Annotated in this window: 65 protein-coding genes, 1 riboswitch and 1 other annotated feature (2 of these 67 cut by a window edge); of the genes, 4 read left to right on the top strand and 61 right to left on the bottom strand. The window is 51.0% G+C overall.

Annotation, left to right across the window (positions count from 1 at the left end):
- From K7397_RS03860 to K7397_RS03745, 24 genes are all read right to left on the bottom strand, one after another.
- Positions 1 to 209 carry the 5' portion of a UbiA-like polyprenyltransferase gene (locus K7397_RS03860; protein ID WP_223066626.1) on the bottom strand. It extends 667 nt beyond the left edge of the window, so only the first 209 of its 876 coding nucleotides appear in the window; its start codon is at positions 207 to 209; its stop codon lies off the left edge, out of view.
- A complete protein-coding gene (locus tag K7397_RS03855) occupies positions 202 to 924 on the bottom strand; it encodes a demethylmenaquinone methyltransferase (protein ID WP_223066625.1) in 723 nt (240 codons plus the stop codon). Before K7397_RS03855 ends, K7397_RS03860 begins: the two co-directional genes overlap by 8 nt.
- 14 nt (positions 925 to 938) lie before the next feature.
- Complete coding sequence (locus tag K7397_RS03850) at positions 939 to 1808, bottom strand: heptaprenyl diphosphate synthase component 1 (protein ID WP_223066624.1); 870 nt, start codon at positions 1806 to 1808, stop codon at positions 939 to 941.
- A 113-nt stretch (positions 1809 to 1921) separates the two neighbouring features.
- On the bottom strand, positions 1922 to 2494 hold the full coding sequence (locus K7397_RS03845; RefSeq protein WP_223066623.1) for a hypothetical protein: 573 nt from the start codon (positions 2492 to 2494) through the stop codon (positions 1922 to 1924).
- A 94-nt stretch (positions 2495 to 2588) separates the two neighbouring features.
- A complete protein-coding gene (gene mtrB, locus K7397_RS03840; protein ID WP_223066622.1) occupies positions 2589 to 2837 on the bottom strand; it encodes a trp RNA-binding attenuation protein MtrB in 249 nt (82 codons plus the stop codon).
- A gap of 193 nt (positions 2838 to 3030) precedes the next feature.
- Positions 3031 to 3303 carry an HU family DNA-binding protein gene (locus tag K7397_RS03835; protein WP_068695953.1) on the bottom strand — a complete coding sequence of 91 codons (273 nt, stop codon included), beginning with the start codon at positions 3301 to 3303 and terminating at the stop codon, positions 3031 to 3033.
- Between the two features lie 276 nt (positions 3304 to 3579).
- On the bottom strand, positions 3580 to 5058 hold the full coding sequence (gene spoIVA / locus K7397_RS03830) for a stage IV sporulation protein A (protein WP_223066688.1): 1479 nt from the start codon (positions 5056 to 5058) through the stop codon (positions 3580 to 3582).
- Between the two features lie 414 nt (positions 5059 to 5472).
- Positions 5473 to 5823 (bottom strand): 2Fe-2S iron-sulfur cluster-binding protein, encoded by a 351-nt coding sequence (locus K7397_RS03825; RefSeq protein WP_223066621.1) that lies wholly within the window; start codon positions 5821 to 5823, stop codon positions 5473 to 5475.
- A 23-nt stretch (positions 5824 to 5846) separates the two neighbouring features.
- Positions 5847 to 6467 carry a nucleotidyltransferase family protein gene (locus tag K7397_RS03820; RefSeq protein ID WP_223066620.1) on the bottom strand — a complete coding sequence of 207 codons (621 nt, stop codon included), beginning with the start codon at positions 6465 to 6467 and terminating at the stop codon, positions 5847 to 5849.
- A 252-nt stretch (positions 6468 to 6719) separates the two neighbouring features.
- Entirely contained in the window at positions 6720 to 6995 is a 276-nt protein-coding gene (locus K7397_RS03815; protein WP_223066619.1) for a stage VI sporulation protein F, read from the bottom strand.
- Between the two features lie 119 nt (positions 6996 to 7114).
- A complete protein-coding gene (locus tag K7397_RS03810; protein WP_223066618.1) occupies positions 7115 to 8152 on the bottom strand; it encodes an NAD(P)H-dependent glycerol-3-phosphate dehydrogenase in 1038 nt (345 codons plus the stop codon).
- A 1-nt stretch (position 8153) separates the two neighbouring features.
- Positions 8154 to 8756 (bottom strand): glycerol-3-phosphate 1-O-acyltransferase PlsY, encoded by a 603-nt coding sequence (gene plsY / locus K7397_RS03805; protein ID WP_223066617.1) that lies wholly within the window; start codon positions 8754 to 8756, stop codon positions 8154 to 8156.
- A gap of 10 nt (positions 8757 to 8766) precedes the next feature.
- Positions 8767 to 10092, bottom strand: coding sequence for a ribosome biogenesis GTPase Der (gene der / locus K7397_RS03800; protein ID WP_223066616.1), 1326 nt, complete (start codon positions 10090 to 10092; stop codon positions 8767 to 8769).
- Positions 10093 to 10295: 203 nt separating this feature from the next.
- Positions 10296 to 11531 (bottom strand): 30S ribosomal protein S1, encoded by a 1236-nt coding sequence (gene rpsA, locus K7397_RS03795; RefSeq protein WP_223066615.1) that lies wholly within the window; start codon positions 11529 to 11531, stop codon positions 10296 to 10298.
- 140 nt (positions 11532 to 11671) lie between these two features.
- Entirely contained in the window at positions 11672 to 12250 is a 579-nt protein-coding gene (locus K7397_RS03790) for a lysophospholipid acyltransferase family protein (protein ID WP_223066614.1), read from the bottom strand.
- Positions 12247 to 12954: a (d)CMP kinase gene (gene cmk / locus K7397_RS03785; protein ID WP_223066613.1), complete on the bottom strand. Its 708-nt coding sequence runs from the start codon at positions 12952 to 12954 to the stop codon at positions 12247 to 12249. The genes K7397_RS03790 and cmk overlap by 4 nt, the downstream gene beginning before the upstream one ends.
- Positions 12955 to 13053: 99 nt before the next feature.
- Positions 13054 to 13287, bottom strand: a complete 234-nt coding sequence (locus tag K7397_RS03780; protein ID WP_223066612.1) for a hypothetical protein — start codon at positions 13285 to 13287, stop codon at positions 13054 to 13056.
- A gap of 75 nt (positions 13288 to 13362) precedes the next feature.
- A complete protein-coding gene (locus K7397_RS03775) occupies positions 13363 to 14016 on the bottom strand; it encodes a flagellar brake protein (protein ID WP_223066611.1) in 654 nt (217 codons plus the stop codon).
- Positions 14017 to 14204: 188 nt separating this feature from the next.
- Positions 14205 to 15563 (bottom strand): germination protein YpeB, encoded by a 1359-nt coding sequence (gene ypeB / locus K7397_RS03770; RefSeq protein ID WP_223066610.1) that lies wholly within the window; start codon positions 15561 to 15563, stop codon positions 14205 to 14207.
- 312 nt (positions 15564 to 15875) lie between these two features.
- Positions 15876 to 16565, bottom strand: a complete 690-nt coding sequence (gene prsW / locus K7397_RS03765) for a glutamic-type intramembrane protease PrsW (RefSeq protein ID WP_223066609.1) — start codon at positions 16563 to 16565, stop codon at positions 15876 to 15878.
- A 102-nt stretch (positions 16566 to 16667) separates the two neighbouring features.
- A complete protein-coding gene (locus K7397_RS03760; protein WP_223066608.1) occupies positions 16668 to 17285 on the bottom strand; it encodes a genetic competence negative regulator in 618 nt (205 codons plus the stop codon).
- Positions 17286 to 17472: 187 nt separating this feature from the next.
- Positions 17473 to 17817, bottom strand: a complete 345-nt coding sequence (locus K7397_RS03755; RefSeq protein WP_223066607.1) for a hypothetical protein — start codon at positions 17815 to 17817, stop codon at positions 17473 to 17475.
- A 217-nt stretch (positions 17818 to 18034) separates the two neighbouring features.
- Entirely contained in the window at positions 18035 to 18508 is a 474-nt protein-coding gene (locus tag K7397_RS03750) for a hypothetical protein (protein ID WP_223066606.1), read from the bottom strand.
- Entirely contained in the window at positions 18505 to 19095 is a 591-nt protein-coding gene (locus K7397_RS03745) for a CPBP family intramembrane glutamic endopeptidase (protein ID WP_223066605.1), read from the bottom strand. The genes K7397_RS03750 and K7397_RS03745 overlap by 4 nt, the downstream gene beginning before the upstream one ends.
- Before the next feature lie 196 nt (positions 19096 to 19291).
- Positions 19292 to 19515, top strand: a binding site (T-box leader).
- A gap of 362 nt (positions 19516 to 19877) precedes the next feature.
- On the opposite strand from K7397_RS03745, the gene serA reads away from it, so the two are divergent.
- Entirely contained in the window at positions 19878 to 21467 is a 1590-nt protein-coding gene (serA, locus tag K7397_RS03740; RefSeq protein ID WP_223066604.1) for a phosphoglycerate dehydrogenase, read from the top strand.
- A gap of 161 nt (positions 21468 to 21628) precedes the next feature.
- Here serA and K7397_RS03735 read toward each other — a convergent pair whose 3' ends face one another.
- From K7397_RS03735 to ribD, 14 genes are all read right to left on the bottom strand, one after another.
- Positions 21629 to 23074 carry a HAMP domain-containing sensor histidine kinase gene (locus K7397_RS03735; protein ID WP_223066603.1) on the bottom strand — a complete coding sequence of 482 codons (1446 nt, stop codon included), beginning with the start codon at positions 23072 to 23074 and terminating at the stop codon, positions 21629 to 21631.
- Position 23075: 1 nt separating this feature from the next.
- Complete coding sequence (locus K7397_RS03730; protein ID WP_223066602.1) at positions 23076 to 23792, bottom strand: response regulator transcription factor; 717 nt, start codon at positions 23790 to 23792, stop codon at positions 23076 to 23078.
- A 179-nt stretch (positions 23793 to 23971) separates the two neighbouring features.
- Positions 23972 to 24715 (bottom strand): pseudouridine synthase, encoded by a 744-nt coding sequence (locus K7397_RS03725; RefSeq protein ID WP_223066601.1) that lies wholly within the window; start codon positions 24713 to 24715, stop codon positions 23972 to 23974.
- Between the two features lie 135 nt (positions 24716 to 24850).
- Positions 24851 to 25336 (bottom strand): spore maturation protein, encoded by a 486-nt coding sequence (locus tag K7397_RS03720; RefSeq protein WP_273545569.1) that lies wholly within the window; start codon positions 25334 to 25336, stop codon positions 24851 to 24853.
- Between the two features lie 38 nt (positions 25337 to 25374).
- Complete coding sequence (locus K7397_RS03715; protein ID WP_223066599.1) at positions 25375 to 26022, bottom strand: nucleoside recognition domain-containing protein; 648 nt, start codon at positions 26020 to 26022, stop codon at positions 25375 to 25377.
- Positions 26023 to 26053: 31 nt separating this feature from the next.
- Positions 26054 to 27154, bottom strand: coding sequence for a D-alanyl-D-alanine carboxypeptidase family protein (locus K7397_RS03710; RefSeq protein ID WP_237690647.1), 1101 nt, complete (start codon positions 27152 to 27154; stop codon positions 26054 to 26056).
- Positions 27155 to 27330: 176 nt separating this feature from the next.
- Positions 27331 to 27786, bottom strand: a complete 456-nt coding sequence (gene ytfJ / locus K7397_RS03705; RefSeq protein WP_223066598.1) for a GerW family sporulation protein — start codon at positions 27784 to 27786, stop codon at positions 27331 to 27333.
- A complete protein-coding gene (locus K7397_RS03700) occupies positions 27759 to 28454 on the bottom strand; it encodes a DUF2953 domain-containing protein (protein ID WP_223066597.1) in 696 nt (231 codons plus the stop codon). Before K7397_RS03700 ends, ytfJ begins: the two co-directional genes overlap by 28 nt.
- Before the next feature lie 176 nt (positions 28455 to 28630).
- The gene (gene scpB, locus K7397_RS03695; RefSeq protein ID WP_223066596.1) at positions 28631 to 29233 is read right to left on the bottom strand and encodes an SMC-Scp complex subunit ScpB; all 603 of its coding nucleotides are present in this window, start codon (positions 29231 to 29233) and stop codon (positions 28631 to 28633) included.
- Entirely contained in the window at positions 29202 to 29996 is a 795-nt protein-coding gene (locus K7397_RS03690) for a segregation and condensation protein A (RefSeq protein WP_223066595.1), read from the bottom strand. Before K7397_RS03690 ends, scpB begins: the two co-directional genes overlap by 32 nt.
- Before the next feature lie 72 nt (positions 29997 to 30068).
- Positions 30069 to 30536, bottom strand: a complete 468-nt coding sequence (gene ribH / locus K7397_RS03685; protein WP_223066594.1) for a 6,7-dimethyl-8-ribityllumazine synthase — start codon at positions 30534 to 30536, stop codon at positions 30069 to 30071.
- A 24-nt stretch (positions 30537 to 30560) separates the two neighbouring features.
- Entirely contained in the window at positions 30561 to 31799 is a 1239-nt protein-coding gene (locus tag K7397_RS03680; RefSeq protein ID WP_223066593.1) for a bifunctional 3,4-dihydroxy-2-butanone-4-phosphate synthase/GTP cyclohydrolase II, read from the bottom strand.
- A gap of 32 nt (positions 31800 to 31831) precedes the next feature.
- Entirely contained in the window at positions 31832 to 32512 is a 681-nt protein-coding gene (gene ribE / locus K7397_RS03675) for a riboflavin synthase (RefSeq protein WP_223066592.1), read from the bottom strand.
- A 7-nt stretch (positions 32513 to 32519) separates the two neighbouring features.
- Positions 32520 to 33620, bottom strand: coding sequence for a bifunctional diaminohydroxyphosphoribosylaminopyrimidine deaminase/5-amino-6-(5-phosphoribosylamino)uracil reductase RibD (gene ribD, locus K7397_RS03670; protein WP_223066591.1), 1101 nt, complete (start codon positions 33618 to 33620; stop codon positions 32520 to 32522).
- Positions 33621 to 33902: 282 nt separating this feature from the next.
- A riboswitch (FMN riboswitch) is annotated at positions 33903 to 34088 on the bottom strand.
- A 246-nt stretch (positions 34089 to 34334) separates the two neighbouring features.
- Here ribD and tlp point away from each other — a divergent pair.
- Positions 34335 to 34559 (top strand): small acid-soluble spore protein Tlp, encoded by a 225-nt coding sequence (gene tlp / locus K7397_RS03665; protein WP_223066590.1) that lies wholly within the window; start codon positions 34335 to 34337, stop codon positions 34557 to 34559.
- A gap of 66 nt (positions 34560 to 34625) precedes the next feature.
- Here the strand turns inward: tlp and K7397_RS03660 are convergent, their stop codons facing one another.
- The 17 genes from K7397_RS03660 to K7397_RS03580 form a co-directional block, all read right to left on the bottom strand.
- A complete protein-coding gene (locus K7397_RS03660; protein ID WP_223066589.1) occupies positions 34626 to 35057 on the bottom strand; it encodes a peptidylprolyl isomerase in 432 nt (143 codons plus the stop codon).
- 133 nt (positions 35058 to 35190) lie between these two features.
- A complete protein-coding gene (gene lysA / locus K7397_RS03655; RefSeq protein ID WP_223066588.1) occupies positions 35191 to 36525 on the bottom strand; it encodes a diaminopimelate decarboxylase in 1335 nt (444 codons plus the stop codon).
- Positions 36526 to 36643: 118 nt separating this feature from the next.
- Positions 36644 to 38308, bottom strand: coding sequence for a spore germination protein (locus K7397_RS03650; RefSeq protein ID WP_237690646.1), 1665 nt, complete (start codon positions 38306 to 38308; stop codon positions 36644 to 36646).
- Between the two features lie 48 nt (positions 38309 to 38356).
- The gene (locus tag K7397_RS03645) at positions 38357 to 38785 is read right to left on the bottom strand and encodes a stage V sporulation protein AB (protein WP_223066587.1); all 429 of its coding nucleotides are present in this window, start codon (positions 38783 to 38785) and stop codon (positions 38357 to 38359) included.
- Positions 38786 to 38790: 5 nt separating this feature from the next.
- Positions 38791 to 39429, bottom strand: a complete 639-nt coding sequence (locus K7397_RS03640) for a stage V sporulation protein AA (RefSeq protein WP_223066586.1) — start codon at positions 39427 to 39429, stop codon at positions 38791 to 38793.
- Positions 39430 to 39648: 219 nt separating this feature from the next.
- Positions 39649 to 40404 (bottom strand): RNA polymerase sporulation sigma factor SigF, encoded by a 756-nt coding sequence (sigF, locus tag K7397_RS03635; protein WP_223066585.1) that lies wholly within the window; start codon positions 40402 to 40404, stop codon positions 39649 to 39651.
- 9 nt (positions 40405 to 40413) lie between these two features.
- Positions 40414 to 40863, bottom strand: a complete 450-nt coding sequence (gene spoIIAB, locus K7397_RS03630) for an anti-sigma F factor (protein WP_223066584.1) — start codon at positions 40861 to 40863, stop codon at positions 40414 to 40416.
- The gene (gene spoIIAA / locus K7397_RS03625; protein ID WP_223066583.1) at positions 40860 to 41213 is read right to left on the bottom strand and encodes an anti-sigma F factor antagonist; all 354 of its coding nucleotides are present in this window, start codon (positions 41211 to 41213) and stop codon (positions 40860 to 40862) included. Before spoIIAA ends, spoIIAB begins: the two co-directional genes overlap by 4 nt.
- A 90-nt stretch (positions 41214 to 41303) precedes the next feature.
- Positions 41304 to 42497 carry a D-alanyl-D-alanine carboxypeptidase family protein gene (locus K7397_RS03620; RefSeq protein ID WP_420488744.1) on the bottom strand — a complete coding sequence of 398 codons (1194 nt, stop codon included), beginning with the start codon at positions 42495 to 42497 and terminating at the stop codon, positions 41304 to 41306.
- A gap of 132 nt (positions 42498 to 42629) precedes the next feature.
- Entirely contained in the window at positions 42630 to 43454 is an 825-nt protein-coding gene (locus K7397_RS03615) for a purine-nucleoside phosphorylase (RefSeq protein ID WP_223066582.1), read from the bottom strand.
- A gap of 29 nt (positions 43455 to 43483) precedes the next feature.
- Positions 43484 to 44677: a phosphopentomutase gene (gene deoB / locus K7397_RS03610; RefSeq protein ID WP_223066581.1), complete on the bottom strand. Its 1194-nt coding sequence runs from the start codon at positions 44675 to 44677 to the stop codon at positions 43484 to 43486.
- A 70-nt stretch (positions 44678 to 44747) separates the two neighbouring features.
- Positions 44748 to 45656, bottom strand: a complete 909-nt coding sequence (locus K7397_RS03605; RefSeq protein ID WP_223066580.1) for a tyrosine recombinase — start codon at positions 45654 to 45656, stop codon at positions 44748 to 44750.
- 68 nt (positions 45657 to 45724) lie between these two features.
- Complete coding sequence (locus tag K7397_RS03600) at positions 45725 to 45958, bottom strand: DUF4227 family protein (protein ID WP_223066579.1); 234 nt, start codon at positions 45956 to 45958, stop codon at positions 45725 to 45727.
- Between the two features lie 163 nt (positions 45959 to 46121).
- Positions 46122 to 46625, bottom strand: a complete 504-nt coding sequence (gene fur, locus K7397_RS03595; RefSeq protein WP_223066578.1) for a ferric iron uptake transcriptional regulator — start codon at positions 46623 to 46625, stop codon at positions 46122 to 46124.
- A gap of 94 nt (positions 46626 to 46719) precedes the next feature.
- Entirely contained in the window at positions 46720 to 47367 is a 648-nt protein-coding gene (spoIIM, locus tag K7397_RS03590) for a stage II sporulation protein M (RefSeq protein WP_237690645.1), read from the bottom strand.
- Positions 47368 to 47439: 72 nt separating this feature from the next.
- The gene (locus tag K7397_RS03585) at positions 47440 to 48627 is read right to left on the bottom strand and encodes an endonuclease Q family protein (RefSeq protein WP_223066577.1); all 1188 of its coding nucleotides are present in this window, start codon (positions 48625 to 48627) and stop codon (positions 47440 to 47442) included.
- A gap of 6 nt (positions 48628 to 48633) precedes the next feature.
- Positions 48634 to 49194: an NUDIX hydrolase gene (locus K7397_RS03580; RefSeq protein ID WP_223066576.1), complete on the bottom strand. Its 561-nt coding sequence runs from the start codon at positions 49192 to 49194 to the stop codon at positions 48634 to 48636.
- A 122-nt stretch (positions 49195 to 49316) separates the two neighbouring features.
- Between K7397_RS03580 and mciZ the strand changes: the two genes are divergently transcribed.
- Entirely contained in the window at positions 49317 to 49472 is a 156-nt protein-coding gene (gene mciZ / locus K7397_RS03575) for a Z-ring formation inhibitor MciZ (RefSeq protein WP_223066575.1), read from the top strand.
- 97 nt (positions 49473 to 49569) lie between these two features.
- On the opposite strand, the gene K7397_RS03570 is transcribed toward mciZ, so the two are convergent.
- Positions 49570 to 50703: a M20/M25/M40 family metallo-hydrolase gene (locus K7397_RS03570; protein ID WP_223066574.1), complete on the bottom strand. Its 1134-nt coding sequence runs from the start codon at positions 50701 to 50703 to the stop codon at positions 49570 to 49572.
- A 107-nt stretch (positions 50704 to 50810) separates the two neighbouring features.
- On the opposite strand from K7397_RS03570, the gene prli42 reads away from it, so the two are divergent.
- Positions 50811 to 50909, top strand: coding sequence for a stressosome-associated protein Prli42 (prli42, locus tag K7397_RS03565; protein WP_223066573.1), 99 nt, complete (start codon positions 50811 to 50813; stop codon positions 50907 to 50909).
- 49 nt (positions 50910 to 50958) lie between these two features.
- Here prli42 and lipB read toward each other — a convergent pair whose 3' ends face one another.
- From lipB to lpdA, 5 genes are all read right to left on the bottom strand, one after another.
- Entirely contained in the window at positions 50959 to 51657 is a 699-nt protein-coding gene (lipB, locus tag K7397_RS03560; RefSeq protein ID WP_223066572.1) for a lipoyl(octanoyl) transferase LipB, read from the bottom strand.
- 29 nt (positions 51658 to 51686) lie between these two features.
- Entirely contained in the window at positions 51687 to 53093 is a 1407-nt protein-coding gene (locus tag K7397_RS03555; protein WP_223066571.1) for a dihydrolipoamide acetyltransferase family protein, read from the bottom strand.
- A 123-nt stretch (positions 53094 to 53216) separates the two neighbouring features.
- Positions 53217 to 54203 carry an alpha-ketoacid dehydrogenase subunit beta gene (locus tag K7397_RS03550; RefSeq protein ID WP_223066570.1) on the bottom strand — a complete coding sequence of 329 codons (987 nt, stop codon included), beginning with the start codon at positions 54201 to 54203 and terminating at the stop codon, positions 53217 to 53219.
- A 1-nt stretch (position 54204) separates the two neighbouring features.
- Complete coding sequence (locus K7397_RS03545) at positions 54205 to 55230, bottom strand: thiamine pyrophosphate-dependent dehydrogenase E1 component subunit alpha (RefSeq protein ID WP_223066569.1); 1026 nt, start codon at positions 55228 to 55230, stop codon at positions 54205 to 54207.
- A 193-nt stretch (positions 55231 to 55423) separates the two neighbouring features.
- On the bottom strand, positions 55424 to 56693 hold the 3' portion of the coding sequence (lpdA, locus tag K7397_RS03540; protein ID WP_223066568.1) for a dihydrolipoyl dehydrogenase. 152 nt of this gene lie beyond the right edge of the window; only the last 1270 of its 1422 coding nucleotides appear in the window; its start codon lies beyond the right edge, outside the window; it ends in the stop codon at positions 55424 to 55426.

Below are 56693 nucleotides of genomic sequence, written 5' to 3'. Positions count from 1 at the left end.
CTGACCCTGTCGATAAGCCGGTTAAGCCCCATCGCGGCACTGCGCGCGCCAAACATGGCGAGCAGCACCCAGCCGATTTGCGCCCAACTTGGAAAAGAGCCGTTTATAGCCACGGAACCTAGAAGCGACCCCATAAATGCAAAGGGAAGAGCAAACAGAGTATGCTCAAACTTGATCATCTGTAAAAAAATGCCTATCTTTCTAAACATACTGCGTCTCCTTCACTCCAATGTGCAATGCCGCAATTCCGCCTGTTAAAGGATACGCCTGAACCTGCTTGAGGCCGGTTTCCCCGAAAATCTCCGCAAGCTCCTCACGGCCCGGAAACTGAACCAGTGAATCCGGAAGCCATTTATACTGTTCATACCGTTTGGCAAACAACTTGCCAAGAAAGGGAAGTATTTTTTGAAAATAAAAATAATAAATGCTTTTGAACGGCTGCCACGTCGGCTTGGAAAGCTCCAGGCAAACAACCATGCCGCCAGGTTTGACTACACGTTTCATTTCGTGCAGCACTTGACGTAAATCGGGGACATTGCGCAGGCCAAAACCGATGGTGACATAGTCGAACCGGTCGTCTTCGAACGGCAGCTCCATTGCATTCCCCTGAACTAAAGCGATGCTGTTCTGCAGCCCTCGTTCAGTCACCTTGACCTTACCAACGTCCAGCATATTTCTGCTGAAGTCGAGTCCGGTAATGGCTCCGCCGCTTGTTTCGGCCATGCTGATCGTCCAGTCGCAGGTGCCGCAGCATAAATCAAGAGCGGTATTTCCGGGCTGCATCTTCATTTTGGCCATCGTGAATTTCCGCCAGGCTTTGTGCCTTCGGAAGCTGAGAATATCGTTCATCAGGTCATATTTCGGAGCAATGCTCTCAAACACGGCATGAACAAACTGTTCTTTGCTCTCTGCTTTATTCGCCACGGTACAGTCTCACCTTACCCTTCATTCCAAGCGGTATAGGGCTTCCCCAGCAGAGCCTTGAAAGGCTCGGCAAGCCCCACCAGTTCTTTATACAACCGTTCAGTGGACATCTCCTGCAGCAAAAGCTGTACCTGCTTCACCGATTGATGCAGCTTTCCTGAGAGCTGTTCCATGACCTTGTACTTGAGCAGCAAGGAAGACCAGTCGCGCGCACTGATTTTCGTTCGTTTAAGCATCGCTTTGTCTTCCGGGCTGCCGGTTTCCATAATCCGCAAATAAGCGTATCCGACATGGATCGGAGGCTCCTGGGCAGATAAAGACAATTCTTGGGCCAGCGCTTCGCAGCGGCTGAGCTCCCTAAGCAGACTGCTCCAAAAATGCTGGGCTGACTTGTCCAGCAGAGGGGTAAAGAAAGAGAAAAGCTGCGTTTTCAGCAGAGCAGATTCCCTGACATAATCCTCTGCGGTCAGCAGCAGTTCTTTCATTTTCGTATAGAAACGCGCTTTCATCCGATTCACTTCGCAAACGGCGGACGACAAGCGCGAAATTTGCTCGATTTGTCCGGTCCTGGCGAGCAGCTGGTAAAACAGACTGCTAAAGTAATCCCCTGCCAGAACCTTAAGTTGCCTAGAGCGCATAAGCCGTTCTTCTTTCCGGACAGGTTCCGGATCTATCAGATCGTGCGTATCCAGACCCAACTGCAGCAGATAAACAGCCAGTGCACATACTTCTACCCGAACTTCGTCTTCCGGATGCTGATTTTTCAAAAATGAATATAACAAACGGACACGGGAATCCGGAAACTCCGCAAGCTCCGTATGCGCTTTAATCATGTCGTAATCGACATATTTGTTTGCCAAGTCAGGTACACGATACAATTTCATTCTTTGCCTCCGAGCCGATCTGTAATGACAATAACGGGTTTGCCACAATGTTGTATATTATATCACAAATTCATACCCTACGCACGGTTCAGGCGTTTGGTTTTTTGAAAGGCTCAGCCGCCCGCCCCTGATGAAGAAGCCGCGGGATATGATTTTCTCCACAGTCCCGTTTCGATAATGCCCAAGGCATCCTTAAGCCCCTCGTCCAAGGGACCGTTTCCGGCCTTTCTTAGCAGGCTTAGCACCTCATGGGCGCGGGGGGACAATTCCTCCCGCCTGATATCAGCCGCCATCAGCAAATGCTTCGCTTGAGTCCAGCTGTCTTCCGCTACAAGGCGAAGCCTAAGCTGATGGATGTTGCGGGTTCGCTCGATCGCAAGCGCGGCCAGTTCGGCCATATCCTCATAAATCGGAGCGGAACCGGCATTGTTATTTTTCAGCTTTAAATCAACCGCCAACGTTCCGCCTCGCAGTTCTGCCCTGGCTATCTTCAGATTCAGCGGCAGAGAACTCAGTATATCGACCAGGTTGCTCTCGGTCAGTGTAAAGCGTGAAGCTTCCGTCATCACCGGACCTGCTTCCGCAGAATGGAAGTCCCCGCGGGATCCGGACAGGATCGGTTTGGACAGGAGGGCGACGAACAGGGTCAGTGAGCCTGCGAGCAGCAGCATTTTCCATCGTATCAAAGGATTCCCTTCTTTCTTTCCCGGGAAACGGGCATTATTTAAGGGCTTATACCTCATTGTACAATGAAAAAAAGCAGGCTATGCCTGCAGAATGCTAATCTTCCGTATCGATCACGCCAAGCTTGGTCATAATGATGGCTTTGCCGCGCACTTTAACGGCAGAAGTATGTTCCGTGAACTGAGCGATCATCACCTCTCCCTTATCAAGCTTCTCCGTATGGTGAAAGCGTGTATCCTTGCCTCGGGTCAGCCCGATTACCTGTACCCCTTGTTCCTTGGCCTTGATCAGATAATATTCTCCGGCGCCATTGTTTAAACCGCTGTTGCTGCTTGCATTATCCATCTACGAGAGTCCCTCCCGAAATAATCGTATGTATCTTATATGATGCTTGAAGAAAGCATTAAAGTCAAACAAGAGATCCATTAACCAACAAAGCAGCACGAGCGCTCTCCCAGCTTAAATATTTGCCCGCTTAAAAAGAAAGGGCCGTGAACCTAAGCCCACGTCCCTTCTTCCGGAAAATATGTAGAAAGCTTTATTTAATTCCGTCTTTAAGCGCCTTCCCCGGTTTGAAAGCAGGGATCTTGCTCGCAGGAATTTCGATTTCTTCTCCGGTTTGCGGGTTACGGCCTTTACGGGCGGAACGCTCGCGAACCTCAAAGTTACCGAAGCCTACCAGCTGGACTTTGTCTCCGTTTTGCAGGGCTTCCGAAATCGCTTCGAATACGGCGTCAACCGCCTTCGTTACGTCTTTCTTGGAAAGCTCTGTGCTTTCAGCAACCTGTGTGATCAGTTCAGACTTATTCATGATTTCACCTCCCTAACAAGGATTACTATTCTGGTATACTTTGTTTCCGTTTTGCACGAAATTATACGCGAATTGCCGGAATTAAGCAAATCTCGGGCACGCTTATCCCTGGGCAATCATCATCAACTGCGACCTTTCGCAAGCCGAGAACAAACCTATAGTAATACAGCCAATCTTTAATTTCAAGTTAAAAATGCTAGAATAGGCAAACAAAAACCCGCCGAAAGAGCAGTTGCTCTTCTCGGCAGGTTCGGTAACAAACGGCTGTAAAATGGCTTAAAGAATAATTGCAATCAAGCCTCCGGAGCCTTCATTGATAATCCGGCCGAGCGTCTCCTGCAGCTTGTAGCGGGCATTGTCAGGCATGAGCGCAATTTTGCCCTGTATGCCTTCCCGGACAATGGAATGCAGGGAGCGGCCGAAGATATCGGATTCCCAAATTTTGATCGGGTCATTCTCAAAATCCTGCATTAGATACCGGACAAGCTCCTCGCTCTGCTTCTCGGTCCCGATAATCGGGGCAAACTCGGATTCCACATCCACCCGGATCATATGGATGGAAGGTGCCGTCGCTTTCAGCCTTACGCCGAATCTGGATCCCTGACGGATCAGTTCCGGCTCGTCAAGCGCCATCTCGGCAAGCGTAGGGGCGGCGATGCCGTAGCCTGTCGTCTTCACCATCTCAAGTGCTTCGGCAAAGCGGTCATATTCCCGCTTCGCATGCGTAAACTCCTGCATCAGCTGAAGCAGATGATCCTTGCCGCGGATTTCAACGCCGACCACTTCGGTTAAAATATTGTCATAAAGATCGTCAGGCGCGTACAAATCGATCTCCGCTACGCCCTGCCCCATATTCAGACCGCTTAAACCTGCACGGTCGATAAAATCGTACTCCAAGAAGCTGTTCACGACCCGGTCGACATCGCGCAATCTGCGGATGTCTTTAACGCTATCCCGTACCGAGTTTTCATAGTTGCTGCGCAGCCAGTGATTTTCATTCAGCACCATCACCCAGCTCGGCAGGTTGACATTAACCTCGTGAACCGGAAATTCATACAATACTTCGCGAAGCACTCCGGTAACATCCTCTTCCGTCATCGTTGCCGCGCTCAGCGTAATGACCGGAATATCGTATTTCGCAGCCAACTCGCTGCGGAGCTGCAGCGTTTCCTCGCTGCGCGGTTTGGTTGAATTGATGACTAGCACAAACGGCTTGCCAACTTCCTTGAGCTCTTCAATGACCCGCTCTTCCGATTCCACATAAGAGTAACGGGGGATATCCGCCACCGTGCCGTCTGTCGTCACGACTACTCCAAGCGTGGAGTGCTCCTGGATCACTTTGCGTGTTCCGATTTCAGCAGCTTCCTGAAAAGGAATCGGTTCTTCAAACCACGGTGTCGAAATCATTCTGGGCCCATTTTCATCTTCATACCCTTTTGCGCCTTCAACGGCATAACCAACACAATCCACGAGCCGTACATTAACTTCAAGTCCTTCAGCTACTTTGATTTGCACCGCATTATTGGGTACAAATTTTGGTTCTGTCGTCATGATCGTCTTGCCTGCGGCGCTTTGCGGCAGCTCATCCACCGCGCGCACACGGTCGGCTTCACTGGCGATATTCGGCAGAACAACGGTTTCCATAAAACGTTTAATAAATGTGGATTTACCTGTACGAACCGCTCCGACAACCCCTAGATAAATATCTCCTCCGGTACGTTCGGCAATGTCCTTAAAAATGTCCACTTTCTCCAATACCAATGATATCCCCTCCTCAAATTTCGCCGAAGGATAAATGCCCCGCGAGCATCCGCCCCGATGTACGAACTACTTTCCTTGAAGCTGTTGCAGGCGGCAGAGCAGCCTACCCTATCCGCGTCCACCACCGAATGAACAAAAGCAGCATCGCTATAACGAAGCGGCGTGAACTCGTACATGCATTTGGACTAGTATCATCTTATGTACCGGATTCCAAATTATGACGCGTTTATTTTCAGATCCGGATCACAATTTAAGAGACGGCCTGGTGCTGCCTGCGCGCAAAGGAACGGAAATCCCCGCACTTTACCGTATGTTTATGTCAATCTAGCAACTGTTATGACAGGAAAAATAATCTTAAAACCTAACACAAAAAAGCCGGAGCTTTTACTCCGGCCCTGCCAATTGTATCTACCACAAAGCATCGTCTTCAGCCTGCGCTTGCAGCTGCTTTCGCACTGCCGCTTTCAAAGGATCCTCGGGCAGCTGCACGACGGCATTTCCTAATATTTTCGCCTGGCAAGCCAGACGCACTCCCTGCCGGGCAAGCGGCCCCAGCTTGCGCTCCTCGGCAGGCGTTAAAGAGGAAAGCGCAGCCGCATGCTCCGGGTCCGTTTTGACCTTGCACATCAGACAGCCGGCGTTTCCGCCGCAGCGGGAGGGAATATGTATCCTGCTTTTGCGGGCAGCTGCCAGCACTGTTGTCCCGACGTGCACTTTTACCGTTTTTCCTGACGGCTCAAATCTGATCTGATTCTCCATAACAATTGTCCTCCCCTTGCTGCTCAGATGAACCACCCGGGGGTTCCAACCAGCCGGTCCAGATAAGACGCCTGATCCGGCGACCACCGGTTTCTGCGTACAAGTTCTCTAATCAGCGGAATATGCCTTTTCGGCTCCTTGCCAATTTGCTTCGCTATCGCCATATAACGATCAGGTCGCTCTCTCAGCAAATTGAACACAAGCTCATGCGCCAGCGGCATCAGCTGCAGCCCGTCCGCTGCAGGCGGGGCCTCCGGGTAAAATACGTTCTTCACTTCAACTTGGTATCCGATCCCCCGCGCATGGACCTCAAACCCTCCTACCAGCTCAACGGCATATTCTTCAACTTTATAATGGCTCAGCTTGGAGACATAAATTCCGCTTCGGTCGAGCACAGGCGCATCTGTTGCAAGAGAGAGCAAGACCTCATGTACTTCGTCCGAATCTTCCAGATCCGCATAGATGTCGATATCCCTTGGCGAGGCAGGCAGCTCCACCCCCTGCAGCCAAAGTCCGCAGCTTCCTCCCAAGAGCCATTCGGCACCGGAATCAGACAATAACGCTGTAAGCCGATCCAGCGCCTTCTCCAGACGCGGATGGGAGGGAAACTTCATATCGCCAATATATTGGTAAAGCTCGTTCATATCTAGCACCGACATCCTTTGGGATTGACCCGAAAAAAAAGTGCGGGCCTTTTTCTTGCTCTCAATCCCGATGTATCCTTTCATCCGTTTTTCTGCATCATATTATAACATTCCTCCTAACAGGCAGCCATGCTCGGATTTGGCGATATTTTGGCTTAACGCAATTCTTGAATAATCACAAAAAGAACCGACGGCACAAGGCCGAAGGTTCCTTTCTTGGTTTAGCGTATGGACGCCCCCCGAGTGTGGCGCTTATTTTTTCATCATCATTTTCATCAAGGCTTCCATGTTCTGAGGATTCTTACCGCTCTTCTTGACCGCACCTACGATTTCATTAATCGTTGCCTCAGAAACCGGAACTTTCGCCATCGCCGATACCTGCTTGATCAATTGACGAAGCTGAGCTTCGTTTTGCAGTGTCGAGGGCTTGACAGTGCTGGCCAATTTCTTGACGGCGCCTTCCGAAATGTTCTTGCCCGACTTTTTGTTGATGAGATTAAGGGCTTCCTTGGAAATGTTCTTGTTCATGCTCTCCCCTCCTCCGGCAGTACTCTCTGTCACTATATGATAGAGGGGTGAAGGAGGTGAGCCCTTTTTTACTGTGGAAAACTCATAGGTTTCCGGGGCCAGAGCTGGATTATTGTATTTTACGTATGCCACTGCTCCCATGTTTCCAAAGACATAACTTCCATTTCCGTTTTCTTGTCCCGTCCCATTAAAGCTTCTACCGCCGTACGGGCGTCAAGCCCCTCAAACAGGACATGGTAAAGCTGCATGGCGATCGGCATCTGAACGGAATACTTCACGGCGATTTCACTCGCCGCCTTTGTGGTGCGGACGCCTTCAACCACCATATCCATCGTAGTCAGCACTTTCTCCAGCGGCATTCCCTGACCCAGCAGAGAACCTGCACGCCAGTTCCGGCTGTGCCGGCTTGTTGCCGTCACGACCAAATCTCCCACTCCGGCCAGTCCTGCAAAAGTAAGCGGATTGGCTCCCATTTCCACGCCAACCCTGGTGATTTCAGCGAGCCCCCGGGTCAGCAGAGCCGCTTTGGCATTGTCTCCATATCCGAGACCGTCCGACATTCCCGCTCCGAGGGCGATAATGTTCTTAAGCGCTCCGGCAAGCTCGACGCCGACCATGTCTCGGTTCGTATATACACGGAAATAAGAGTTCATAAACAGGTCCTGCGCCCGCATCGCTTCGCCTTCCTCCATCGAAGCAACGACAACCGTCGTCGGGCAGCGTTTCACCACTTCTTCGGCGTGGCTTGGACCGGAGAGTACGACGATCCGGCCTTCAGCACACCCCAGCTCCTCAGCAATGACGGTTGAAACCCGTTTAAGAGACTCGGTTTCAAAACCTTTGACTGCATGAATAACAAGCATTTCTTCATTCCAGTATTTTTTGAATTCGCGGGAAACCTGACGGACTGCAGAAGATGGCGACACAATAATTACCGCCTCTGCATCCCTCACCGCCTCTTCCATATCGGTAGTTGCTTGAATATTCGGTGACAGCAGGGCTCCAGGCAAATAATGATTGCGGTGGTCCCGGTTTATCTCTTCTGCTTGCGCTGCGTTTCTGGTCCAGAGCGCCACCTGAATTCCCTTGTCGGCGAGAACTGTAGCCAGAGCCGTTCCCCAGCTTCCCGCAACCAGAACAGCCGCTTTTTCAAACAACTTAAACCCCTCCTTTGGAACCCAGTTTGTTTTCTCTTCCCTGTACAATTTTAACAATATTCGTACGGTGCCTCCAGAATGCAAACAGACAGATGATCAGGCTTGTCCAAAAGTACGGCCAATTATCTCCCGCCACGAGCAGAAAGATCGGCGTAAACAAGACAAATAGGAGGGAACCCAAAGAGACGTATCTGGTAATGCCAATAGAAAGGACAGCGATAATGCCGGCATACAGGGCGGGAAGAAACGCGAGAGATGCCATGACGCCGATTGTCGCTGCAATGCCTTTCCCTCCGCGAAAGCGGAAGTAAACGGGCCAATTGTGGCCTACGATCGAAGCGATTCCGCAAAGCGCGGGAAGCCACTGCGAATCGCCGTTCATCCACCGTCCGATCCAGACTGCGGCAACTCCCTTCAAAATATCAAGGAACAGGACAAGGATCGCAGGACCCTTGCCCAGAACACGGAGCGTATTCGTTGCACCGGCATTGCCGCTGCCATGGTGGCGAATGTCAATCCCTTTCAATCCTTTCGCCAGCAAGACACTAAAGCTGACCGAACCGAGCAAATAACAAATGACTACTGCCAAAAAAGATAGAATCACGTTCTTTCCCCTAACCTTCCTTATCAGACTTGCGACGCGTAAAGATCCGGATCGGCGTCCCTTCGAAATCGAACGCGTCTCGGATTTTATTCTCCAGATACCGTTCATAGGAGAAATGCATAAGCTCCGGATCATTGACGAAGACCACGATGGTCGGCGGCTTCACCGCGACCTGGGTAGCGTAATTGATCCGCATGCGTCGTCCTTTGTCCGTAGGAGGAGGATTGATGGCAATCGCATCCGAAATGACATCGTTCAGCAAATGCGTCGGAACCCTTCTGGCATGCTGCTCCGCTACATGCTGCACGACCGGCAGCAGCTTGTGAAGGCGCTGCTTGGTGAGCGCCGACAGAAATACAATCGGCGCATAGGTCATGAACAGAAAGTGATCGCGAATTTTCCGTTCGAATTCATGCATGGTCTTGTCGTTCTTCTCTACGACATCCCATTTGTTGACGACAAACGCCGTTGCCTTTCCAGCTTCAAAAGCGTAGCCGGCGACATGCTTATCCTGCTCAATGATGCCTTCTTCGCCGTTGATCACCACCAGCACGACATCGGCGCGTTCAATCGCTTTCATCGCCCGCATCACGCTGTATTTTTCAGTCGTTTCGTAAACCTTGCCCCGCTTGCGCATACCTGCGGTATCGATCAGCACATAGCGCTGTCCGTCCTTCTCGAACGGAGTGTCAATGGCATCCCGGGTAGTACCGGCAACATTGCTGACGATAACCCGTTCTTCCCCGAGGATCGCATTCACCAGAGAGGATTTGCCCACATTCGGACGGCCGATCAGCGCGACCCGAATCACATCCTCATCATAATCCTCATCAGGAAGCTCCGGCAAATTGTCGGCGATGGCGTCAAGCAGATCGCCCACACCTGTTCCGTGGCTTCCGGATACCCCGATCGGATCGCCGAAGCCAAGATTATAAAATTCGTATATATGGTCCATCCGGCTCAAATTGTCCACCTTGTTGACAGCCAGCAGTATCGGTTTGCCGGAGCGATACAGCAGCGTGGCAACCTCTTCGTCCGATTGGGTCACGCCTGCCTTCGCATCGCACATGAACACAATGATATCCGCTTCTTCTATGGCCAGTTCCGCCTGGGCCCGGATCGATTTCATAATCGAATCGTCGCCGTCAATTTCGATACCGCCGGTATCGATGATGCTGAATGCCTTTCCGTTCCATTCCGAGGTACCGTAAATTCTGTCCCGCGTAATGCCGGGTTTATCTTCAACAATGGCTAACCGATCACCGATGATGCGGTTGAAAATCGTCGATTTCCCCACATTCGGCCTGCCTACGATCGCCACAACAGGTCTTGCCATACTCATTCCTCCTAAAAGCATGCCTTCACTCTGGTCACAGAAGTTATATTCGTACTTAGTCGCTCACTCTATCCGTACATCATCATAGCAAAAAATAGGTTGAATGGCGAACTCTTCATGCCATTCCAGAGCCCGTTACATGAAAAACGGCGAACCCTCTACCGAGTTCGCCGTTCTCCGCCAACTTTGCTTATGGTCTCTTCTTATTTCAATTTGCTCAGCTTGTCGCCGAAACGCTCTCCAAGCGTAATGCTGAGTCCTTGATTGTTAAGGGACACGTTAGGGTTGTTGTTCAGATCCTCCGCTTTCACGCTGCTCTTGCCGCCGGTTCTTTCCGGTTTGGCAACTTCCGCCGGAGCCTCTTCCGTTTCTTTGATGCTCAGGCTGACGCGTTTTTCGGAAGGATTCACGTCAAGCACTTTCACTTGGACATTTTGTCCCTCTTTCAGTACTTCATGCGGAGTACCGATATGCTTGTGGGAAATTTGAGAGATATGAACAAGACCTTCCACGCCTGGTGCGATCTCAACAAATGCGCCGAAAGTAACAAGACGCTTCACTTCGCCGGAAACGATATCTCCGGTCTTGAATTTGTCGGCTGCTGTTTCCCAAGGTCCAGGCTGTGCCGCTTTAATGCTCAGGCTGATCTTGCCCTTCTCAGGATCCACTTTCAGAACCTTCACTTTAATCTGATCGCCCTCTGACAAAACGTCAGACGGTTTATCCACATGAGACCAGGCGATTTCGGATACGTGCACCAAACCGTCTACGCCGCCTACATCGACAAATGCGCCGAATTGAGTCAAACGTTGAACGGTTCCTTCAATAACGGAGCCTTCTTGAAGCTCGGCCATTACCTTTAGCTTGTTTGCTTCAAACTCTTCTTCCAGAACGTCCTTCTGGGAGAGAATCACCTTGTTGTTCTCCTGGTCCAGTTCCTTCACTTTAACGCGAAGCGTACGGCCTTTGTAATCGCTGAAATCTTCAACGAAGTGGCGCTCCACCATAGAAGCCGGGATAAATCCGCGCACGCCTACATCCGCAACGATTCCGCCTTTAACAACATCGGCAACGGTTACTTCAAACGTTTCGTTATTGTCAAACTTTTGCTGCAGCGCAGCCCAGGCATTCTCGCTGTCGATTGCGCGTTTGGAGAGAACAAGTCTTTCCTTTTCATCGTCAATGCTTACCACTTTGGCTTCAACTTCCTGCCCCACTTCAACCGCATCCCCAGCAGAGTCAAGATGTACAGCCGACAGTTCGCGAATAGGAATAATACCGTCATATTTATATCCAAGACTGACATAAGCCTGATTGTCTTCAACTTTGACGATCGTTCCTTTTACGGAGTCCCCTTTTTTCAAAGATACGATTTGCTCCAGTTCATCTTGATTTGTCGCTTCCACTGTTTCTTGCTGATCTTTGATTTCTTCCGACATCTCGATAACCTCCTCAGTTCAATAAGCCCCATTTATTTAAACCCGCCGTAAAAGGACGAAGTTCAAAACATAAAAATCCCTGTAATAGGTTGCCAAAATCGCTGGCCGTTCATTCATGAATGAAATGACTTGCCCCTGCTTCAGGCACCTTGTTTCAGCTGTCTGATGGCAGCCATAATTTTGTCCGTTGCGAGATCTACGGCGTCACCGCCGGGATTGTCGCGAAACTCGTCCAAATCCACCGGAGGACCATACACAACTTTAATTTTGCGAAACAACTTATAATCCCCTATGATTGCCACCGGAATGACTACCGCGCCGCTGCGAAGCGAAAAGCTGGCCGCTCCTTTCTTGGCCGCCACATCCGCTGCCGCCTTGCGGGTGCCTTCAGGGAAGATGCCAATCACATTTCCGGTACGCAGGAGCGTAAGCGTCATCTTGATCGATTCCTTACTGACTCCTCCACGCTTGACGGGATAGGCTCCCAATGCCTTGAACAGCATACCCAGCACAGGTACGTCAAACAGTTCTGCTTTAGCCATGAAATGAACCTTTCGTTTCAGGAGAAGTCCAACCGTCGGCGGATCAAAATTGCTGATATGATTGGAACAAAGCAAAACTCCACCCTCGCTTGGAATATTCTGCAATCCTTCGCCTTCAATTCGAAATAGCAGTTTGTAAACCACTCTTACGATAAACCGGCCGATCTTGTAAATCATTCTACACTTCTCTCCATCCCATACGCCTCACAAAGAGCTACAATGGCTTCCGCAGCCTCATCCGTCGTCATGCTGGTAGTATCCAGCAATGTAGCGTCACTGGCCTGACGAAGAGGCGAAATTTTCCGCTCAGCATCAAGCCGGTCCCGTTCCGCAATATCCCGTGTTAACTGCTCAAGGGTTATGGCTTCCGGGTTCTTCATTTCCTGATACCGACGACGGGCCCGCTCCTCGGCAGCAGCCGTCATAAAGACCTTCACTTCTGCATCCGGCAATACGGTCGTTCCGATATCGCGTCCATCCATAACGACGCCTTTGCGCAAAGCCATTTGCCGCTGAAGGGAAACCATCAAAGAACGCAGCCCCTCGATTTGCGCATATCGTGACACATTGGAGTTCACGTCCCGAGAACGAATTTCCTCCGTAATGTCCCGACCGTCAAGAAGTACCTTCTGTCCTTCTTCCCCCGGTATTAATTCAATAACCATCTTTTGGGCCGCTTGAAGCACCTCGGATGGGCTTTCCGGGGAAATGCCGAGTTCCCGCAAACGCAAAGTTGCAGCACGATACATGGCGCCGGTATCGACATAAACATATCCGAGTCTCTTGGCAACCATTCGTGCTACGGTACTCTTGCCGGCACCTGCGGGTCCGTCGATCGCGATGTTGATTTTGTAGTTGGAACCCTTCGATTGACCTGACAAGGGGTACCTCCTCCTCAAACTATGAAACTCAAGAAAAAAGCAGGCATTGCCTGCGACGTGAAAATTATACCACACAAACGGGAGGGATGCAAAACCGTTTCATTCCCTCTTCGTATTTTGTACCGGTATCGAAAATGCTCTTGGACGTTCTCCTTCCCATCTTTCTGCAGACGAGATTACGCTGCGCACGGGCGGAATTCTCAGTAAACTCTGGCTCAAGCACAGGCCAATCAGCAGTCCGATCAATATTTTTCGGAAAATGCGCTGGGCCAAATCACTGAATTCAACAAACAGTTTTGTATAATCTTCTTCGCCATGGCTGTTCTTCATCATTCCAAACCTCCGGATTTATAGACTAGCATTAGATTAACCAGAGGTTTAGAAAATTATGTGAACAACATCCTTTTTTTACCGGTTTCTGAATTCCAGCTGACGTTCAAAACAATACCGGATAAGCTTCTGGCGTTCATAATCCGTGATGCCGATAAACTTGAGCATGATTTGCTCCTTGCCGTTGTCAAGCTTTTTCTTGCGGATAACCTCCGCTTCAAACGGAACGTGCTCAACCGAACCATTGCGGTAAGGCACTAACAGCCAGCAATCAAGCTGCTCTTCCTCAATGATGACATGGCTTCCTTCCGAGAAAAATGAAACTCCCCCGCCGCCGACGTCGTCCGTCCGTACAAGGAAACGCTCGCCGTTCTTTAAACATACGGCCAGTTCAAGCTCAGCCGGAACGCGCAAAAAATTGCGCCGCTGAATTTGGGTAATCGAAACTGGATCGGGCTTGCGAATTCGAACCTGCCGGACCACGTCATTGGTAAACCCTAAAACATATGTATTAAAATAATTTTTGGTTCCTGATTCCCCTATGAAATAAACGGAAAGCTCGTCCCCGATATAAAGCCTCTTCAACCGATTGTGCCCGATTTCCATCGGCACCTCTATCAAAAATGCTTCTTCTTCGGTATCGGAAATACGCGACTTATATTCCGTTTTATTTTCCTTTTCATCGCCGGACGCTACCTGAATGTAAACAAAATCGTTAATTTTCGGATACAATCTGCCTCACCGCCACCTTGAAATTCTTGAAATTCTTGAAATTACCATTCCATTATAGCATGCCTTTCTTCTTCGGTTGAGACATTTTTCATAAAATATTCAGCCAAGCTAAAACTTAAAAAGCCTTCATCCCCAAACTGGATGAAGGCTTCACCTGCTGCTTTGCTTTCAAATGACTCCCGGGGCCATCAGCGATTGGCGCCGTTCGCGCGAAACTCCTCGACTTTCTCTTCTTCTCCGGTATCTCCGTTCAGAAAGATACGGTATGACGTGCCGTTGATCCGTCCCCCGAATTCGTAGGCTGCTACTCGCTCGAAATCGTCATTTTCAATGACAGCCTCACGCTGGTAGCTCTCCTTGAAGTCGGAATTAAGATGCTTGCGAACCTGTTCAACGGACAATTTGGGTTTCGACAGCTTCTCCTTTTTGCTGTGTTCATACACATAATCGCTGCACTGCAGTCCCGTAACCTCTCCATTATCCAAAGCGACCCGTACGGTCAGCTTCTCCGGATAGACCAGAACGCCGTTGTCGTTTGTTACGTAGGTGAAGGAGCCCACATTGTCATATTCATCATAGGTAACAGGGGTCATTCTCCCATAACCCTTGCTGTTTAAAAATTCATCGGCATTCTGTCTGGCTACACTTTCCGAAATCGAGCGGGGGCCAACTTCACGAGAGTTAGTGAAGGAGATCAGCTCTCCGCCTTTGCGGGTAAAATCCATGGAAATGGCCGGGTGAGCATTTTTCCCTTTTTCTGCAGTTGATGCCGTGTAGGAAGCCCATTCCGTTCCGGCCCCGTTCTCCGTCACTTTGAGATTGCTTGCATTGGCACTACCCAGAAATTGGGCTGCTTTTGCCTTAATTTCGTTTTGGGTTACCGGCTTTGCATCGAGCTTCTTGACGCTGCGCTTGTTATAGGCGTTAGAGACGGAAGGCCCAAAATCCAGCTCCGGATATTCGCTCACCTTTTTATCCACCGTTTTGAATCCGTCGATAATGGTATTGTCTGCAGCCGCCTTCTCGGTGGCTAAAGCAGTCTCTACGTCCATCCAGCGCAGCCGGTTCGAAATAACCTTGTTCTGCACCTGCTGCAGGTTTTGCGAGATTTCACCCGTGCTTTTATAAAGCTCTTTCAGGTTATTCATTTCTTTAGAAGTCATCGGCTGCTTCGTAAGATCGCGCGTCGCTGCCTGGTAAGAGAATTTGGACACGCGGGACAGCAGTTCTTCCGTCTTGTTAAAAGGAAGAAGGGTCAGAGGCAGCTGATTGATTTCACTTTGCGCTTCACTGGTGATGCGCCAAACATTCATTAAACCTTTTCGATGCATCCGGCTTGAATCCGAATTGACAGCAAGCGTATTGCCGAGCTCTCCGTGCAGCCGGTCTACATGGTAGGACAAATCATGAAAAGCCCGTTGATACTGGTTTTCCGCTTTAATCAGCACCGAGTTTTTATCCCGGTTTTCCTGATATCCCCATACCAGTGCCCCGATGAACAGAATGGTCATTACGGGAAACAAAACACTACTTAGCCGCTTGTACATGGAATATGCGCTCCTTTCTTCAATTAACTGCCATTAGTTTGACAAGAAGGAAGGAACTTTATGCATGTATTTTGCTGCTGTTATACAGGTTCTTCTTCGATTTCGAACAACTTCGTGTTGTTGCAAAGGCATTGTTTAAAGCCTGTCTCCAATTTCCCCCGTTCTCTTCTTCCACGCAAAACAAAACGTTCGCCGCAATTTTTGCACGTAATTGTAACTTTGACACGCATAAAAAAGCATCCTTTCCAAGTTGTTAACCACATAATCGCGGTATTTAGCACTAGGATAAAGGATGCCCCATGAGTACCCGTTCTAATCTCTTGTCCCTGCCTCCATAGCCCGAAAAGGGGAGCGGCTGTTGGCGCGGGAAATTTTGCCATAGCCTGCATACCAGAGATATGCCATCAGCGGAACGGCGTACCATAACCAATATTGTGTAATATTGTTCAGAATCCAATCATAAACGCCATGCCAAAATATCGGCAGTACCAGGGAGTAGGCCAGAAACCGGCCTGTTTTCTGCCCCTTCGAAAACTTCGCCCGTCCAAGATAATAACCCATGATAACCCCGAACATCGCATGGCCTGAAACCGGCAGCAGCGCGCGAATCACTAGCGTACCGACAGAAGCTTGGTGGGTCAAAGCAAAGAGGACGTTCTCTACGGTAGCAAAGCCGAGCGACACGGCGGCGGCATACACAATTCCGTCATATGGCTCATCGAATTCCGTATGATTATAAATCATATGATACAGCACAAACCACTTGACCAGTTCTTCCACGCCTGCCGAAATCACAAAGGCGTAAACAAAAGAATTGTCTCCCATCCACAGCAGCATGCCTCGCTGCAGGATCATGATAGGAAATACAATCAGAAAGCCGACAAAGAAAAGTTTCATAACCATGTGCAGCGGCTCTGCATCATATTTATCTTTCAGATAGAAATAAGTAAGCAGAGCGATTCCCGGAGCAACCGCAGCAGTACCTATTGAAAACCAAAGCAACGGCCATACCTCCTTCCGGATGTTCGCAGCTTACTTCATAATAACACATAAAGAGTCCGCATCCCCTTTATGGAAGACGCGGACCCAGAACCCGCATGCGTGTCAGGATTGGCGTTTGAAATGAGATACAATCGTACTGATTGCATTCTCGTTCATAACGACTTTGCCGTATTCTTCAAGAACAGCCGGGGTAACGGAAGTCGCTTCTCCGTATTCAGCCAGAATAGCAATCAGCAGTGGATGCTTGGCTTCCTCGACATCTTCAGGTTCAAGGTGCAGAAGCCATTTCCCTTTATAGTTATACAGCCTTCCGGCTCCGGTTAATGATTGATTAAGCACATGGGCAGCTTCGATAAGCACTTCAAAGTCGCTAAAGGCGTAAACAATGGAATCGCTAAGCTCGAGCGTGACTTCCATCTCATATACGTCGTCTGCCATTTCATCTTCACTCAGACCGCCAAACGGATGCGGACGATCGTATTTACCTCGCGTCACGATGACAACCATCCCTTGAGCGGGAAGAGCGAATACTTCAACAGCAAGCGGACCTGTAGCATCAAAGCCTAATTCATTATAAGCCTGATCCATCATTTCAGTGAACAGATCCTGAACTTTGGGGATTTCCTGCCACATATCCTCCTTTTGAATGCCGCGTTCGCTAAGGTCGTCAAATGTGAGGAAAATCCGTATCTTATCCTGACCCAATCGTTCTATCTTCATACAGGATCCTCCTCTCCAATCCGTGTTATAACAGATTATGAAGCACTCTGCAATGATGTGCTGAAAATGGTTCTACGTAATTATGTTATCATTAATTTTACCCAAATGCACGCAATAAAATAGGCAAAAAAAAGAATCATTTCGTCTGGCCTTAAAGCCAGGAAATGATTCTTGATTTTTTCTCCGGTTACAAGCCGGGGATGACGGTATGCGTTTCCTTCAAAATCTGCTCCACTTCACGGCGTACATCAGGATTTCCCTTAATAAAATCCTTGATCATTTTCATGTTTGATTCCTTGGATACAGCTTTTTGAACGGGATTAACAGCGGTTGCGCTGCTCCCCTCTGTCTTTAAAGCTCCGCTGGTAGGGATACTGATTGTTCCGTTGCTTTTGTTTTTGGAGAGGTTGGTAAATTTCATCAGGGAACCTGCTTGATTCGCCGCCGAAATCCATCCGCTTTTTCGATTCGATGCCCACATTGCGCCTACAGCACCCAGAAAAACGCCGAATAAGAACGTAGCAGATCTCATCGGGATTGCCTCCTTTCAAGTTTAAGATCAAATGTAGTGTTTCCTGGGATTCCACGTCTCATGCGGCATGAATACAGGAAAGAAGTTGCACCCTCCCCTGAAAAAAAAGCGTGAACCTTTATAATGCGTGTTCAAAAAGTAAGCTTTTCAGCACCAAGATGTCGAATTGACTTCGTGATTCACTTCGTGATCAAAAGATGACTTTTTGAACAACTTCTCAGAGGTCCCGCTTTATACTCCAAGGAGATTCATTCAGCCCCCACCACAACAGTAAAACGGTTAAGGCAATAAAGATAACCAAAAGTGCATTAAAGAACCATTTTGTCCATTTGATCCGGTGGGAAGGAAATATTTCGCTTCGAGAGACATACTTCGCTTCCGGTTCGAAAAAATCTTCTTCTTCATCTTCTAATAACAGTGTAAGGCTACCAGAATTTGCCGCTGTCCGCTGCCATTCCTTCCGCTTAGTCTTGGCAGAACCGAATGCATTAGAAGAAACTGGACGTTTGCCTCGTCTGCTCCTCAGCGGCAAATTCTCATCTTCGGCCGCCTGCGCTGCCGCCGTCTCTGATCGTCCCCTGGAAAGCTGCTCCAAAGCACCTGCTTTGGTAGTGCCGTTCACTCTGCTGCTTTCTTTCTTATGTTTACGGCCTCTCTCAAGTCTCTTAACCCTGCTTAATCGTTCGCTCATTGTTCCCTCCGAAAACGAATCACAAACCCCGAAATCAAATCAATGAGAAAATGACATAATATCGGCGCCCATAAAGTCCCGGAAGCGATATAAATATACCCCAGCCCATAGCTGGTGGCAAATACCCATCCCGTCGGAATCCAGTGCCGCAAATAGCGGATATGAATCAGCGCAAAGACAATGCTCGTCCAATATGGACCAAGCGAATGCTGTATCGCTCCCCTGAACAGCAGCTCTTCGCAAACGGCCACGACAGCCGCAATAATGAAAATATGCCAGATTGGTCTTTTGCGAAACAGCATTTCGTTTATCCCGCCGTCATCCATGCTGCTCTCCGGGATCATTCTGGACAGCAGCAGATCAATGAGAAAAACAGCTGCTGCGAGCCCAAGGCCCCACCAGATAAAACTCAAGCCATCCGGCGGCCTGAATAAAACAAGCGGATTTCGCCATTGAAACAGCATAATAATCAAGCCTATGACGAGTGTAAGGATTTGCGTAAAATACAAATTGATCAGCAGCAGGCGATCGTTAAGTTCTTCTGGCTTAATTTGCCGGAACTTGATTTTTTCAGTACTTTTTTTCATAAAATGAGTGCGTTCCTTTGAGATTATTCTTGAAGCTGTCCTTCATAAAATCATAACCGATTTGCACCCGCCTATTCAAGGCGGCCCAAAGAAGCATTAACAATCGCGAGAAAGAAGTGACGCACCGTAAAAATTGTTTATTTTGTGCTATTGACAGTCTTTACCCGCCATGTTACATTATGAAAAAATTAAACCATGAAACACGTTGAAGGAGAGAAGTCGCCTTCAAGCTTCCAGAGAGCCGGTGGTCGCTGTGAACCGGTAGCCTTGAATTCAGACTTTAGCGCTCCGGAGTGCTGAGTTGAACCTAGTAAACCAGCCGGATGAATTCCGTTACCATTCTTGTCGAAAGACAATCAGAGGCCGTACCTGCGAAGTTGCGGCGAAATAGGGTGGCACCACGAAGCTCTCGTCCCTTGCTACGGCGGTAGTATGCGGACTGGAGCTTTTTTTATTGCTTTCGCTTAGAGTCGTGGGGACGCCTTGTTTCGTGCTGCACTTGCAGCCCTGTTCTTTGCCGCGGCGATTCGTCACTGCTGCAAAGCAATTGCCCGAGGGGCCACATTTTTAGAAGCTCAAGCTTCCGTCCAAGTTTTGTCTTCTGCTATTTAGGGAAGCTTATGCTATACAAAACCAAGCTCATGCTTCCGAAGCGAGTTTTGCCCGCTGTTTATCAGGAAGCTTATGCTATACAAAACCAAGCTCATGCTTCCGAAGCGAGTTTTGCCGCTGTTTATCAGGAAGCTTATGCTATACAAAACTTTTAGGAGGAAAAAGAAACCATGTTCAAAGTGTTAGTATCGGATCCGATCAGTGATTTGGGAATTCAGCAGCTTGTTGACGCTGACGATGTAGTCGTGGAAAAAAAGACGGGGCTTAGCGAGGCAGAGCTTATCGAAATCATTCCTCAGTACGACGCGCTTTTGGTACGCAGCCAGACTAAAGTGACAAAAAGCATTATGCAAGCTGCCTCCAACCTCAAGGTTATCGGCCGGGCAGGAGTGGGCGTCGACAATATCGATCTCGAAGCGGCAACGCAATCCGGGATTATCGTCATCAATGCGCCGGACGGCAATACGATCACCACTTGCGAACATGCCTTTGCGATGATGATGGCGCTCGCCCGCCATATCCCGCAGGCTTATGCCAAGACGATCAACGGGACATGGGACCGCAAATTCCTTGGCGTTGAGCTGCGCAACAAAAAGTTGGGCGTGCTGGGCATGGGCCGGATCGGCAGCGAGGTGGCCAAACGGGCTAAAGCTTTCGGGATGGACGTACTGGGTTATGATCCGTTCCTGACGGAAGAGCGCGCGGAGAAAATGGGCGTGCAGGTTGCGACTGTCGATTACATTGTCCGCAATGCCGACTTCATTACAGTGCATACCCCGCTTACGCCGGAAACGAAGCATATGATTGCCCGTCCGCAGTTTGAAGTGATGAAGAAAGGCATGCGCATTATCAACTGCGCCCGCGGCGGTATTGTTGATGAAAAGGCCATGTTGGAAGCCATTGATGAGGGAATCGTGGCCGGCGCTGCGTTTGACGTATTTGAACAAGAGCCGCCACAGCCGGATCATCCTTTCCTGCACAATCCGAAAGTTATCGTAACGCCTCACCTTGGGGCTTCTACCGTAGAAGCGCAGGAGAACGTGGCCATCGATGTATCGGAGCAGGTGCTTCATATTTTGCGGGATGAACCGTTCAAGAACGCCGTCAACATGCCTCCGGTAGCCGCAAGCGTGATGAACAAGCTGCAGCCTTATTTCGGACTCGGCGAAAAAATCGGTTCTGTAGCCGCTCAAATCAACAACGAGACCGTCCAGGCGATCCAGATCGATTATGCTGGCGATCTGTCGGAGGTCGATACGCAGCCGCTCACCCGTTATATTTTGAAGGGAGTGCTGTCTCGCCATTTCGGAAGCGATGTGAACATCGTCAATTCCACGCTTTTGGCGAAATCCCGTGATGTCCGGGTTGTTGTTTCCCAAGCGCCGGCTCAAAAAGGGTTCACGAATGTTATTACGGTCACGATCAAAACCGCGAACGGCCAGGACCGGCAGATTGCCGGCACTCTGCTGGAAGGATACCGGGAACGGATTGTGCAAATTGACAAGTTCCCGGTCGACATTGCGCCGGAAGGCCACCTCATCGTCGTTTCGCACACGGACAAACCTGGCATTATCGGCAATGTCGGAACATTGCTCGGCAAAAACGATGTCAATATCGCATCCATGCAGGTGGGACGCCAGGTCGTAGGCGGGGAAGCCATCATGGTGCTGACTGTCGACAAAGCCGTTCCGGATGATGTGCTTGCCGAAATGATCAAACTGCCGGAGCTGAAAACCGCACAGGAAATCGTTCTATCCTAAACAGCTTTCAGAATCTGCAGGAAGCCGTTTAACCTAAAAAGTCATGCCGAATATCGGCATGACTTTTTTTGATTATGCGTTTGCCTCAAGTGTTCCACGTTGAACAAGATTAATCTTGCCGTTTCAACAAAAAGCATCCTAAATCTGTAGGATGCTTTCAGCTAGCTTTGTTTTTCGACAGGCAATTTCAGCCTGAATGTCGTTCCTATGCCGACCTCGCTTTGCGCTTCGATGGATCCGTGATGGGCATCCACTATATTTTTGACAATGGATAAGCCAAGACCTGTCCCTGCCGTTTCTCCGCGAACCCGCGCTTTATCTGCCTTATAGAAACGTTCAAAAATATATGGGAGATCCTCCCGGGGAATGCCGTCCCCCTCATCGGACACCAGAATTTCCACCATGGGCTCGTTGCGGCTGCCGAGAATCCGGTTCGCTTCCAGGTCAATCGACCGGTTTTCGGGTGTATGGCGGAAGGCATTATCGAGCAAATTCGTAAACACCTGCTCAAGCCGGTCTTCATCTGCTTCCTCAAGTATAAGCTGTTCCGAAGGCAGCCCGATCCGCAGCTTGATATTTCGTTCTTTGGCTCTTACCGAGAATTTTCGATACACCCGTTCCACAAGTTCCGTCAAATCAACCGAATGCATGACCATTTCAGTGTGACCCGCTTCCATGCGCGCCAGGTCCAGCAAATCGCGAACAAGCCGTCCCATCCGAAGCGATTCATCATAAATGACCTGGATCAATTCCCTGGCTTCCTCCGGCGACGAGGCCATTCCATCAAGCAGCGCCTCGCTGTAGCCCTGCATCATGGAAAGAGGAGTCCTGATTTCATGCGAGACATTGGCTACAAAATCTTTTCTCATCTTCTCAAGCTGGGCCTGCTCCGTCACATCGCGGAGAACGGCGACAGCCCCGCGAATATCCCCTTCGGAAGATAGCGGAGCCATATGAACGGACCAAACGCTCTGCTTGACATGAATATCCTCCCGCTGGTCTCCCTCCTGCTCCAAAACCCGTTCAAACATTGGAACAAGCGGTTCTGGAACGGGGTACCTGGCTGAAGGGATCAGACTTTTGAGGCTGCCGCTGCCTGCGCCTGTCTCCAGATTGCCCCATGCATGCAGCAGCTGTTCGCCGGGAGGGTTGGTCAGGATCACAGCACCGGATTGGTCCAGTGTGATGACGGCATCATTCATGCTTCTCAGTACGCTGGCCAGGTGCTCTTTCTCCAGATTCAGGCTTCGAATGGTATTCTCAAGCTCTTCGGCCATGTGGTTGAACGTTTTGGCCAAATCCCCGATTTCGTCGCTCGTTCTGAGCGTAAGCCGGGTATCGTAGTTTCCACGCCTAATTTCGTCTGTTGCCTGAATCAACCTGCGCATCGGCTGCGTAATTTTGGTGAACAGGAACAGGGCAAAAAAAGTGGTCATGGCAAAGCCCGCGATGGATACCCAGATAAAAAGCGATTTGATGGCGCCAGAGTTCGTGAAGTTGGTATCGATATAAGGAAGGAGAAAAAGGCCGAGCGTAAGAAGCACGCAAGCAACCAAAGCGCTGATCGTAAGCCAGAGCTTGCCGACAAGGGATCTCCAGAAGCTCACTCTATTTTCCAACCTCCAGCTTGTAGCCGACTCCCCAAACGGTCGTTATCATCAGGGCTGCTTCCGGCGATACTTTGTTCAGCTTCTCGCGCAGTCTCTTCACGTGGGTATCCACCGTACGCAAATCTCCAAAAAATTCATAGTTCCAAACATCCTTCAGCAGCTCTTCCCGGGAAAAAACCTTATCGGGAGAAACCGCCAGATAATGGAGCAATTCATACTCCTTCGGCGTCAGGCTGATTTCCTGCCCTCCTGCGGTCACCCTGTGGGCATCGTGTTCAATCGTCAAATGGGGAAAAACGATCGTGCTGCTCGTCCCGCTGTCCTGTGACAAAAACGCGGTAGCTGATGAGCGGCGCAGAATAGCCTTGACGCGGTAAATGACCTCACGGGGGCTGAACGGCTTCACCACATAGTCGTCGGCACCGACTTCGAATCCCTGAACCCGGTTAATCTCTTCCCCTTTTGCCGTCAGCATAAGCACCGGCGTTGCTTTGGACTGCCTGAGACGGTTGCAGACTTCTATCCCGTCCATTCCGGGAAGCATGACATCAAGAACGACGAGATCATACTCTCCCTCCGTAGCTTTCTTTAATGCCGTTTCCCCGTCCTCGGCTTCATCAATTTCAAATCCTTCCTTCTCCAAATACATTTTAAGCAGACGACGGATTCTTTCCTCATCGTCTACGACCAAAATACGGTTGATCTGTTCTGACATCCTCACAGCTCCTCATCTTCATGTCCGCTGTCCGCCTGCTTACGGACGATTAGCTTTTAAACCATCATTAGAAATCATTGTACATTTGGCCGACCCTGAACTGTCAAATTTTCGATTCGCAGTCCAAAATATATGTACGATCAGAGAAGTGATGCCTGATCGGCTGATCATGCGGAAGGTTACGGCTGGTCATTCTTCCGGGCGGCAGCCGCGCTTTGCCGCAGGCTTTCGACTTCGCTTTTAGTCAGGTGACGATATACCCCTCGTTTCATAGTTCCCAGATACAGCTTTCCGAAAGCGATTCGTTTCAGACGAATAACGGGATGTCCGATCGCTTCAAACATTCTCCGAACCTGACGGTTGCGTCCTTCGTGGATCGTGATGCTGATGACGGCCTGCTTATTGTCCGGGTTCACATCATGATATTCCACTTCCGCCGGAGCTGTCATCCCGTCTTCCAGCATAATCCCCTGCTTGAGCTTGTCCAAATCGTTTCCATGAGGCACCCCCATGACAGTAGCCAGGTAGGTCTTGGGCACATGGTGCTTCGGATGGGTAAGCAAATGGGCAAATTCACCGTCATTAGTTAGAAGAAGCAAGCCTTCCGTATCATAATCCAGCCGTCCAACCGGATATACCCGTTCCTTGATTCCCTTCAGGTAGTCGGTGACAATCTTTCGCCCTTGCGGGTCGCTGGCGCTTGTAATCACGCCTTTCGGCTTATTGAACAAAAGGTAGAGCTTCTGCTCGGCACCGATATTTTTTCCGTTTACCGTTATAGTGTCCGTCGCGGGATCCGCCTTTGTTCCAAGCACAGTTACGGTTTCTCCGTTGACCTGCACTTTGCCCGCCAAAATCAGCTCCTCACATTTCCGACGCGATGCGACTCCGGCTTGAGCAAGTATTTTCTGTAATCTTTCCATGTTAATTAAGTCACCTCACATTCATGATACCCAGTTGACAAAAAAATCACAATAGCGAAAGCAAAAACGCTCTCACAAGGAGAGCGAAATGCAAGATATGTAGACAACTCGCGAAAAGGGTCTGATAAGGTCGATTCAAAACAGCAGCAGACAAACAAATATGGCGGCAAAGAAACCGACCATATCCGAAAAAAGCCCGACTTTAAGCGCATAGCGGCCATTGCGGATGCCAACGGCTCCGAAATAAACGGTAAGTACATAAAGCGTAGTGTCCGTACTTCCCTGAATCGTAGAGGCAATTCGTCCGATCATCGAATCCGGTCCGTAGGTTTTGATCAATTCGGTCGTAAAAGCCAGCGAACCGGTGCCGGTCAGGGGCCTCAGGAAACCAAGCGGCAGCACTTCCGGCGGAATGTGGAGCCATCTGACAGCCGGTGCTGCAAGGTCTACTAGGAAATCCATCGCTCCCGACGCGCGAAACACGCTGATCGCTACCATCATTCCAACCAGATGCGGGATAATGCCTATGGCGGTTGAAAACCCGTCTTTGGCTCCATCCACAAATGATTCATAAACCGGAACCTTCTTGAAATAAGCGTACAATGGAATAAAAGCAATCATGACGGGGATAGCCCAGGCCGATATCGTATGAATCCAGTTCAAGCGCCATCACCCCGCCCCGCCGCTGCGGTGCTGCTGCTTGGTACAGAAGGCGGAATAGCCGGGGGCGGCGCTTGTCTGACCCGATACCATCTGTCAGCCAGCACGGCTGCCAGAGTGGCAATCGCCGTCGCCAGAAGCGTGCTCCCTACGATTTCTGCCGGGTTTGCAGAGTGATAGTTAAGCCGGATCGCAATCAGCGTCGTCGGAATCAGCGTGATGCTTGCCGTGTTTATGGCCAGCAATGTGCACATCGCCGGAGAGGCGGTTGTCTTGTCCGGATTCAGGCGCTGCAGCTCCTGCATGGCCCGAATCCCCATCGGTGTCGCCGCATTGCCGAGTCCAAGCAAATTAGCGCTCATATTGGACAGAATGTACCCCATGGCCGGATCATTCTTCGGAACATCTGGAAACAAAAATTTGACGACAGGACCCAGCAGCCTGGATATTCGGTCTACAAGGCCTGAATTCTCTGCCAGACGCATGATTCCAAGCCAGAATACAAGCACGCTGATCAATCCGAAACAAACGGTCACGCCTGTCTGAGCTCCCTCGAAAGCCGCTTTGGTCACGAGATTGATGTCGCCTTTGGCCGCTGCGAAGCCGAAACCGGCCAGCAGCAGGCCAAGCCATATTTTATTAACCATTTCCCCTCTCCCCTTCTCTCGCCTTCTTTGTTTATTGCTTCTCTTCCTCTCCATTGCCCAGATCCCGGCCGCTGTCTTTGCTTTCGTAAACCGGAACGACGCCAATCATCTGATCATTCAGCCGCAGCACGATTTTCCCCTTAAGTCCAAACGGATCAGCCGCTTTATTCAATTTCAGCTCCTGTTTGATGTGCGGAACTTCTTCAGCGCTTAAAGGATATTTAAAGGCTTTGCCTGCAAAAAGCCCGGTCCCTTCGATCATTTGCTTCTCCAGGACTAGAGTTTGCAGCGGAAAATGCTCAAAACCGTAGTCCAGCAGCTTGGCATGATCATTCCAGTCATCTCCGTCATTGAGAGTGACAGCCACAAGCTGTTGCCCGTCCCTGGTTGCGGAGCTTACCAGACAGCGCCTTGCAATCTTGGTAAACCCGGTTTTGACGCCGTCCGCCCCCTCGTAAAAACGGAGCATTTTGTTCTTGTTTAACCAGGAATAGTCCCAGGGGTCATTCGGATTGGGCGCCTTTCTCACTTCCGTCTTCACAATTTCCCGAAATACGGGATTATGCAGGGCATACGCCGTAAGCTTGGCCAAATCGTTGGCAGTCGAGTAATGCCCCTTGTGATCAAGGCCGTGCGGATTGACAAAATGCGTATTTTTCAGGCCGATCATTTCAGCCTTGCTGTTCATCAAATGAACGAAGCCTTGTTCTGATCCGCCTACGTGCTCTGCAATCGCCGTTGCGGCGTCGTTGCCTGAACGAAGCATGAGTCCGTAAAGCATATTTTCCAGACTCATTTCTTCACCAAGCTTCAAATAAATGGATGATCCTTCCTTGCCAAAAGCATACGGGCTTACTTTGACCCGCTTGTTCAGATCACCATGCTCAATGGCCACTATAGCGGTCATAATTTTAGTCAGGCTGGCAATGGGCAAAATCTCATCACCCTGTTTGCTATAAAGCAGTCGTCCGGATTCAACGTCTAATAATGCCGAGGCCTGGGCATGTGTCTGGGGCTCCGCGTAGGACCGCTTCGATTCTACAGGGTCTGCAGAAACAGAAACAGGCCCTGCAAGCGCGATCCCGAGTATCATCGTCAGGCACAATCCGTAAATCATCTTGATTCGTTTCATAGCTTGACTCCTTCGATGTTAATCTTGGTGAGCTTGTTCTAATAATGAATATATGCATCATGGGGGCTCAAGTAGACCCTGATTTGTCCACCTTGGCCCCATGTAGATGAAAAAACCCTTCCACGATTCGGAAGGGAAAGTCATGGCTTTCGTTATTCGTATCCTTTAACCTGCCGTTATTGAGTAGAAGGTGTGCTTCCGGCTACGACAGGGGGAGGCGTAGTTGCGGCATTTCTGTTTGGGAACATGCTTTGCAATTGGTCAATGACGACGGGAACCGAATCAATAATTTTTTCCATTAAATGCGTTTGATGATCCAGCGGTACGATGTGCACCCCTTGACTTCCTACAACCAGGAAAGCGATCGGGTTAATGGAGACGCCCCCGCCGCTGCCGCCGCCAAAAGGCCGGTGCAAGCTTTCTCCCGTATTCGAAGCAGACGGAATATGTTCGTCCGATAATTTGAAGTCGCTGCCCCCTGCTGCAAATCCGAATCCGACGCGGCTGATCGGCAGAATTACGCTGCCGTCAGGTGTTTCGACGGGTTCCCCTACAATTGTGTTGACGTCAACCATTTCCTTGATGTTCTCCATTGCGGTCCGCATCAAGCCTTGAATAGGATGTTCAGCCATTGTTTAGTTCCTCCTTTCACTTTTAGCACGCGAACTATAAGGGTCAGTCCAGCATACATAGCATATCCGAGACTGATTTGCGCTATGCAATTCATATTCGTGGCAAAATGCGGCGGCGTGCCAAACCGGGGGTTTACAAGCAACTGCGGCGTATTTTCCATTTTGACCTGAAAAGACAAGCTCCCGATAATATACGACTTAAGCGCCCATAATAATCCGCATGCCACAGCGGTATAATCCGCTTCCTTAAACGCAAACTCCGTTGACCAGTCCATCGTTGTAATTTTCAAGTGCTTTAAAGTCGAACTCAGCCAACGTTTCAAATCAGCTGTGGATTTTAGAATCTGCTTGTAGATGTCGATCCATTTGCCGATCCTTTCCCTGCCGATATATTCTTGTTCCTCATGATTGGTTCCGTTTTTGTTGACCAGTTCACCTTTCTTCTCCGTTAGCACTTTAAAGCCTTGCTTAAAGTTATCAAAAACGATTTTCGGAACTTCATAATGCAGCTTGATCATTCCGAAGAGCAGTTTGACATCTGCCGTTATTTCCTCATCCTCATTCTGTTTGCTGGCGTGCACATTTATTGTCACCCGAGATAACAGCACAATCAGCAGAAGCAAAAGGAAGATAAGGAGGATAATGCCAACCGAAATCCATATAAACATGATCAAACCTCCGTTCACGGGTAAAAGCCATTCCTTAGTATGTCATTTGGGATGGATTTCAATTCCACAAACTTCCCTTCAAAGCGTCAAATGGTTGCAATGACAAAAAAACACCCGTTCCAAAAATGGAACGGGAGCTCGTGACCTCGCCGTGTAGTAAGATGGTTAGGTAGATTTCAACGGTTTACATCGTCTATGGTCAGCTGTTCATTTTGAATGCGTTCGAACAGATCCTGAGTTTCATCTTCCAGGGAGTCCGCATCCGCAAACTGCTCCGGATCGGGCAGGTCCTTCAGGCTCGCCAGGCCAAAATAATCGAGAAATGCTTTCGTCGTCCCGTACAGAATCGGACGGCCGATAGCTTCGGCGCGGCCAACCTCTTCAATCAGGTCCTTGTTGACGAGCGTATGTATCGCCCTCTCCGCCTTGACGCCGCGGATTTCTTCAATCTCAACGCGGGTAATCGGCTGCCGGTAGGCAATAATCGATAATGTTTCAAGGGCCGCCTGCGATAGGGACGACCTTGACGGGGAGTAGGCAAGCTTCTCGAAATAAGGGGCATGCTCAGGCAGCGTAGCGAGCTGATAATGCCCGGCAATTTCCACGATTTGCAGACCGCGGCCCTCCTGTGCCATCGATGCTTTTAATTCCTCCAAAGCATCCCTGATGATCTCCGAGCGCTGCTCCAGCACTTCGGCGAGCTGTTTAACCGTCAATCCTTCTTCGCCGGCCAGAAACAGCATCCCCTCAATAATCGATTTCAATTTCTGAAAATCCATTACCGCTTTGTTCCCCTTTCCATTCCATTACAATATCATCGAACAGTTTATTCTGATAGCAGATGATCAGCTTCATTTTCATCAGCTCAAGGATAGCCAGGAAAGTAACGACCACCTCATGGCGGTACATTTCTTCATGCAGCAGCTTGGAAAACAGCACTCTTCCGCCTCGTCCAGCCGTCTCAAGCACGGTGACCACTTCCTTGATCCGGTCCTTGACCGAAATCTCATCCCGCTGAATACGGGCTACCGTATTTCGCTTCACCGCTTTGCGCAGCGCTTTTTGGAAGACTGTAATCAAATCGGACACATGCAGTCCTTTTACCGGATTGTCCGGAACCTCAGGCAGATAAGGAGTCAAGTCTTCCGGTTCCTTCGTAAATATCAGGCTGCGTTCCCATTCTTTATCATGCAGCACTCCCGCAATATTCTTGAATTTCCGGTATTCAATCAGCCTGCGGATCAGCTCTTCCTGAGGATCTTCTTCCTCATAGTCATACATATCATATTCGTCCTCCCACAATTCGACGGGAGGTTTGGGAAGCAATTGCTTGCTTTTTATGGACAGCAGGGTAGCAGCCATCACCAGAAATTCGCTGGTAATTTCAAGCTCCAGCTCCTGCATGGAATGCAAATAGTCCATATATTGATCTGTAATGTCACTAATGGAGATTTCATGGATGTCGATCTCCGCTTTGTCAATCAAATGAAGCAGGAGATCGAGCGGGCCCTCAAAGGTCTCCAGCTTATAAAGTACCGTCACTCTATGATCCTCCACCCGTAATAAAAGAAAATGTAGCACCTTCCCGGAGAAAAGCACTACATTAAATAAGCACTATTTTAGCTGATTCGTCAAGTTTGCCATTTCAATGGCCGCCACAGCAGCCTCCCAGCCTTTATTGCCTGCCTTCGTGCCGGCGCGTTCGACAGCCTGTTCAATGTTCTCCGTCGTAAGAACACCGAAGATAACCGGGATGCCGGTTTTCAGGCTTGTCGCGGCAACCCCCTTCGCGACTTCATTGCACACATAATCGTAATGCGAGGTCGAGCCGCGGATTACGGTGCCAAGGGTAATCACGGCATCGTATTTGCCGCTTTCGGCCAGCTTCTGAGCCGCGAATGGGATTTCGAAAGCGCCCGGCACCCAGGCAACGTCCACTTCCTCCTCCTCGGTGCCGTGTCTTTTCAGCGCGTCAAGCGCGCCGCTAAGCAGCTTGCTCGTAATAAACTCGTTGAAACGTCCAACCACAATCGCATATTTTAAACCTTTGGATACTAAATGCCCTTCAAAAATTTGCCCCATTTGTCGTCATCTCCTATAAAAAAATTAGATTTTGGCCGTTTCATCCTGCTCCAAATCATCGAACTGCAGCATATGGCCAAGCTTGCTTCGTTTGGTGTGAAGATAAGCGGTGTTGTCGACGTTCTCCTTGATCTGGATCGGCACCCGCTGAGCAACCTCCAGACCGTAACCCTCGAGACCGGTTATTTTGCGCGGATTGTTCGTCAGCAGGCGGATTTTGGCAATCCCCAGATCCTTCAGAATTTGCGCCCCGATTCCGTAATCTCTTAAATCTGCCTTGAATCCGAGCTTCAGATTGGCCTCCACCGTGTCGAGCCCTTGCTCCTGCAGCTTGTACGCTTTGAGCTTGTTGATCAGGCCGATGCCCCGTCCTTCCTGACGCATGTAAAGCAGAACGCCGGTGCCCTCCTTCTCGATCTGGCTCAGGGCAGCAGCGAATTGCGGCCCGCAGTCGCATCTGTGGGAGTGAAACACGTCGCCCGTCAAACACTCGGAGTGGACACGCACCAGGACAGGCTCCTCCGGATTAATGTCCCCTTTTACCAAAGCCAGATGCTCTTTGTCGTCCACAGCATTCGTATAAGCGATTGCCCGGAACTCGCCGAAATCCGTAGGCATCCGCACTTCCACTTCGCGGGTCACCAGCTTCTCCCGATCGTTCCGGTAATGGATCAGATCTTTGACGGTAATGAGCTTCAAGTCAAACTGGTCTGCAAACTCTCTGAGCTCGGGCAATCTGGCCATTTCCCCGTTCTCTTTGATCACCTCGCAGATTACCCCTGCCGGATAAGAGCCGCAAAGCTTGGCAAGGTCTACCGCCGCTTCGGTATGACCGGCACGCCGGAGTACGCCTCCCTTTTTCGCGATCAAAGGAAACATATGGCCGGGTCTGCGGAAATCTTCAGGCTTCGCATCCGGATTCATGATGCCCTGCACCGTTTGTGAACGCTCAAAAGCGGAAATGCCCGTTGTTGTCGTCTTGTAATCAACCGATACCGTAAAGTTGGTGCCATGGTAATCGGTATTATGGGAAACCATGGGCTTTAGTTCCAGTTCTTCCGCCCGTTCCTGCGTAATCGGCACGCACACGAGCCCTCTTCCTTGCGTGATCATGAAGTTGATGATTTCCGGTGTCGCTTTCTCGGCGAGAGCCACGATATCCCCCTCGTTTTCCCGGTCCTCATCGTCCACGACGATGACAGCCTTGCCCTGCTTCAAGTCTTGAAGCGCCTCTTCGATACGATCCAGCTTTATGCTATCCATATGCGTAATCCTCCTTTCAAACCTGTCACGGTTTAAACAAATCCGTTCTCGCTCAGAAACGACAGACTCAGCTCTTTTCCGTCCCTTGCTTGCCCTGCCGAAGATTCGGATGAGGATGAACCCCTGTAATGCAGCAGATGCTCGACATACTTGCCGATCACATCGCACTCCAGATTCACGGTGTCTCCAGGACGTTTAAATGCAAGAGCAGTCTCGGCAAGGGTATGCGGTATGATCGATACGCTGAACGTTTCGCCCTGAACCTTGGCCACGGTCAGGCTGATCCCGTCAACCGTGATAGAGCCTTGAGATACAATGTATTTGAAAAGCCCGGGATTATGGGGTTTAATCGTATAAACGACGGCATTGTAGTCACGTTCCGTGCTGACAATGCTGCCTGTCCCGTCAACATGCCCTTGTACGATATGGCCTCCAAATCTTCCGCCGGCAGGCATGGCCCTTTCAAGATTGACCTTTTGGCCGCTGCTTAACAGATTGAGATTCGTATGCTTGTAGGTTTGCGGCATAACATCAACGTTAAAAGACGAAGACCCGATTCCGGTTACCGTCAGACATACCCCGTTTACGGAAATGCTGTCCCCCAGAGCGATATCCTCCATGATTTTGCTCGCCCGTATTCCCAGCACCATCGCTTCACCTTGTCTGCTTACGGATTTCATTGTACCGATTTCCTCAACCAACCCGGTAAACATGCTGACATCACCTCCATTGTGGTACTCCGGAAATGCAAATATCGTCCTCTATCTGCGTAACTTGAAGATTCGTTAATCTTACTGCTTCCTGCATGCTGTCCGGACCATCAAAAACAAAACTGCCCGGACCCATGCCTCCGATGAGCTTGGGCGCCATAAACAGCAAAACTTCATCGGCAAGCTGCCCGGCAATGAAAGAGCCGTTCAGTTTTCCGCCGCCTTCGACCAGGATGGAGGAGATGCCGAGTTCGCCCAGCTTCTGAAGCCCCAGCTTCAAATCCACCCGTTCGTTGTTCCCGCAAGGAATTACCCTTGCACCTCCGGCTTCAATAGCCTTTAATTTGGCGGAATCGCCATGTCCCTCTGTCGTTAAAATAATGGTGCCCGCGCCGTCCGCTTTTAGAACCCCCGCATCAACCGGAATTCTCAGCTTTGAATCGACAACGATCCGGGCCGGGGAAATTCCGGGTACAGGCAAACGGGTGGTCAGGAGCGGATCGTCTGCAATTACAGTGTCGACGCCAACCATGATGCCTTCATGCTGATGCCTTAGCGTATGAACCATGGCCCTGGAGGCCTCGTTCGTTATCCATTTGCTGTCGCCCGTTTTGGATGCCATTTTTCCGTCCAGCGTGCTGGCAGCTTTAAGCGTTACATAAGGAAGCCCTGTCGTAATGAATTTAATAAATTTTTTGTTGAGCTCCTTCGCCTGTTTCTCAAGCACACCGGTTACGACTTCAATGCCTGCCTCCCGAAGCATCCGGGTCCCTCTGCCGGAAACCTGCGGATTGGGATCGACACACGCGACCACGACCCGGGCCACTTTGGCTTCAATCAGCCGCTTGCTGCAAGGGGGAGTCGCTCCGTAATGGCTGCATGGCTCAAGCGAAACATATACGGTGCTACCTTGTGCGCGTTCCCCTGCCATATCCAGCGCATGAACTTCCGCATGCGCTTCGCCGCGTCTTAAATGCGCGCCCATTCCAACTACGGCCCCATCCTTGACGACAACGGCACCGACAACCGGATTGATTCCGGTCTGGCCCTGTGTATGTTTGGCCAGATCAAGGGCCAGCGACATATAAAACTCGTCATTGATCAGTTCCACGGCACATCCTCCTTTCCCGTAGGATCTCCAATAACGCAAAAAAACCCGACCAAAAATGGATCGGGGTGCATGAGAGTATAAGCGATACATAAACAAGCCAATTAACAATGGATCATTGAACTGCTGCGAAACGAAGCGGTTGTCAGGACAAATCTTCTAGCGAGACCTAATTTCAAGATCCCAGAAAACCATGCCCAACCAAGCAGCATCGGCAGACAGCGGCCAATATCAACTGAATTGATCATGAAAGAAATCTGCAGCTCCTTTGCCGCAAAATCTCCGTATCTCCTTCTCCCATCCAGACTATACTGTCGGTCCCGGAATTGCACCGGCTCAGCCGCGAGTCCATCGCATCTCTAAAGACGATAAACAGGCGGGTCACGGACTAAGGCGCAGCCGGTCAAATACATAAAGCCGGCGCTTGCCATCACCGTCGGTCGGGAATTTCACCCTGCCCCGAAGGAAACGTATTCGATTGTAGGTTGCCTAAGTCATAAGTCCTTAATCAGCAGACTCTTAACTTGATTGAAATGGTAACACTATCTATGCTGAAAAGCAACACATATTATCATACGCTTCTTTACGACTTCAGCAAACCGTCTGCAGACCGATCTCTTGCCGCTCCTAAAAGCGCATAAAATCCTGGCCGCATGACCAACCTATGCATAGCGCCGGCCTAAGGCGCAGTTTGATGACCAGGAGGAGACAAGACAAATGGCCAAACCGGATAACCGGGCAGATAACGTGGACCGGATTCAGGAAAACATTCAAAATACGCTGCAAAATTTGCATCGAGGCGAAGATTATTTGGCCGAGCATGCATCGGAAATCTCCGGCGAAGAACGCAGTCAGGTTGAAGCTAAAAATGAACGGCGCGAGAGAGCAATCGAAGGCTTCCGGGAAGAAGTTAAAGATGAGGCTAAAGAACAGCCGAAATAATCGGTAAAAAGGGAAAAAGCCGCTATCCGGAAATTACGGATTGCGGCTTTGTTACGATCCGGTGAATTATACTTCGTATACTTCAACCGATTCCATGCGATCGCGTCCCTGGAACGCATCGACATGTTCCATGCCCTTGATCACTTTGCCGAACACGGTATGCTGTCCGTCAAGGTGCGGCTGAGGCTGGTAGCAGATGTAGAACTGGCTTCCGCCTGTATTGCGTCCCGCATGCGCCATGGCCAGCGATCCGCGTTCATGTTTGTTCGGGTTAATTTCACAGTTGATGGTGTATCCTGGTCCGCCAGTACCTGTGCCTTGAGGACAACCACCTTGAGCTACAAAACCAGGAATGACACGGTGGAATACAAGTCCGTTATAGAAGCCGGAGTTTGCCAGCTTTTCAAAATTGGCTACCGTATTGGGAGCGTCTTGATCGAACAGCTCAAGAAGAACTTCTCCGCCGTTCGCGAGTTTAACTTTTGCTTGTTTTGCCATTATATATTCTAGCTCCTTCCAATAATGATCGGGCATACGACATGTCCAGTGTACTATGAAAATGTTCACAGTGCAAAGAAAAAGACGGGGAAAGCTCTGCCCCGTCTTCAATCTATCCAGCAAACTCCGGCGCCTATGATTTCAGCGAATGCTCTTTGCGAATCCGTTCAGGAATAACATCGCCCGCCACAATATCGTTCAGCGTCTCTCTTTTGACCACGAGATCGCTTTGACCGTCCCTCACAAATACGACCGCAGGACGCGGAATCCGGTTATAGTTGCTCGCCATCGAATAATTGTATGCGCCCGTTGCGGCTACGGCCAGCAGATCCCCGCTGTTCGCGACCGGAAGCTCAGCGTCCCAGATCAGCATATCGCCGCTTTCGCAGCATTTGCCTGCGATCGAAACGGTCTCGGCCGCAGCCTCTTGGCCGCGATTGGCCAGCATCGCTTCATATTTGGAATTGTAAAGCGCAGGACGCGGATTATCCGTCATCCCCCCGTCAACCGAAATATATTTGCGTACACCGGGAATGTTCTTGCTGGTGCCAATCGTATACAGCGTCGTTCCGGCATCGCCAACAATGCTTCTGCCCGGCTCGATCCACACCTCGGGAAGCTTGTCATATACGCCGGAAAAATGGCGTTTCACCGCATCCGTAATGGCGGTCACATAAATGGACGCCTTGAGCGGTGTGTCTTCCTCCGTATAGCGGATACCGAAGCCTCCCCCGAGATTAATGACCTTGAACACCACATCCAGTTCACGTTTCACCTTCACGGCAAATTCGGATACCCGCTCCGCGGCTACCTGGAATCCGTCAATTTCAAAAATTTGCGAACCGATATGGGAATGCAGGCCGAGAAGGTTAAGCTGAGGCAGACGGATCGCGATTTTAACGGCGTCATAGGCCGCCCCGTTAGCAAGGTCAAAGCCGAACTTCGAATCGGTCTGTCCTGTGGAAATGTACTCATGGGTATGAGCTTCCACGCCAGGGGTTACCCGCAGCAAAATGTTCACTTTAACTCCGTTCTCGGCAGCCAGCGCATTCAGCATGTGCAGTTCGTCGAAGTTATCGGCCACAAAGCATCCAATCCGCGCGTTTATCGCCATCTGAATTTCATCAGGCGTTTTATTATTGCCGTGGAAGTGGATACGCTCTGCAGGAAAACCGGCTTTCAGCGCCGTATACAGTTCTCCTTCCGACACCACATCAAGGCTCATTCCCTCTTCCTCAACAAGACGGCACATCGCCATCGTGCAAAAAGCTTTGCTGGCAAATGCCACCTGGAAAGAAAGCCCGGATTGTTTGAAAGCACTTATATATTCGCGGGCACGCTGGCGAATCAGCGTTTCATCCATAATATACAGCGGTGTTCCGTATTTTTCTTTGAGCTCTACTGTATCGCAACCGCCAATTTCAAGATGTCCTTTGGCGTTTATTTTACTGGTACCGTGTAAATACATGCTGCTATCCTCCGATTTTTCCGATTTAGAATCAGTATATCAGGTATCGGGGAATTCGAAAAATGGATTTTTTTATACTTCATTTGTACTTTTGCAGTACAAGCTGTTGTCAATGAAGCTACTCGGACATTCGGCTGTTGTCCCGCGGCTTGTTGAAGGACGGGCGCGTCTTGGCATACGTAACCGGCATCCGGAACAAAACAGCGGCCAACGCCTTTGCATTAAAGGGTATAAACGGCCACAGATAAGACGAATTAAACGAGCGGCGCAGCGTCAGCAAGACGATTAATAAGGTAATCCCGACAACAAAGCCCGGAACTCCGTACAAGGCTACCGCCACCAATAGAACGATCCGGACAAGCCGGTTGGCGAGCCCAAGCTCATAGCTGGGCGTTGCAAACATGCCGATCGCGGCCACAGCCATATAAAGCACGACTTCGTTCACGAACAGGCCGGTCTTGACTGCGATATCGCCGACGAGAATGGCGGCGATCAGGCCCATTGCCGAAGCCAGAGGGGTCGGGGTATGGACGGCTGCCATGCGCATCAGATCGACACCAAATTCCACGATCAGGAATTGGGCGATGAGCGGCACTTTAGCCTGAGCCTGCGGACCAATAAATGCCAGTGCGGGCGGCTTGATCTCCGGATGAATGACAATCAGCAGCCACAAAGGCAGCAAGAACAGCGAGGCCAGGATGCCGAAGAAGCGAATCCACCTGAGGTAAGTCCCCATAAACGCCGTTTGCCGGTTTTCTTCCGCATGCTGGCACAAGTCGAAAAACGTCGTCGGCAGGATCATAACGCTCGGAGAAGTATCCACAAACAAGACAACCCGCCCTTCCAGAATATGAGATGCAACCACGTCCGGGCGCTCCGAGTACCGGGCCATCGGATAAGGATTCCAGCCTTTATGGATAATCGCTTCCTCAAGCTGCTTGTCCGCAAGCGGAATGCCTTCGATATCAATCTGGCTGAGCTGCTCCTTGAGATTTTCCACCTGCACTTTATCGACAATATCATCGATATAAGCCACGCAGACATCCGTTTTCGTCCGTCTGCCTATTTGCGTATGCTCGAACTTTAAGCCGGGATCCCGCAGGCGTCTGCGAACGAGGCCGATGTTGGCCAGCAGCGTTTCCGTAAATCCGTCTCTGGCTCCCCGGACAACGCGCTCGAGAGATGGTTCCTCCGGATTCCGGACGGGATAGGACCTGGTGTCCATCACAATCGCCGTTTCTTCGCCTTCCAGAAAGAGCACGCTCATCCCGGATAACGCCTTGGTAATACAGACGCTCAGTTTGTCGGTAGTTTCCACCTGGATATGAGGAATATATTCCTCAAAAAAAGTTTTAAGCGCATAGCCCGATATGGTTTCGGGCGTCAGATAAGTGAGCCTGTTGAGAATACCCTGAAGAATAAAGTCTTTGGCGAATGAAGTAATCAGAAACAAGCCCGTTCTTTTTCCGCCAAACGTCATTTCACGAAAGTCAACGTCGATGCTCTCCCCTAGACCGACCACCTGCTCCAGCGTTTTTTTGGTCGTAATGAGCTTTCGGCTGATACTATCGCTATGCTGCCAATAAATCACGGATTCTTCAATGCTGTTCGAGATTTCATTCAATTTCTTACCGCTGTCCACGCCGAATTTTGCCGCGTTCGGATCATCCTGCTTCGTGTCCCCGGAATCGTCATGGCCCGGATCAAAATCGGGGATGAACGTTATGACGCTTTCTTTCGTCTGCGTTCCCTGTTCCATTTCTGAATGCCGATCATTTGTCATCTCAAGCTACCTCCTGCCAAAACCTTAGAGTTGATCGTTGATTTTCCTTCAAGGATGGTATACGAACCAATCGAACAAAGAGCCTGCAACCTTGCCAAACACCATGGCGAGCAGCAGCAAAAACAGATACCGCTGCAAGTGAAGCCGCTTGGCCAAAATAGGCAGCACATTAAGCACTTCCGTCAAGGCGGCGGCCAGCATGCCGATAAATATCCCGTTGAACAGTCCCACCATACCGCTCACGGGCTTCCAGGTGATGTAAAATTTCCAATTCCAGAAATCCGCAACCGTTCCAAAAAACGCGCCGTTTACCATAGCACCCTCATACCAGTGGACCTTGTAATACGATCTTGACAGCTGTGCAAGCCTTGGAATGATATCAAGGACGACAAAGAGAGCGACAACGCCTCCTCCAACCGCAATGCCGCCTGCAAATCCGAGAAAAGAAAACAAAACCGCCTGCAGAAGCATCAGCATCCGTCCTACTCCTCCTTTGTCTCCTTCCGATGAATTTTTTTGTATTCCTCGGTGATTACAAAGTGGTCCAGATTTTCCTGATACAAAAACATTTCAACCTCGAGCGGAGTAGGCTCCTCATTCCATTTTTTGCGGAACAAGTGATTGAAAAAGATGAGCATGCCCAGCCCGATTCCTATCGAATACGTTGTCTGGAACACATAAGGATGCTCATCCCGGCTTCCTGTAATCATTTCCACGATTTTCACCATGACCGCAGACATGTCCACATCAGCGTGAAAATTCATGATGGTCAGCATGGATCCAAAAAAAAGCAGCAGCCAAACAATCGCAAACAGCAGCAGGGATGGCGATTTTTCTAAACTCGTGATCTCGACCAGCGTATGCGGTTCGCCAATATATTCCACGGATAGATTGGGATAACGATCCCTGATCAATTTAATAATCCGCATCATATCAATGACGATCCGGTTCCCGTCCTGCTTGACCGGATGCTTGACAACAAGCCGCTTCAGTCCTTGTTCAAACTCGGCAGGCGCCAGAATCTGCGCAATATCACCCAGCTCAATGCATGTTCCCTTCTTAAGCTGCACGTGCTTGCGCAGCCTGATATAGACCTTTTCCTTGGCAAAAGTGTTGTCCATCCGAAATCACCTCTTACCTGCCTAATTGTCCCTAGTATGCCAAACGCAGATTGTATTTACTCCTGCTTGCAAAATTACTCTAAAATAACCCCACAAAGTGAGGCTTTTACTTCGAGGCGGATTCAGGTACTTTGCGGGGACCCCGGAAAATTTATAAACTCTTTAATGATAAAAAAGCCGCTCAAGCTTGGCAAACCAAAGCTTAAGCGGCTTTATCTTTTACTGCGCGATTTGATTTTTAATATTCTGAAGGATTTTCTTCTCCAGCCTTGAAACCTGGACCTGGGATATTCCCAGTCTGCTGGCGACCTCCGATTGGGTCTGGTCACGGTAATACCTGAGATACACAATGAGCCGTTCCCTTTCGGTCAATCCGCCGAGCGCCTCATGGAGCGCCAGCTTGTCAAACCACCGTTCCTGGGACTCATCGGCGATCTGGTCGATCAGCGTGATGGGATCTCCTTCGTTCTCAAACACCGTCTCATGAATGGAAGTCGGCGGTTTATTGGCTTCCTGGGCAAATACCACATCTTCCGGAGTGACGCCCAGCTCTTCGGCCACCTCCTTGACTGTCGGCAGTCTGCCAAGCGTCTTGGACAGCTCGTCCTTTTTCTTGCGTACCTTGTTCGCCATCTCCTTCAAGGAGCGGCTTACTTTCAGCGTTCCGTCGTCTCTAAGGAAACGTTGAATTTCACCGATGATCATGGGGACCGCATAGGTGGAAAATTTGACGTCATAATTAAGGTCAAATTTGTCTACCGACTTGAGCAGTCCTATGCATCCGATCTGAAACAAGTCTTCAGGCTCGTAGCCGCGGTTCATGAACCGCTGCACAACGGACCATACAAGACGTATGTTGCAATTCACAAGCGTATCGCGTGCCAGCGTGTCGCCCGACTGGCTCAGGGCGATCAGCCTTTTGACTTCGGAGTCATCCAAATACTCTCTCGAGGTTTGCTTCACATCAGCATCCATAGAACCACCCTAATTATACAAAGCTTTCTTGGATTCAATCCTTTTTTTCATTCGTATCACGGTTCCTTTGCCCATTTCGCTTGTGACGCCGAATTCATCCATGAAATTCTCCATAATGGTAAATCCCATGCCCGATCGCTCCAGCTCGGGTTTGGAGGTATACAGCGGCTGCTGCGCCAGTTCCAAATCCTCAATCCCGCGTCCTTTGTCCTCGACAGTCAGGAGAATCGTATCGTCCTCAATTTCGGCGGCGATGGTGATCACCCCGTTCGGATCGCTGTCATAGCCGTGAATAATGCTGTTCGTTACAGCCTCCGATACTACGGTTTTGAGATCGGTAAGCTCATCCATCGTCGGATCGAGTTGAGAGACAAACGCAGCGACGGTAACTCTTGCGAACGATTCGTTTTCGGACCTTGCGGCAAACTGAAGAGTCATAAAATTACGATTTTCGCTCATAGCGCTACCTCCAATTCAGCGAGTGCATCGTGCTCATTTTCATAGATCGGCATAATCTTGAACAACCCGGACATTTCAAACAAACGGTACACGGGAGCATTCACGTGACACACCACCATCTGACCGCCTTTGTGCTTGATCAGCTTGTAGCGTCCAAGGATCACCCCAATACCCGAGCTGTCCATAAACTGAAGAGATTCCAGGCTAAGCACCAGATGGCGGCAGCGTCCGCGGGCAATTTCTTCATCAAGCCGCATGCGCACGCCATCGGCAGCATGATGATCAAGTTCACCGCTGAGCCGGACAATCAGCGTATCGCGGTGTTGTTCCATTTCAACATTCACCTTCATGTCTGTTCACTCCCTCCCTCTCATGAACACTCATTTCTACAAGGCAAAAGCGCATTCCTGCCCTCCGACAAAACTAGAAGAAAACTCCGATCAATCTACAAAAAACAGTTTGGATGTTGTCCGCTTAAACAGCTTCCACCAACCCGCCTTTTGAATATCTTCCGGCGCGTTAAGCTCAAATTCCTTCAGCACTTTGTCGCCCTGGTAGACGACGAGCTTACCGATAGGCTGACCGGCCTTGACCGGGGCTTTCACGGAATCGGGCATCACCACTTTGCTGGTAATTCCCGCAGGCTTCGTTCCTTTCTTGACCAGAATGTTGTAGGATTTGTCTGCCGGAATTTCAAGGATCGGTTTCTCACCTTTGGCGACTTTGACGCGTCCGATGATTTCACCGCTTTTGAACAGCGGCTGCATGGAGTATTGGGAGAATGCATAATCGAACATGGCGGAAACCTCGCTGTTGCGGGTCTTCGTATTGGGCTCGCCCAGTACGACAGCGATCAGGCGCATTCCGTCCCGTTTCGCCGTAGCCGACAAGCAGAACTTGGCTTCGGACGTATACCCGGTCTTGAGTCCGTCGGCACCGCTGTAGAAACGAACCAGCTTGTTTGTGTTTACAAGCCAAAACGGCCTTTCACTGTCCTTGCGCAAGTAATCCTGATAAGCCCCCGTATATTTTGTAATAAAATCATACTTGAGCAGTTCCCGGCTCATCACGGCAATATCGTTGGCAGAGGAATAGTGATCCGCCGCAGGCAGACCGTTCGGGTTTGCAAAATGAGTGTCTTTAAGACCAAGCTCCTCTGCCCTTTCGTTCATCATCTGTACAAATCCCGCTTCCGTGCCGCCAATATGTTCCGCAATCGCAACGGAGGCATCATTGCCCGAAGCCATGGCGATCCCTTTGAGCAGGTCATCTACCGTCATTTCTTCGCCCGGTTCCAGAAAGATTTGCGATCCGCCCATCGAAGCGGCGTTTTCGCTCGTCTTCACTTTGTCCGTCAGCTTAAGCATTCCTTTATCAATGGCTTCGGCGGTAAGCAGCATGGTCATGATCTTGGTGATGCTGGCAGGCGGAAGCTTCTCATGGCTTTTCTTCTCATAAATAATCGTTCCCGTGTCCGCATCCATCAGCATGGCTGAAACGGCATTTTCAGCGAGGCCCGCGGTGGCCGCATCTTCGGTCTGCGGCTTGTCGGCAGCCCAAACCTCATCGTTCCATCCCGGCACTCCGGCGAAAAGGGTGAAGGCCAGCATACTGATTAACAACCTTTTCTTCAAGGGTACTCCTCCTTTAATAGTTGCAGAACTAATCTTCTAACCTAGTATTCGCCGAAAGGATGGAAAATATTCCTACCTGGGACAAGAAAAAACCGCTGCCTATCCGGCAGCGGCTGTTATCATGACTAACGATTACATTTGCGGAATTACCGACAGCACCAGTCCCAGAAACTTCTCGCGGACTTGCTCCGTCGTTTCCATGACCTCATCATGGCAGAGCGGCTGGTCAAGAATGCCTGCCGCCATGTTGCTGATGCAGGAAATGCCGAGCACCTCGATGCCGGCATGGCGGGCTACAATGACTTCGGAGACGGTGGACATGCCGACGGCATCCGCCCCCATTGTACGAAGCATAACGATCTCCGCCGGAGTTTCATAGTTAGGGCCGAGCAGGCCGGCATACACGCCTTCCTGCAGCGGAATGTTCTTCTCTTCGGCGATGCCTTTCGCAATCCCGCGAAGGCGGCGGCTGTATGCCTCGGACATATCCGGAAAACGGGGACCGAAGGCAGCGTCATTAGGTCCGATCAGCGGATTGCGGCCGGTAAGATTCAAATGGTCGGATATCAGCATCAGATCGCCCGGATTGAACGAGGTGTTGATTCCACCGGCCGCGTTCGTAACAAGCAGCTTGTTCACGCCAAGTTCTTTCATCACGCGAACGGGGAACGCCGTAAGCTCGGGGCCGTAGCCTTCATACATATGGAAGCGGCCTTTCATGAGCACGACATCGACTCCGCAGGCCGAGCCGATCATCAGTTCTCCGGCGTGTCCTTCTACCGTAGATTTTGGAAAATGCGGAATATCTTCATACCGGATCGTTACGGCATCCTCTATAGAATCGGCCAGAATGCCCAGACCCGAGCCCAAAATGAGTCCGATTTCGGGTGAACGGCTGGTCTTCCCGCGGATATAGGCGCAAGCTTCCTGCACCATTTCATGATTCAATGTAAGCATGCAAATCCTCCCCTGTGCTTGCTGCCTGATTACAGCAGTTCTTTCAGAAAGCTCTGTCCATGCGGGGTTCCCTGAACCCCGAAATTGTCGGCGATTGTTGCAGCCAGATCGGAATAAGTGGAGCGAACGCCCAGGCTCCCCGGGTTGTTCAGTGAAGGTCCGTAAATCAGAATGGGCACATACTCACGGGTGTGGTCCGTGCCTGCATGGATCGGATCATTTCCGTGGTCAGCCGTGATAATCAGCAGATCATCCGGCCCTGTCGCCGCCATCAGTTCAGGCAGAGCACTGTCGAACACTTCCAGTGCGCCGGCATAGCCTTTCGGATCCCGGCGATGTCCGTACAGCGAATCAAAATCGACCAAATTCGTAAAGAGCAGCCCTGAAAAATCCTCCGGCATCAGCTTGAGCGTTTCCTCAATGCCGTGCTCATTGCTCTTCGTTGGGTAAGAACGGTTAATGCCTTCCCCCGAGAAAATATCGTTGATCTTGCCGACGGATACCACTTCCCAGCCGCCGTTCTTTAGCTCGTTCAGCACGGTTGGCTCAGGCGGCTTCACGGCGTAATCATGCCGGTTCGGCGTACGCTTCCAGCTGCCCGGAGCTCCGACAAACGGGCGGGCGATGACCCGGCCGACCGAATGCTCGGGCTCAAGCGTAAGGCGGCGTGCAATTTCGCACGCGCGGTACAGCTCTTCCAGCGGCACTACCTCTTCATGCGCCGCGATTTGGAAGACGCTGTCTGCCGAAGTGTACACAATAAATGCGCCCGTTCGCATATGCTCTTCGCCCAGCTCGTCCAAAATTTCTGTACCGGAAGCGGGCTTGTTGCCGATCGTCTTGCGCCCTGTCTCCTGCTCAAACCGGCTCATCAATTCCTCAGGGAAGCCGTTCGGATACGTTTGAAAAGGGGTGTCGATTTTTAGCCCCATCAGCTCCCAATGGCCTGTCATCGTATCCTTGCCTGCCGAAACCTCCGCCATTTTGCCATAGTAGCCGAGAGGCTTGTCCGCCGGCTTAACCGGCGGAATGGGAGCGATGTTCCCAAGTCCGAGCCACGCAAGATTCGGAAGCTCTGTTTCCGGATGGGTACTCAGAATATGTCCGAGCGTGTGCGAACCGGCATCCCCAAATTTGGGGGCATCCGGCAGTTCCCCGATGCCGACGCTGTCGAGGACGATCACCGTCATTTTTCTAAAGCGGGGATGTTTGTTTTGACTCATTACAACCACTCCTTCTGGCGAATACGGTTAGTTAATTCGTTATCCCAGTGTACCGAGTAAATCATACCGGCTACGGCCGGGATTCGTTCATTGCCGCTCTTGGATGGAACTTGTCATAAATCGCCTTGATATTGGCGCCTGGCTTGTTCAGATAGGCCTGGGTAGAGGAAATATCGGCATGGCCCATCAGCTCCTGAACGGCTTTCAGGTCGGCTCCTCCGCTAAGCAGATGGCTTGCAAAAGAGGACCTGAGCGTATGCGGTGTGATCTCCGTCTTGAGCCCTACGGCTTGGCCATATTTTTTTAGCGTTTTCCAAAAACCCTGTCTTGTAATGCGGCCCCCGAGCCGGTTCGGGAACAGGGCCCTCTCATCGGCGTCTTGAAGCATAGCCGGACGGCCTTCATTCAAATACCGCTCAAGCCACTCCCCGGTGTGGGGCGTAAACGGAACGATGCGTTCATGCCGGCTCCCTTCCCCGCAGCGGACAAAACGCAGCCTCAGGTCCACATCCTCCACATCGAGGCAAATCAGCTCCGACACCCGGATCCCCGTAGCATAAAGCAGCTCCAGCATGGCTTTATCCCGAAGCCCAAGCAGCGAGGAAGGATCGGGCCTGTCTAGCAGCAGGGCCGTTTCCTCAATCGAAAGCGGCTGAGCCGTCTTTCGCTCAGGTTTCGGAGACTCCAGATGGAGAAACGGATCCTGCCGGATCAAAAGCTCCCTTTGCAAGTATCTGAAAAAGGCGCGCAAGGAAACGGATGCTCTCGTAACGGTGGACGATGCCCTGCCCTGCTCCTTAAGTGCTGAAAAATATAGGATCAAGGTAGCTCTGGTTACCTGATCGAATGTCTGTATTTCCCGTTCCTGCAAAAAAACGATAAACTGCTCCAGATCTCTCCGGTAAGAAGACAGCGTTGCTTCGCTAAGCCCTTTGCGCTCGCTGAGGTCATGAATAAAAGCCGCAAGCCGGTTGTCCATCCCTGCCGCCTCCTTTCACCTAACTTCCTGATCAAGCCTGCCGAGGCAAGCCCAAACCGGTCTTTCGTCTATTCGCCAAGCCTGTAGTATATTTTCAGTCTCTCAAGCAGTCCCTCTTTGTCATCGCCCAGAACCGGCGTACCTCCGGCCTTAACGGCCGTCCCCTCGGGATTGTGATAAGGATCGGACGGCGATAACCAACTTTCGAACAAACCGAACAACTTGCTGAATACATATACCAGCACAAGGAAAACGAGCAAATACCGCAAGGAACGAAGCCACTTTCTTAAGCTGATAACCATGCTCTCCCTCTTTCTGTACCAGAATTTTGCTTTTCTGATGAGAGAAAAGTCTTTATTCCAGTATACAGGCCATTAACGGAGTTTATGTATGAGAGAGAACGAGCACATGCACCCAAAAAAGCTCCCGCCGGCCGTAACCGTGAGAGCTTGCAGCAGCACAGGTTTATGATGACTCGGGTGCGGAACCGCCACCGGAATTGTTGTCTTTATCCTTATCTTTATCCTTGTCTTTCGCTTTGCAGCGGAAGCAAATGCCGTGAAAATCAAGTCGGTGGTCGAGCACCGTAAAGTTGAACTCGCGTTCCAGCCTCTCCTCCAGAGGGCCCAGCCAGTCCTCACGGATTTCGTCCATGGCACCGCATTGCACGCATATGAGATGGTGATGATGATGTTTGGACGTATCTGTACGAAGATCGTATCTCGCTACCCCGTCTCCGAAATTGATCTTCTCCACAACATGAAGTTCGCTTAACAGCTCAAGGGTACGGTAAACGGTCGCCAGACCGATTTCTGGAGCTTTGTCCTTCACGAGCATGAAAACGTCCTCTGCGCTCAGATGGTCTTCTTCATTCTCCAGCAAAACCCTAACAGTGGCTTCCCTCTGGGGGGTCAGCTTATATCCGTGGGACTGCAATTGCTGTTTAATTTTGTCGATCCGTGCTTCCATCTTACCCCTCCCCCTCGGAAAAAGCCGAACCACTATTTTTATTGACCGCTTCTTTCATTATAGGGGGACTTATTCCTGGAAGTCAAACATTTTGCTAGAGAGCGGAAACGGAAGAAGCCTGCTCCAGCATAGGCGTTACCCAGCTCATCAACACCGGCGATACCCACGTTTCAAAGCAGGCTGCCCCGAGCAGAACAACCGACATCGACACGATCAAACCGGTATAAGAGAGAAAAGGCTCTGTAAAATTGCCCTGCCGGTGCAGCAGCACCCTGCTGCGAATAATGCCAAGCGAAAATTTCACAGCCGCAACACTGCTGATCAGCAGGACCGGAATTACAATCAAATTGTGCGGAGCCACCGAAACGAGCGCGAACAGGAGACCTTTCCAACTAAATTGGCCTACGAGGCAGCCTACCGTAAACCCGATCAATACGCCTTTCAGAAAGTCAAGAATCAGAATGCCGGGCAGCCCGATTACCGACAATCCAAACAGCCAAATCAGACCGAGCCATTTGAGCTGCAGAAGAGCAATCGGCCAAAATGAAGACTTCAGGTCCCCCGTATCCGTACCCAGGTTCAAAAAAAAGTCTCCAAGATACTTGGAAATATCCTGCTGCTGATCAAGGGTCAGCGCGTTGACCATGAGGGCTCCAAATACGACCCCCATCAATAACAGCACGGCAACGAAGGCATACAGCGGCGTCTGGTCTTTCAGCGTCCGGTGGATCATTTGAAACATTTGCCTTCTCCTCCCCATGTCCAAATTATGCTTAGAAATAGAATATGAACAAGAGAGAGAAGCTATGACACTCTAGGGGACGATCACCTTGCCGTAGGTTCCCCCGCCGCCGGACACCAGCCTGATACCCCCGGAGCGCGCCCCGGCAATGATGCTTGCCGGACCCGCGCCTGCGACATGCGCCAGCTCTTCCTCGGGAATCCGGTGCAAAATGTTCATTTCATTACCGAAAGCACAGATCAGCGCCTCCAGCTTGCGCTTGCCCAGCCCTGGAATAAATTCGAGCGGGATCTGGTAGCGGTAAGGAGGACGAAGCTCCGGAATATAGGGACCGCTGCGGTCCGAAATGGAGCGGATCCGGTCCAGAACACCGCGAACAATTTTGGAGCTGCCGCAATAGGGACAGCGATCAGTCGTATCCGATTGCTCGTCGATGATTTCGCCGCAGCCCGAACAGAACGTGCGGTGATATTTGCCAAGCCGCGGATCAAGGCCGTAATTGGCAAGCACCTGCCGGCCTTGCCGGCGTTTCAGCGCAAGTCTGAACTCCGCAAAGCTCGGTTCACGCATCAGAAGCTGATTGTATTCGCGGCCGATTTTCCCCGGCGAGTGGGCATCCGAGTTCGTCAGAAACGTAAAGCCGTCCAGTTCGCTAATCCACCCGGCCATTTCGGAATCCGCGCTCAGGCCAAGCTCCACGGCGTCGACAAGCGACATATCCAGCACATCGGACATCCGATCCGCCGCGCTGCCGTAAATGCTCCTGTGCGGCGTAAAAATGTGCGCGGGAACAAGGATCCCTCCGCGCTGCAGCACTTCCTCCTGAAGGCTTCTTGCCGGCGCGTGCAGCCGCTGTGTGCTGAGCCCGACGTTCTTCATCCGCTTCGCCAGCCAGTCCGTAAAGGAAGCCATATCCTCAAGGGTCGGCAGATAAACAAGCAGATGGGCCGGGCCCTGCCCCGGCTCGCGAATTTCGATTTCACTGCCAAGGAGGATGGTCGTATCCCGGTAGGCAATTCCCCCTCCTGCCAGCTCCTTCATTTCCCCGGAATCCAGACAAGCTGCAATATCCTCCTGAACGCCCGGCGCATGACAGTCGATAATGCCGATCAGCCCGATTCCTTTCCGCTCTGCCGCTTCCTTCGCGATATTGGCAAAGGTTAGATCGCGGCTTCCGGAAATTTTAACAGGGCTGCCTCCACCCGTGCGGCCAATATGGATATGCATATCCGCATAAAACGAGGATAGATGCTGCTCCATCAGGCCTCAGTCTTTCCAGCTGCCGCTGGCGAACTGCCACAAATAAACGGCAAGCAGTGTTTTGGCGTCGGCAATGCGGCCTTCCGCGATGAACTGCTGCGCCTCCTCCAGCGTCACTTTATGAATTTCCAGAAACTCGTCTTCATCCGGAGAGAAGGAGCCTGCCGTCAAATTTTCCGCCACATACAGATGAATGACCTCATCGGCAAATCCGGGCGAAGTATAGAACGAATGCAGCAGCCGGATGTTTCCGCAGCGGTATCCGGTTTCCTCCTCCAGCTCCCTGCGGGCCGCATCCATCGGGTCTTCGCCTTGTTCAAGCTTTCCCGCCGGAATCTCCAGCTCGCAGCGGCCCATAGCCTGGCGATACTGGTCCACAAGCAGCAGTTTACCTTCATGAACGGCGAGTACGGCGACGGCTCCCGGATGCTTGACGACTTCACGCGTCGCTTGAGTACCGTCCGGCAGTTCCACGGTATCAATTTGCAGCGAGATGATTTTCCCTTCAAAGATCGGGCGTGTGGACAGCCATTTTTCTTTCAAATGCTCGGAAGACGAATGATTCATGGATAAGCCTCCTTGGATATTGGAATTTTCTAATATGAATTCGGATCCGGCTGGACATGCATAACTTGTCCCAGACTTGCATATGGTCTAAATATCAAGATGATTGCAAAGGGGTTCTGACGATGAAAAGCTATATGGCACCGGGACATTTCCGTCTAACCGGAAAAGCGTGGCAAATCAGGCATCTCCTGAAACAATGGCGCGACAAAGCAGAGCCGGGAATCCTCCTTCAGGAATGGATCAGCCGAAACATTACGGCTGGCGCGAGCTCAAGCTAGGGTCGGCTCCTGGCAGGATATAAACAGCCCGCACCTGACAGGTACGGGCTATGATTGCTGCTTCACAAGCATGAGCTGGCTCTGAACGTAAGCCTGCTCAGCGGCTTGTCACAGCGGCTTCACGGATAATCTCCAGCACGAGGCTCGCCGCCTTCACGATGTCGTCGGCCTTGATCTGCTCCGACGTCGTATGGATATTTTCATACCCTACCGCCAGATTGACTGTAGGAATTCCGTGGCCGTTGAAGACATTGGCATCACTGCCCCCGCCTGATGCAAACGTCCGGCCCGACAAGCCAAGCTTAGTGGCTGCCTTTTGGGCCAGCTGGACAACCGCATCGCTATCGTCATGGCGAAAAGCCGGGTATACGATCCTGCTGTTTACTTTCCCGCGTGCTCCATAATCCCGGCAAGCCGATTCAACGGCTTCCTTCATGTCCGCGATCTGTTTCTCGACCTTCTCATTCACGATGCTGCGCGCTTCCGCGTACAGCTTCACATAATCCGGAACGATATTCGTGGCGCTGCCGCCTTCGAATTTGCCGATATTCGCCGTCGTTTCGCTGTCAATACGTCCCAGGTTCATGCGGGCAATCGCTTTTCCGGCAACCTGGATTGCACTGATGCCGTCTTCCGGATTCACTCCGGCATGTGCCGATTTCCCGTAAATTTCAATTTCAAGCTTGGCCTGGGTAGGGGCTGCGGTACAAATGGCGCCGACTTCGCCATTGGAATCGAGGGCATAGCCGTACTTCGCATCCAGATGCTTCGGATCCATCGCTCTGGAACCGGCAAGCGCCATTTCTTCCCCGACCGTAATGACGAACTGGATTTGTCCATGCGGCAGCTCCTTCTCCTTCAGTACCTGAATGACTTCCAGCAGCGAGGCAAGTCCCGCTTTGTCGTCGGATCCGAGAATCGTCGTCCCGTCGCTGCGAATCCAGCCATCCTCACTGATGACAGGCTTGATGCCCTTGCCCGGCGTCACGGTATCCATATGGCAGGTGAAAAAGATGGGATCAGCCTGAGCCGATCCGCTGGCCGGCAATGTCGCAATCAGATTGCCTGCGCCATGACCGGTCACAGACTGCGACTCGTCCTCCACAACACTTAAGCCGAGCTCCGTAAATGTTTGCTTGAGCAAATCCGCAATTTGACGTTCCTGTGTCGTTTCGCTGTCAACCTGCACCAAATCAAGAAACAGCTGAATCAATCGGTCCTTTACGATCACTTTACTTTCCCCGCTTTCTTATTTACGATAAAATATAATGGCGATCCTGTAAATCAGGCTGCGTTTCTTATAAGCATAAATTAAGTATAAAGGTAAGGAGTTCTCTCATGCCAAAAAAATGGATGAAATTATTTGTCTATCTAATGCTGATTGCTATTGTAGGCTCGGCGCTGATTGCGCTGATCGAACCGTTTGTTTTCCGGTAAAAGGCACATAAAAGGCAAAAGCGGCCCCTTCAAGCTTCTTTGCCTTTTTCTATTTCAAGGATCCGGCTTCCTCCCATACAGGTTCAAACCGGAACAATTCCGCGAACAGCGGGACGATTTCCCGGGCAACCTGACCGACTTCAAATGTCCCGCCGGTGCATGCCTCCAGCGAGGTGACGCCGTAGTCCTGAATCCCGCATGGAATAATCCCCCGAAAGCCTTCGTTCTCGATCCCCGCTTTGATGTTGAAGGCAAATCCGTGGCTTGCCACAAATCCCCGCCGATGCGGGCATTTGTTGAATTTCACGCCAATTGCGCAAATTTTCCGGTCCCCGACCCACACCCCGGTCAATCCTTCTTTTCGGCCTGCTTCAACCCCGTGTACTGCCAGATAATTGATGACGACCTGCTCCAGATCCCGCAAATATCCGCGCAAATCCAGCCCTTTAGCCCCGTCCAGCCAAATAATCGGGTATCCGACAAGCTGGCCGGGGCCATGATACGTAATATCGCCTCCCCGGTCGATCTCAAACACGGAGATCCCCTGCTTTTTGAGCTCCTCGGGGCTTAGCAGGAGATGTTCCGGATGACGCTGGGAACCAATTGTATAAGTTGGCGGATGCTGAAGAAGCAGCAGGTGCTCCTGCTGCTCTTCACGGCCCACTTCCTTGACCAGCTGCTTCTGTTGTTCCCAAGCCTCACTATAATCCATCAATGGAATATAATTCACTTTCAGCTCTCTCGTCATGAATGTAGCCTTCTTTCTGCGCTCTAGAATCAGTAAAGTTTAGTATCCGGTGAGTAGCTTTCCAGATTGTCTTTCACCCGCTGCATAAAGCGGCCACAGATGACGCCGTCCAGAATCCGGTGATCCAGAGACAAACACATATTGGCCATGGAGCGGACTGCGATCATATCGTCGATGACAACGGGCTTTTTGACGATTGATTCAAAGGTCAAAATCGCTGCCTGAGGATAATTGATGATCGGCTGCGACAAAATCGAACCGAAAGACCCTGTATTGTTCACCGTAAAGGTTCCGCCCTGCATGTCATCCAGCTTCAGTTTGCCTTCGCGTGTTTTGCGGGCAAGCTCCTCCACTTCGCGGGCAAGACCGGCGATATTTTTCTGATCGGCTTTTTTGATGACGGGCGTCATGACGGAATCTTCCGTGCCTACCGCCAGCGAAATATTGATATCGCGCTTCACGATAATTTTGTCCACGGCCCAAATTGAGTTCATAATCGGGTAATCCTTGATCGCGTTCACGACCGCTTTAAGCAGAAAGGCGAGGTAAGTCAAATTAATGCCTTCGTTGCGGTAAAATTCATCCTTCAGCTTATTGCGAAGGTGCACCAGATTGGTAACGTCGACTTCGATCATCATCCAGCCATGCGGAATTTCGGAAACGCTTTGGCGCATTCTTGTGGCAATCGTATTTCTGACCGGCGTTACATCGATAAAATATTCCGATTTCCCGCCTTCCACTTCAACCGTCGGGATTTTAGGCGTCTCCATCAGGTGCAGGCCCGAATGGCGCACCTGGTCGAGCGACGGATTCGGCTGCTCAGAAGCTGCAGCCGGAACTTGCGCCGGAGCCGGGGCCACGGATGCTGCGGCCGCATGAGTGCCCGCTTGAACGGCAGAAGCAGCCTGATCAGCCTGCCGGCCGGGAGCAGCAGGCTGTCCCGCCGGAACGACTGAACCGCCGCGATCGATAAACGCCAGCACATCCTTGCGGGTGATTCTTCCGCCAAGGCCGGTCCCCGTTACCTGCTGCAAATTGATTCCGTGCTCTGCGGCCAGCGACTGAACCGCCGGGGAATAGCGAAACCGCTGGCTCTGATCCTGGGAGGCAGCCTGAGCGGATGCGTCCTGCCCAACCGTTCCCGCCCCGGTTGGAGCAGGAGCAGCATGCCCTGCGGTTTGCGTTTCCGTATGGATGACGCAAATGACATCACCGACGTTCACCGTCTCCCCTTCTTCGGCGCGCAGTTCTCCCATCACGCCGTCAAATGTAGAAGGAATTTCCGCGTTCACTTTATCTGTAATCACTTCGCAAATGGGCTCATACTGCTCTACCGCATCGCCCGGTTTCTTCAGCCATTTGCCGATTGTCGCAGATACGAGAGATTCTGCAAGCTGCGGCATCACGACTTCGATCGACTGCTTGGTTGATGACATATTTTCACTCCTGTCTGCAGCTTTTGGAAGGGAGCATGGCAGCTCCCAGGCCGCTTTGGGTCTTGTTGCAGCTTCACATGAAATCAAAGCCGTCCACCCGGGACGGCGAGAACGAACTGCTTGCTAGTACAATGCAAGTTCAAGCATCGCTTCTTTGACTTTATCTTTGTTGAGCAAAAAGAACTTCTCCATCGGCGGACTGATCGGCATAGCCGGCACATCCGGCCCGCACAGCCGCCTGATCGGAGCATCCAGATCGAACAGGCACTCCTCGGAAATAATAGCCGATACTTCGCCCCCGACGCCGCCGGTCTTGTTGTCTTCATGGATGATCAGCACCTTGCCGGTCAGGCGGGCCGCAGCAATGATCGCTTCCCGGTCCAGCGGCTGCAGCGTGCGAAGATCAAGAATATGGGAGCTGATGCCATGCTCCGCTTCCAGTTCTTCGGCTGCCTGCATGGCAAAATGCAGCGGCAGGCTGTACCCGATGACCGTAATATCATCGCCCTCCCGCAGCACATTCGCTTTGCCCAAAGGCACAATATAATCGTCCTCCGGCACATCTTCCTTGATCAGCTTATAGCATTTCTTGTTCTCGAAGAACAGCACCGGATCCGGATCGCGCACGGCTGCCTTAAGCAGCCCTTTGGCGTCGTACGCCGAATACGGGGCAACAATCTTTAGTCCCGGTGTGCCGAAGAAGATCGACTCCGGGCATTGCGAGTGGTACAGTCCCCCGAATATGCCGCCGCCGATCGGCGCGCGGACCACAAGCGGACAGTTCCAGTCGTTGTTGGAGCGGTAGCGGATTTTTGCCGCTTCGCTAATAATCTGATTCGTGGCCGGAAGCATGAAGTCCGAATATTGCATTTCGGCAATCGGCCGCATTCCGTACATGGCCGCACCGATCGCAACACCGGCAATAGCGGATTCGGAAAGCGGCGTGTCCAGGACGCGCTGTTCGCCAAACTGCTCCTGCAAGCCCTTGGTCGTCGTAAACACGCCGCCTTTGACTCCGACGTCTTCGCCCAGCACAAATACCCGTTCGTCAAGCTCCATTTCTTCTTTCATGGCCAGGCGAATGGCATCAATGTATTCCATAACCGGCATTTTACTTTTCCTCCCCTTCGTCGGCATACACATGCAGCAGCGTATCTTCCGGTTTCGGGAAAGGAGCCCGGTCCGCATATTCGATAGCTTCCTTTAACTGTTCCGCCAGCTCTTTCGACAGCGCCGCATCCTGTTCCTCGCTCCACAGGCCGCATTCGATCAAATATTGTTTAAATCTCGGAATGCCGTCCTTCTTCCGGTTTTCCTCCACTTCTTCCTTCGTACGGTAAGCCAGATCATTATCGGACGTGGAGTGTGGAGATAAACGATACAGCATCGCTTCAATCAGCGTAGGGCCTTCGCCTCGGACTGCGCGTTCCCTTGCTTCCTTCACTGCGGCGAACACTTCAAAAGCGTCATTACCGTCAACGCGCACACCCGGAAAACCATATCCAAGCGCGCGGTCGCTCACTTTCCCGGCAAGCTGTTTGTGGATGGGCACCGATATCGCGTACTGGTTGTTCTCGCACATGATGATGACAGGCAGCTTTTGCACGCCGGCAAAGTTGCAGCCCTCGTGAAAATCACCCTGATTGCTTGAGCCTTCGCCAAAGGTCACGAAAGAAACAACATCCTTCTTCTGCATTTTGGCGGCAAGCGCGAAGCCGACCGCATGGGGAACCTGGGTCGTGACCGGGCTTGACCCCGTTACAATCCGCAGCCGCTTTGAGCCGAAGTGTCCCGGCATCTGCCGGCCACCGCTGTTCGGGTCTTCCGCTTTGGCGAAGGAGGACAGCATCAATTCCTTCAGCGTCATCCCGACAGCCAAAACAAAACCGTAATCCCGGTAGTAAGGGAGAAAATAATCCCGCTCACGATCCAGCGCAAATGCGGCAGCAACCTGCGCAACTTCCTGACCGATGCCGGAAACGTGAAAATTAATTTTCCCCGCCCGCTGCAGCAGCAAAATCCGTTCATCTAACTTGCGTGCGAGCAGCATATATTTGTACATTTCGACGACTTTCTGATCTGAAAGCCCCAGCTGCTCATGTTTTAACTTTTGCTCTAAAGGAGTTTTTGCATTCATAGGGAGTTTCCTCCATTCCTAATTTGGCCTTTTTACCTTGCGCTTCTTCTTTGTTGGTTAACGGCCCAGGTAGAGCCAAGAATGATCCCCGTATCTTTAATACCTATATCTTAAAACCTGGTACTAAGACTTGGGCTAACTCTATTATAATCCCTTTCGAAGCAAAAAGAAAATATTACTTCCGGCTGCTTAGTCAGATGCCCATGGAAAGTCCATCTACAGCCAAAGCAGCCTCTCCCATAATTTCGCCCAGCGTTGGGTGCGCGTGCACCGTCCGCGAAATTTCCCACGGGGTTGCATCCAGCACCTGGGCTAGTGCCGCTTCCCCGATCAAATCGGTTACGTGGGGGCCGATCATATGAACGCCGACAATGTCGCCGCTGTCGCCATCCTCGATGATTTTCACGAACCCGTCCTTCTCGCCGTATACCAAAGCCTTGCCGATTGCGGAGAACGGAAATTTTCCGATTTTAAGCTTCATCCCTTTTTCCCTTGCTTCCTGTTCGGTCATTCCGACCGAGGCTACCTCCGGACGCGTGTATACACAGCGCGGAACAAACAAAGGATTGTACTTGTGGGAAGGCTCGCCGGCCAGATGCTCTACGGCTGCGATCCCTTCGTGGCTGGCAACATGCGCAAGCTGCAGCCCTCCGATGCAGTCGCCAATAGCATAGATATGGGGTTCCGTTGTCTGCATATGATCGTTAACGCGGATAAAACCGTCTTTAAGCGCAATATCGGTGTTTTCCAGGCCAATTTCCTCCACGTTTGCCTGCCGGCCGATGGACAACAGCAATTTTTCCGCCGAAAGCAGAATCTCTCCCTCGTCCAGGCGGGCTGTAACAGACACGGCTCCCGCTTCGGTCTTGAGCGTTTCCGGAAGGATCATGGCGCCTGTAAGTACCGTAATTCCCCGCCGTTCAAGCAGCGTCCTGAGCTCCCGAGCTATGTCCTGATCCTCGTTCGGCAACAGCTGCGAAGCGGCCTCGACAACCGTTACCTCTACGCCAAAATCCTTCAGCATGGAGGCCCACTCCACTCCGATCACACCGCCGCCGACAATGACCATCGACTTTGGAAGGGACGACATTTCAAGCGCTTCATCGCTGCTCAAAATAAACTCGCCGTCCGGAGCAAGACCCGGCAGCATTTTGGGACGCGAACCGGTCGCGATGATCAGATTCGCGGGGACGATCGTCTCCATCTCTCCATCCTCCAGCTCTACGGCCAGTGCACCGCTCTTCGGGGAAAAGATGGACGGCCCGATAATCCGGCCCCTGCCCTGGATGACCTTGATTTTATGCTTCCGCATTAAATATTGGACACCTTTGTGGAGCTGATCCACAATCGCGGCTTTCCGCTTTTGCACCTTCGGAAAAGCAAGCGAAACTCCTTTCGTTTCAATGCCATAGCTTTCGCTGTCCTTCATCTGGGCATACAGTTCGGCGCTTCGCAGCAAGCTT

It is taken from the genome of Paenibacillus caui, assembly GCF_019904135.1.
GTDB lineage: Bacteria > Bacillota > Bacilli > Paenibacillales > Paenibacillaceae > Fontibacillus > Fontibacillus caui.
The sequence above is the reverse complement of the archived record's forward strand: the minus strand, read 5'-3'. Positions and strand labels throughout refer to the sequence as shown.

Bases quoted from the DNA above. Each gene is read 5' to 3' on its own strand.
- K7397_RS03850 (WP_223066624.1), bottom strand. From the start codon at position 1,808: ATGAAATTGTATCGTGTACCTGACTTGGCAAACAAATATGTCGATTAC.
- mtrB (WP_223066622.1), bottom strand. From the start codon at position 2,837: ATGGATAATGCAAGCAGCAACAGCGGTTTAAACAATGGCGCCGGAGAA.
- K7397_RS03835 (WP_068695953.1), bottom strand. From the start codon at position 3,303: ATGAATAAGTCTGAACTGATCACACAGGTTGCTGAAAGCACAGAGCTT.
- K7397_RS03825 (WP_223066621.1), bottom strand. From the start codon at position 5,823: ATGGAGAATCAGATCAGATTTGAGCCGTCAGGAAAAACGGTAAAAGTG.
- K7397_RS03820 (WP_223066620.1), bottom strand. From the start codon at position 6,467: ATGAACGAGCTTTACCAATATATTGGCGATATGAAGTTTCCCTCCCAT.
- K7397_RS03815 (WP_223066619.1), bottom strand. From the start codon at position 6,995: ATGAACAAGAACATTTCCAAGGAAGCCCTTAATCTCATCAACAAAAAG.
- der (WP_223066616.1), bottom strand. From the start codon at position 10,092: ATGGCAAGACCTGTTGTGGCGATCGTAGGCAGGCCGAATGTGGGGAAA.
- rpsA (WP_223066615.1), bottom strand. From the start codon at position 11,531: ATGTCGGAAGAAATCAAAGATCAGCAAGAAACAGTGGAAGCGACAAAT.
- K7397_RS03790 (WP_223066614.1), bottom strand. From the start codon at position 12,250: ATGATTTACAAGATCGGCCGGTTTATCGTAAGAGTGGTTTACAAACTG.
- K7397_RS03780 (WP_223066612.1), bottom strand. From the start codon at position 13,287: ATGATGAAGAACAGCCATGGCGAAGAAGATTATACAAAACTGTTTGTT.
- ypeB (WP_223066610.1), bottom strand. From the start codon at position 15,563: ATGTACAAGCGGCTAAGTAGTGTTTTGTTTCCCGTAATGACCATTCTG.
- K7397_RS03760 (WP_223066608.1), bottom strand. From the start codon at position 17,285: ATGAAGATAGAACGATTGGGTCAGGATAAGATACGGATTTTCCTCACA.
- K7397_RS03755 (WP_223066607.1), bottom strand. From the start codon at position 17,817: ATGAGATCTGCTACGTTCTTATTCGGCGTTTTTCTGGGTGCTGTAGGC.
- K7397_RS03750 (WP_223066606.1), bottom strand. From the start codon at position 18,508: ATGAGCGAACGATTAAGCAGGGTTAAGAGACTTGAGAGAGGCCGTAAA.
- K7397_RS03745 (WP_223066605.1), bottom strand. From the start codon at position 19,095: ATGAAAAAAAGTACTGAAAAAATCAAGTTCCGGCAAATTAAGCCAGAA.
- serA (WP_223066604.1), top strand. From the start codon at position 19,878: ATGTTCAAAGTGTTAGTATCGGATCCGATCAGTGATTTGGGAATTCAG.
- K7397_RS03730 (WP_223066602.1), bottom strand. From the start codon at position 23,792: ATGTCAGAACAGATCAACCGTATTTTGGTCGTAGACGATGAGGAAAGA.
- K7397_RS03725 (WP_223066601.1), bottom strand. From the start codon at position 24,715: ATGGAAAGATTACAGAAAATACTTGCTCAAGCCGGAGTCGCATCGCGT.
- K7397_RS03720 (WP_273545569.1), bottom strand. From the start codon at position 25,336: ATGATTGCTTTTATTCCATTGTACGCTTATTTCAAGAAGGTTCCGGTT.
- K7397_RS03715 (WP_223066599.1), bottom strand. From the start codon at position 26,022: ATGGTTAATAAAATATGGCTTGGCCTGCTGCTGGCCGGTTTCGGCTTC.
- K7397_RS03710 (WP_237690647.1), bottom strand. From the start codon at position 27,154: ATGAAACGAATCAAGATGATTTACGGATTGTGCCTGACGATGATACTC.
- ytfJ (WP_223066598.1), bottom strand. From the start codon at position 27,786: ATGGCTGAACATCCTATTCAAGGCTTGATGCGGACCGCAATGGAGAAC.
- K7397_RS03700 (WP_223066597.1), bottom strand. From the start codon at position 28,454: ATGTTTATATGGATTTCGGTTGGCATTATCCTCCTTATCTTCCTTTTG.
- scpB (WP_223066596.1), bottom strand. From the start codon at position 29,233: ATGGATTTTCAGAAATTGAAATCGATTATTGAGGGGATGCTGTTTCTG.
- ribH (WP_223066594.1), bottom strand. From the start codon at position 30,536: ATGGGGCAAATTTTTGAAGGGCATTTAGTATCCAAAGGTTTAAAATAT.
- K7397_RS03680 (WP_223066593.1), bottom strand. From the start codon at position 31,799: ATGGATAGCATAAAGCTGGATCGTATCGAAGAGGCGCTTCAAGACTTG.
- ribE (WP_223066592.1), bottom strand. From the start codon at position 32,512: ATGTTTACCGGGTTGGTTGAGGAAATCGGTACAATGAAATCCGTAAGC.
- tlp (WP_223066590.1), top strand. From the start codon at position 34,335: ATGGCCAAACCGGATAACCGGGCAGATAACGTGGACCGGATTCAGGAA.
- K7397_RS03660 (WP_223066589.1), bottom strand. From the start codon at position 35,057: ATGGCAAAACAAGCAAAAGTTAAACTCGCGAACGGCGGAGAAGTTCTT.
- lysA (WP_223066588.1), bottom strand. From the start codon at position 36,525: ATGTATTTACACGGTACCAGTAAAATAAACGCCAAAGGACATCTTGAA.
- K7397_RS03650 (WP_237690646.1), bottom strand. From the start codon at position 38,308: ATGACAAATGATCGGCATTCAGAAATGGAACAGGGAACGCAGACGAAA.
- K7397_RS03645 (WP_223066587.1), bottom strand. From the start codon at position 38,785: ATGCTGATGCTTCTGCAGGCGGTTTTGTTTTCTTTTCTCGGATTTGCA.
- K7397_RS03640 (WP_223066586.1), bottom strand. From the start codon at position 39,429: ATGGACAACACTTTTGCCAAGGAAAAGGTCTATATCAGGCTGCGCAAG.
- sigF (WP_223066585.1), bottom strand. From the start codon at position 40,404: ATGGATGCTGATGTGAAGCAAACCTCGAGAGAGTATTTGGATGACTCC.
- spoIIAB (WP_223066584.1), bottom strand. From the start codon at position 40,863: ATGAGCGAAAATCGTAATTTTATGACTCTTCAGTTTGCCGCAAGGTCC.
- spoIIAA (WP_223066583.1), bottom strand. From the start codon at position 41,213: ATGAAGGTGAATGTTGAAATGGAACAACACCGCGATACGCTGATTGTC.
- K7397_RS03615 (WP_223066582.1), bottom strand. From the start codon at position 43,454: ATGCTTACATTGAATCATGAAATGGTGCAGGAAGCTTGCGCCTATATC.
- deoB (WP_223066581.1), bottom strand. From the start codon at position 44,677: ATGAGTCAAAACAAACATCCCCGCTTTAGAAAAATGACGGTGATCGTC.
- K7397_RS03605 (WP_223066580.1), bottom strand. From the start codon at position 45,656: ATGGACAACCGGCTTGCGGCTTTTATTCATGACCTCAGCGAGCGCAAA.
- K7397_RS03600 (WP_223066579.1), bottom strand. From the start codon at position 45,958: ATGGTTATCAGCTTAAGAAAGTGGCTTCGTTCCTTGCGGTATTTGCTC.
- fur (WP_223066578.1), bottom strand. From the start codon at position 46,625: ATGGAAGCACGGATCGACAAAATTAAACAGCAATTGCAGTCCCACGGA.
- spoIIM (WP_237690645.1), bottom strand. From the start codon at position 47,367: ATGTTTCAAATGATCCACCGGACGCTGAAAGACCAGACGCCGCTGTAT.
- K7397_RS03585 (WP_223066577.1), bottom strand. From the start codon at position 48,627: ATGGAGCAGCATCTATCCTCGTTTTATGCGGATATGCATATCCATATT.
- K7397_RS03580 (WP_223066576.1), bottom strand. From the start codon at position 49,194: ATGAATCATTCGTCTTCCGAGCATTTGAAAGAAAAATGGCTGTCCACA.
- mciZ (WP_223066575.1), top strand. From the start codon at position 49,317: ATGAAAAGCTATATGGCACCGGGACATTTCCGTCTAACCGGAAAAGCG.
- prli42 (WP_223066573.1), top strand. From the start codon at position 50,811: ATGCCAAAAAAATGGATGAAATTATTTGTCTATCTAATGCTGATTGCT.
- lipB (WP_223066572.1), bottom strand. From the start codon at position 51,657: ATGACGAGAGAGCTGAAAGTGAATTATATTCCATTGATGGATTATAGT.
- K7397_RS03555 (WP_223066571.1), bottom strand. From the start codon at position 53,093: ATGTCATCAACCAAGCAGTCGATCGAAGTCGTGATGCCGCAGCTTGCA.
- K7397_RS03550 (WP_223066570.1), bottom strand. From the start codon at position 54,203: ATGCCGGTTATGGAATACATTGATGCCATTCGCCTGGCCATGAAAGAA.
- K7397_RS03545 (WP_223066569.1), bottom strand. From the start codon at position 55,230: ATGAATGCAAAAACTCCTTTAGAGCAAAAGTTAAAACATGAGCAGCTG.